The organism is Streptomyces aurantiogriseus, assembly GCF_014649375.1.
Taxonomy (GTDB): domain Bacteria; phylum Actinomycetota; class Actinomycetes; order Streptomycetales; family Streptomycetaceae; genus Streptomyces; species Streptomyces aurantiogriseus.
Genome location: NZ_BMSX01000003.1, coordinates 55,625 through 108,907 on the forward strand (window position 1 = coordinate 55,625; position 53,283 = coordinate 108,907).

Annotated in this window: 65 protein-coding genes (2 of these 65 only partly in view); 51 read left to right on the plus strand and 14 right to left on the minus strand. The window is 69.9% G+C overall.

The window, feature by feature from the left end:
- The 3 genes in view from IE263_RS06785 to IE263_RS06795 are tightly spaced (at most 38 nt apart) and all read left to right on the plus strand, a layout consistent with a single transcriptional unit that may run on beyond the window.
- A protein-coding gene (locus IE263_RS06785; RefSeq protein ID WP_189933334.1) for a hypothetical protein crosses the window boundary here: on the plus strand, window positions 1–288 show its end. It extends 1,059 nt beyond the left edge of the window; 288 of the gene's 1,347 nt are visible here — the last part of the coding sequence; its start codon lies off the left edge, out of view; the stop codon is at window positions 286–288.
- 38 nt (window positions 289–326) lie between these two features.
- Window positions 327–824 (plus strand): hypothetical protein, encoded by a 498-nt coding sequence (locus tag IE263_RS06790; RefSeq protein ID WP_189933336.1) that lies wholly within the window; start codon window positions 327–329, stop codon window positions 822–824.
- Window positions 825–826: 2 nt separating this feature from the next.
- The gene (locus IE263_RS06795; protein ID WP_189933338.1) at window positions 827–1,300 is read left to right on the plus strand and encodes a hypothetical protein; all 474 of its coding nucleotides are present in this window, start codon (window positions 827–829) and stop codon (window positions 1,298–1,300) included.
- A 58-nt stretch (window positions 1,301–1,358) separates the two neighbouring features.
- Here IE263_RS06795 and IE263_RS06800 read toward each other — a convergent pair whose 3' ends face one another.
- From IE263_RS06800 to IE263_RS06825, 6 genes are all read right to left on the minus strand, one after another.
- Complete coding sequence (locus IE263_RS06800; protein WP_189933340.1) at window positions 1,359–1,664, minus strand: hypothetical protein; 306 nt, start codon at window positions 1,662–1,664, stop codon at window positions 1,359–1,361.
- 116 nt (window positions 1,665–1,780) lie between these two features.
- A complete protein-coding gene (locus IE263_RS06805) occupies window positions 1,781–3,082 on the minus strand; it encodes a YrhB domain-containing protein (RefSeq protein ID WP_189933342.1) in 1,302 nt (433 codons plus the stop codon).
- A 4-nt stretch (window positions 3,083–3,086) separates the two neighbouring features.
- Window positions 3,087–3,389: a YrhB domain-containing protein gene (locus IE263_RS06810; protein ID WP_189933344.1), complete on the minus strand. Its 303-nt coding sequence runs from the start codon at window positions 3,387–3,389 to the stop codon at window positions 3,087–3,089.
- Window positions 3,390–5,099 carry a putative T7SS-secreted protein gene (locus IE263_RS06815; RefSeq protein WP_189933346.1) on the minus strand — a complete coding sequence of 570 codons (1,710 nt, stop codon included), beginning with the start codon at window positions 5,097–5,099 and terminating at the stop codon, window positions 3,390–3,392. It lies immediately after the preceding gene.
- A complete protein-coding gene (locus IE263_RS06820) occupies window positions 5,099–5,833 on the minus strand; it encodes a hypothetical protein (protein ID WP_308430586.1) in 735 nt (244 codons plus the stop codon). The genes IE263_RS06815 and IE263_RS06820 overlap by 1 nt, the downstream gene beginning before the upstream one ends.
- Window positions 5,830–6,426: a hypothetical protein gene (locus tag IE263_RS06825; RefSeq protein WP_189933348.1), complete on the minus strand. Its 597-nt coding sequence runs from the start codon at window positions 6,424–6,426 to the stop codon at window positions 5,830–5,832. Before IE263_RS06825 ends, IE263_RS06820 begins: the two co-directional genes overlap by 4 nt.
- Before the next feature lie 95 nt (window positions 6,427–6,521).
- Between IE263_RS06825 and IE263_RS06830 the strand changes: the two genes are divergently transcribed.
- The 32 genes from IE263_RS06830 to truA all read left to right on the plus strand — a co-directional run bounded on the left by IE263_RS06830 (window position 6,522) and on the right by truA (window position 24,804).
- Window positions 6,522–6,803 carry a hypothetical protein gene (locus IE263_RS06830; protein ID WP_189933351.1) on the plus strand — a complete coding sequence of 94 codons (282 nt, stop codon included), beginning with the start codon at window positions 6,522–6,524 and terminating at the stop codon, window positions 6,801–6,803.
- 406 nt (window positions 6,804–7,209) lie between these two features.
- The gene (rpsJ, locus tag IE263_RS06835) at window positions 7,210–7,518 is read left to right on the plus strand and encodes a 30S ribosomal protein S10 (RefSeq protein WP_003948644.1); all 309 of its coding nucleotides are present in this window, start codon (window positions 7,210–7,212) and stop codon (window positions 7,516–7,518) included.
- Window positions 7,519–7,534: 16 nt separating this feature from the next.
- Entirely contained in the window at window positions 7,535–8,179 is a 645-nt protein-coding gene (gene rplC, locus IE263_RS06840) for a 50S ribosomal protein L3 (RefSeq protein WP_189933353.1), read from the plus strand.
- A gap of 8 nt (window positions 8,180–8,187) precedes the next feature.
- Window positions 8,188–8,844: a 50S ribosomal protein L4 gene (rplD, locus tag IE263_RS06845; RefSeq protein WP_189933355.1), complete on the plus strand. Its 657-nt coding sequence runs from the start codon at window positions 8,188–8,190 to the stop codon at window positions 8,842–8,844.
- Window positions 8,844–9,263: a 50S ribosomal protein L23 gene (rplW, locus tag IE263_RS06850; RefSeq protein WP_189933357.1), complete on the plus strand. Its 420-nt coding sequence runs from the start codon at window positions 8,844–8,846 to the stop codon at window positions 9,261–9,263. Before rplD ends, rplW begins: the two co-directional genes overlap by 1 nt.
- A 40-nt stretch (window positions 9,264–9,303) precedes the next feature.
- Window positions 9,304–10,140 carry a 50S ribosomal protein L2 gene (rplB, locus tag IE263_RS06855; RefSeq protein WP_189933359.1) on the plus strand — a complete coding sequence of 279 codons (837 nt, stop codon included), beginning with the start codon at window positions 9,304–9,306 and terminating at the stop codon, window positions 10,138–10,140.
- Window positions 10,141–10,152: 12 nt separating this feature from the next.
- A complete protein-coding gene (gene rpsS / locus IE263_RS06860; RefSeq protein ID WP_023547380.1) occupies window positions 10,153–10,434 on the plus strand; it encodes a 30S ribosomal protein S19 in 282 nt (93 codons plus the stop codon).
- A 45-nt stretch (window positions 10,435–10,479) separates the two neighbouring features.
- Window positions 10,480–10,827, plus strand: a complete 348-nt coding sequence (gene rplV, locus IE263_RS06865) for a 50S ribosomal protein L22 (RefSeq protein WP_019329637.1) — start codon at window positions 10,480–10,482, stop codon at window positions 10,825–10,827.
- The gene (gene rpsC / locus IE263_RS06870) at window positions 10,827–11,651 is read left to right on the plus strand and encodes a 30S ribosomal protein S3 (protein ID WP_189933361.1); all 825 of its coding nucleotides are present in this window, start codon (window positions 10,827–10,829) and stop codon (window positions 11,649–11,651) included. Before rplV ends, rpsC begins: the two co-directional genes overlap by 1 nt.
- A 5-nt stretch (window positions 11,652–11,656) precedes the next feature.
- Window positions 11,657–12,076, plus strand: coding sequence for a 50S ribosomal protein L16 (gene rplP / locus IE263_RS06875; RefSeq protein ID WP_189933363.1), 420 nt, complete (start codon window positions 11,657–11,659; stop codon window positions 12,074–12,076).
- Window positions 12,076–12,300 carry a 50S ribosomal protein L29 gene (gene rpmC, locus IE263_RS06880; RefSeq protein ID WP_003974259.1) on the plus strand — a complete coding sequence of 75 codons (225 nt, stop codon included), beginning with the start codon at window positions 12,076–12,078 and terminating at the stop codon, window positions 12,298–12,300. Before rplP ends, rpmC begins: the two co-directional genes overlap by 1 nt.
- Window positions 12,300–12,587 (plus strand): 30S ribosomal protein S17, encoded by a 288-nt coding sequence (rpsQ, locus tag IE263_RS06885; RefSeq protein ID WP_003992363.1) that lies wholly within the window; start codon window positions 12,300–12,302, stop codon window positions 12,585–12,587. The genes rpmC and rpsQ overlap by 1 nt, the downstream gene beginning before the upstream one ends.
- 100 nt (window positions 12,588–12,687) lie before the next feature.
- The gene (rplN, locus tag IE263_RS06890; RefSeq protein ID WP_003998823.1) at window positions 12,688–13,056 is read left to right on the plus strand and encodes a 50S ribosomal protein L14; all 369 of its coding nucleotides are present in this window, start codon (window positions 12,688–12,690) and stop codon (window positions 13,054–13,056) included.
- Window positions 13,057–13,058: 2 nt separating this feature from the next.
- A complete protein-coding gene (gene rplX / locus IE263_RS06895; protein WP_055517275.1) occupies window positions 13,059–13,382 on the plus strand; it encodes a 50S ribosomal protein L24 in 324 nt (107 codons plus the stop codon).
- Complete coding sequence (rplE, locus tag IE263_RS06900; RefSeq protein WP_016434630.1) at window positions 13,382–13,939, plus strand: 50S ribosomal protein L5; 558 nt, start codon at window positions 13,382–13,384, stop codon at window positions 13,937–13,939. The genes rplX and rplE overlap by 1 nt, the downstream gene beginning before the upstream one ends.
- A gap of 5 nt (window positions 13,940–13,944) precedes the next feature.
- A complete protein-coding gene (locus tag IE263_RS06905; protein WP_003956452.1) occupies window positions 13,945–14,130 on the plus strand; it encodes a type Z 30S ribosomal protein S14 in 186 nt (61 codons plus the stop codon).
- Window positions 14,131–14,342: 212 nt separating this feature from the next.
- The gene (gene rpsH, locus IE263_RS06910; RefSeq protein WP_014674378.1) at window positions 14,343–14,741 is read left to right on the plus strand and encodes a 30S ribosomal protein S8; all 399 of its coding nucleotides are present in this window, start codon (window positions 14,343–14,345) and stop codon (window positions 14,739–14,741) included.
- Window positions 14,742–14,765: 24 nt separating this feature from the next.
- Window positions 14,766–15,305, plus strand: a complete 540-nt coding sequence (rplF, locus tag IE263_RS06915; RefSeq protein ID WP_189933365.1) for a 50S ribosomal protein L6 — start codon at window positions 14,766–14,768, stop codon at window positions 15,303–15,305.
- Between the two features lie 3 nt (window positions 15,306–15,308).
- Window positions 15,309–15,692 carry a 50S ribosomal protein L18 gene (rplR, locus tag IE263_RS06920; protein ID WP_189933367.1) on the plus strand — a complete coding sequence of 128 codons (384 nt, stop codon included), beginning with the start codon at window positions 15,309–15,311 and terminating at the stop codon, window positions 15,690–15,692.
- A gap of 41 nt (window positions 15,693–15,733) precedes the next feature.
- Entirely contained in the window at window positions 15,734–16,339 is a 606-nt protein-coding gene (gene rpsE, locus IE263_RS06925; protein ID WP_009190144.1) for a 30S ribosomal protein S5, read from the plus strand.
- A gap of 2 nt (window positions 16,340–16,341) precedes the next feature.
- Window positions 16,342–16,524, plus strand: coding sequence for a 50S ribosomal protein L30 (rpmD, locus tag IE263_RS06930; RefSeq protein WP_009190145.1), 183 nt, complete (start codon window positions 16,342–16,344; stop codon window positions 16,522–16,524).
- Window positions 16,525–16,526: 2 nt separating this feature from the next.
- The gene (gene rplO / locus IE263_RS06935; protein ID WP_067018996.1) at window positions 16,527–16,982 is read left to right on the plus strand and encodes a 50S ribosomal protein L15; all 456 of its coding nucleotides are present in this window, start codon (window positions 16,527–16,529) and stop codon (window positions 16,980–16,982) included.
- 241 nt (window positions 16,983–17,223) lie between these two features.
- Complete coding sequence (secY, locus tag IE263_RS06940) at window positions 17,224–18,537, plus strand: preprotein translocase subunit SecY (protein WP_189933369.1); 1,314 nt, start codon at window positions 17,224–17,226, stop codon at window positions 18,535–18,537.
- Window positions 18,537–19,199 (plus strand): adenylate kinase, encoded by a 663-nt coding sequence (locus tag IE263_RS06945; protein ID WP_189933371.1) that lies wholly within the window; start codon window positions 18,537–18,539, stop codon window positions 19,197–19,199. Before secY ends, IE263_RS06945 begins: the two co-directional genes overlap by 1 nt.
- Before the next feature lie 128 nt (window positions 19,200–19,327).
- A complete protein-coding gene (map, locus tag IE263_RS06950; RefSeq protein WP_189933373.1) occupies window positions 19,328–20,164 on the plus strand; it encodes a type I methionyl aminopeptidase in 837 nt (278 codons plus the stop codon).
- A 249-nt stretch (window positions 20,165–20,413) separates the two neighbouring features.
- On the plus strand, window positions 20,414–20,635 hold the full coding sequence (gene infA / locus IE263_RS06955) for a translation initiation factor IF-1 (protein WP_003948620.1): 222 nt from the start codon (window positions 20,414–20,416) through the stop codon (window positions 20,633–20,635).
- 71 nt (window positions 20,636–20,706) lie between these two features.
- Window positions 20,707–20,820: a 50S ribosomal protein L36 gene (rpmJ, locus tag IE263_RS06960; RefSeq protein ID WP_004984509.1), complete on the plus strand. Its 114-nt coding sequence runs from the start codon at window positions 20,707–20,709 to the stop codon at window positions 20,818–20,820.
- A 203-nt stretch (window positions 20,821–21,023) separates the two neighbouring features.
- The gene (rpsM, locus tag IE263_RS06965; RefSeq protein ID WP_055632357.1) at window positions 21,024–21,404 is read left to right on the plus strand and encodes a 30S ribosomal protein S13; all 381 of its coding nucleotides are present in this window, start codon (window positions 21,024–21,026) and stop codon (window positions 21,402–21,404) included.
- A 66-nt stretch (window positions 21,405–21,470) separates the two neighbouring features.
- Window positions 21,471–21,875, plus strand: a complete 405-nt coding sequence (gene rpsK / locus IE263_RS06970) for a 30S ribosomal protein S11 (protein ID WP_010354218.1) — start codon at window positions 21,471–21,473, stop codon at window positions 21,873–21,875.
- 253 nt (window positions 21,876–22,128) lie between these two features.
- Window positions 22,129–23,151 carry a DNA-directed RNA polymerase subunit alpha gene (locus IE263_RS06975; protein WP_003966937.1) on the plus strand — a complete coding sequence of 341 codons (1,023 nt, stop codon included), beginning with the start codon at window positions 22,129–22,131 and terminating at the stop codon, window positions 23,149–23,151.
- 181 nt (window positions 23,152–23,332) lie between these two features.
- A complete protein-coding gene (rplQ, locus tag IE263_RS06980; RefSeq protein WP_189933375.1) occupies window positions 23,333–23,872 on the plus strand; it encodes a 50S ribosomal protein L17 in 540 nt (179 codons plus the stop codon).
- Window positions 23,873–23,946: 74 nt separating this feature from the next.
- Window positions 23,947–24,804 (plus strand): tRNA pseudouridine(38-40) synthase TruA, encoded by an 858-nt coding sequence (truA, locus tag IE263_RS06985; RefSeq protein ID WP_189933377.1) that lies wholly within the window; start codon window positions 23,947–23,949, stop codon window positions 24,802–24,804.
- Window positions 24,805–24,816: 12 nt separating this feature from the next.
- Here the strand turns inward: truA and IE263_RS48290 are convergent, their stop codons facing one another.
- Window positions 24,817–26,850, minus strand: a complete 2,034-nt coding sequence (locus IE263_RS48290) for a glycosyl hydrolase family 28-related protein (RefSeq protein WP_268256004.1) — start codon at window positions 26,848–26,850, stop codon at window positions 24,817–24,819.
- A 66-nt stretch (window positions 26,851–26,916) separates the two neighbouring features.
- Complete coding sequence (locus IE263_RS06995; protein ID WP_189933379.1) at window positions 26,917–27,792, minus strand: hypothetical protein; 876 nt, start codon at window positions 27,790–27,792, stop codon at window positions 26,917–26,919.
- Window positions 27,793–28,323: 531 nt separating this feature from the next.
- On the opposite strand from IE263_RS06995, the gene rplM reads away from it, so the two are divergent.
- The 3 genes from rplM to glmM all read left to right on the plus strand — a co-directional run bounded on the left by rplM (window position 28,324) and on the right by glmM (window position 30,930).
- Complete coding sequence (rplM, locus tag IE263_RS07000) at window positions 28,324–28,767, plus strand: 50S ribosomal protein L13 (protein WP_137303147.1); 444 nt, start codon at window positions 28,324–28,326, stop codon at window positions 28,765–28,767.
- A gap of 44 nt (window positions 28,768–28,811) precedes the next feature.
- Window positions 28,812–29,324, plus strand: a complete 513-nt coding sequence (gene rpsI, locus IE263_RS07005; RefSeq protein WP_019754544.1) for a 30S ribosomal protein S9 — start codon at window positions 28,812–28,814, stop codon at window positions 29,322–29,324.
- A 247-nt stretch (window positions 29,325–29,571) separates the two neighbouring features.
- A complete protein-coding gene (gene glmM / locus IE263_RS07010) occupies window positions 29,572–30,930 on the plus strand; it encodes a phosphoglucosamine mutase (protein ID WP_189933381.1) in 1,359 nt (452 codons plus the stop codon).
- A gap of 148 nt (window positions 30,931–31,078) precedes the next feature.
- Here the strand turns inward: glmM and IE263_RS07015 are convergent, their stop codons facing one another.
- Together IE263_RS07015 and coaA are read right to left on the minus strand one after the other, a co-directional pair.
- The gene (locus tag IE263_RS07015) at window positions 31,079–32,026 is read right to left on the minus strand and encodes a DUF389 domain-containing protein (protein WP_189933383.1); all 948 of its coding nucleotides are present in this window, start codon (window positions 32,024–32,026) and stop codon (window positions 31,079–31,081) included.
- A 16-nt stretch (window positions 32,027–32,042) separates the two neighbouring features.
- The gene (gene coaA / locus IE263_RS07020) at window positions 32,043–33,032 is read right to left on the minus strand and encodes a type I pantothenate kinase (RefSeq protein ID WP_189933386.1); all 990 of its coding nucleotides are present in this window, start codon (window positions 33,030–33,032) and stop codon (window positions 32,043–32,045) included.
- 252 nt (window positions 33,033–33,284) lie between these two features.
- Here coaA and glmS point away from each other — a divergent pair, with 252 nt between their 5' ends.
- Window positions 33,285–35,132: a glutamine--fructose-6-phosphate transaminase (isomerizing) gene (glmS, locus tag IE263_RS07025; RefSeq protein WP_189933388.1), complete on the plus strand. Its 1,848-nt coding sequence runs from the start codon at window positions 33,285–33,287 to the stop codon at window positions 35,130–35,132.
- Window positions 35,133–35,451: 319 nt separating this feature from the next.
- Here the strand turns inward: glmS and IE263_RS07030 are convergent, their stop codons facing one another.
- The gene (locus IE263_RS07030; protein ID WP_189933390.1) at window positions 35,452–37,194 is read right to left on the minus strand and encodes a M16 family metallopeptidase; all 1,743 of its coding nucleotides are present in this window, start codon (window positions 37,192–37,194) and stop codon (window positions 35,452–35,454) included.
- 14 nt (window positions 37,195–37,208) lie between these two features.
- Window positions 37,209–38,168 carry a hypothetical protein gene (locus IE263_RS07035; RefSeq protein ID WP_189933392.1) on the minus strand — a complete coding sequence of 320 codons (960 nt, stop codon included), beginning with the start codon at window positions 38,166–38,168 and terminating at the stop codon, window positions 37,209–37,211.
- Between the two features lie 733 nt (window positions 38,169–38,901).
- On the opposite strand from IE263_RS07035, the gene IE263_RS07040 reads away from it, so the two are divergent.
- The 6 genes from IE263_RS07040 to IE263_RS07065 all read left to right on the plus strand — a co-directional run bounded on the left by IE263_RS07040 (window position 38,902) and on the right by IE263_RS07065 (window position 44,939).
- The gene (locus IE263_RS07040) at window positions 38,902–39,273 is read left to right on the plus strand and encodes a holo-ACP synthase (protein ID WP_189933394.1); all 372 of its coding nucleotides are present in this window, start codon (window positions 38,902–38,904) and stop codon (window positions 39,271–39,273) included.
- A 135-nt stretch (window positions 39,274–39,408) separates the two neighbouring features.
- Window positions 39,409–40,842 (plus strand): NAD(P)H-hydrate dehydratase, encoded by a 1,434-nt coding sequence (locus IE263_RS07045; protein WP_189933396.1) that lies wholly within the window; start codon window positions 39,409–39,411, stop codon window positions 40,840–40,842.
- Between the two features lie 578 nt (window positions 40,843–41,420).
- Complete coding sequence (gene alr, locus IE263_RS07050; protein WP_189933399.1) at window positions 41,421–42,596, plus strand: alanine racemase; 1,176 nt, start codon at window positions 41,421–41,423, stop codon at window positions 42,594–42,596.
- 256 nt (window positions 42,597–42,852) lie between these two features.
- Window positions 42,853–44,109 carry an alpha/beta fold hydrolase gene (locus IE263_RS07055; RefSeq protein WP_189933401.1) on the plus strand — a complete coding sequence of 419 codons (1,257 nt, stop codon included), beginning with the start codon at window positions 42,853–42,855 and terminating at the stop codon, window positions 44,107–44,109.
- Window positions 44,075–44,587, plus strand: a complete 513-nt coding sequence (tsaE, locus tag IE263_RS07060) for a tRNA (adenosine(37)-N6)-threonylcarbamoyltransferase complex ATPase subunit type 1 TsaE (RefSeq protein WP_189933403.1) — start codon at window positions 44,075–44,077, stop codon at window positions 44,585–44,587. The genes IE263_RS07055 and tsaE overlap by 35 nt, the downstream gene beginning before the upstream one ends.
- Before the next feature lie 184 nt (window positions 44,588–44,771).
- Entirely contained in the window at window positions 44,772–44,939 is a 168-nt protein-coding gene (locus tag IE263_RS07065) for a hypothetical protein (RefSeq protein ID WP_189933406.1), read from the plus strand.
- A gap of 21 nt (window positions 44,940–44,960) precedes the next feature.
- On the opposite strand, the gene IE263_RS07070 is transcribed toward IE263_RS07065, so the two are convergent.
- A complete protein-coding gene (locus tag IE263_RS07070; protein WP_189933407.1) occupies window positions 44,961–45,509 on the minus strand; it encodes a L,D-transpeptidase in 549 nt (182 codons plus the stop codon).
- Between the two features lie 230 nt (window positions 45,510–45,739).
- Between IE263_RS07070 and tsaB the strand changes: the two genes are divergently transcribed.
- From tsaB to IE263_RS07090, 4 genes are read left to right on the plus strand one after another with little or no spacing between them, the layout of a single operon-like run.
- Window positions 45,740–46,393 (plus strand): tRNA (adenosine(37)-N6)-threonylcarbamoyltransferase complex dimerization subunit type 1 TsaB, encoded by a 654-nt coding sequence (tsaB, locus tag IE263_RS07075; protein ID WP_189933408.1) that lies wholly within the window; start codon window positions 45,740–45,742, stop codon window positions 46,391–46,393.
- Window positions 46,390–46,944 carry a ribosomal protein S18-alanine N-acetyltransferase gene (gene rimI / locus IE263_RS07080; protein WP_229910830.1) on the plus strand — a complete coding sequence of 185 codons (555 nt, stop codon included), beginning with the start codon at window positions 46,390–46,392 and terminating at the stop codon, window positions 46,942–46,944. Before tsaB ends, rimI begins: the two co-directional genes overlap by 4 nt.
- Complete coding sequence (tsaD, locus tag IE263_RS07085) at window positions 46,937–48,040, plus strand: tRNA (adenosine(37)-N6)-threonylcarbamoyltransferase complex transferase subunit TsaD (protein WP_189933411.1); 1,104 nt, start codon at window positions 46,937–46,939, stop codon at window positions 48,038–48,040. The genes rimI and tsaD overlap by 8 nt, the downstream gene beginning before the upstream one ends.
- 10 nt (window positions 48,041–48,050) lie before the next feature.
- On the plus strand, window positions 48,051–48,311 hold the full coding sequence (locus IE263_RS07090) for a hypothetical protein (protein ID WP_189933413.1): 261 nt from the start codon (window positions 48,051–48,053) through the stop codon (window positions 48,309–48,311).
- Window positions 48,312–48,357: 46 nt separating this feature from the next.
- Here the strand turns inward: IE263_RS07090 and IE263_RS07095 are convergent, their stop codons facing one another.
- Entirely contained in the window at window positions 48,358–50,676 is a 2,319-nt protein-coding gene (locus IE263_RS07095; RefSeq protein ID WP_189933415.1) for a beta-xylosidase/alpha-l-arabinosidase, read from the minus strand.
- Between the two features lie 179 nt (window positions 50,677–50,855).
- Between IE263_RS07095 and IE263_RS07100 the strand changes: the two genes are divergently transcribed.
- The gene (locus tag IE263_RS07100; protein ID WP_189933417.1) at window positions 50,856–51,953 is read left to right on the plus strand and encodes a LacI family DNA-binding transcriptional regulator; all 1,098 of its coding nucleotides are present in this window, start codon (window positions 50,856–50,858) and stop codon (window positions 51,951–51,953) included.
- 82 nt (window positions 51,954–52,035) lie between these two features.
- On the plus strand, window positions 52,036–53,283 hold the 5' portion of the coding sequence (locus IE263_RS07105) for a glycoside hydrolase family 10 protein (protein ID WP_189933419.1). Its footprint extends 117 nt past the window's final position; the window shows 1,248 of its 1,365 coding nt (coding positions 1–1,248); the start codon lies at window positions 52,036–52,038; its stop codon lies beyond the right edge, outside the window.

Here is a 53,283-nt window from a genome sequence, read left to right on the forward strand (position 1 = left end):
GTGGAAGTCTTCGGGATCGGTGTCGGCGGGACGGCTGAGGGGTGGAAAGGCCCTGGTGCGGAGGCCTGGTGGGGCGTCAAGAAGGACGAGGAGAGCGGGGTGTGGAAGCTCGGCGGGGAGGCGGGCGTCTCCCCCGGTATCGGCGGCAGCCTGGGCCTGGAGATCACCGTCGACCCGGACAAGGTGTCCCAGAGCGTCGGTGCCGCGGCCGACGCGGTGGGCGACGGGCTCGACGCGATCGGGGACACCGCCGGTTCGGTCAAGGACACCGTCACCGGCTGGTTCTGATGTACTCGCCCACGTCCCCCACGGAAGGAGGGCACGCCATGCCCACTCCACTGCCGGTGCCGATCGCCTTCCGCCTGCCCGAGGGCTGGCTCCCGGCCCGCCCGGAGGGGCTCGAAGCCCCGGGAGTGGCCTTCGCAGCGGTGCATCCGCAGCCGGACGCCGGGTTCAGCGCCAACATCACCGTCGACGGCGAGATCCCGCCGGAGACGGCGACGCTGGCCGACCTCGCCGACGAGTCGGTGGAGCAGCTGCGCCAGGTCGCCGAGTCGGTGCAGGTGGCCGGCCGCCGCGAGGTCGGCTCCGCCGAGGCGCCCGCCCTGACACAGCGGCTGGTCTTCTCGGCCGTCGCCGGCGAGACGCGACGCGACCTCGTCCAGTCCCAGGTGTACCTGTCCCTGCAGGACGTGGCGGATCCGCACAAGCGGGCGGTGATCCGGCTGGCGCTGACGGCCACGGCGGCCCAGCACGACGCCGTCCTCGGGGACTTCCAGGACTTCGTGCGCACGGTGCGGCCGGACACGGGAACGGAGGCTTAACGATGGGTTTGTGGAGCAGGTTCCGGGACAAACGAACCGGCACCAAGTACCCCGACAGCGGTGTCGAACCGCTGCCTGCCATGGAGGTCCGCGCCGCGCTGCTCGCGCTCAACGGCACGGGCGTGCCGTTCCGGGTGCGCAACGCCCTCCCCGAGGAGAAGGCCGACCTGGTGGCGGAGTGGCAGGTCCCGCAACTGAAGATGACCCTCAAGACCCGGATGCGCTTCGTCGCGGAGAAGGGCGAGGTGCTCACGCTCGACGAGCGGTGGGACAGGTCGCCCGAGACCGGCGGCCGACGGTACGGGCGGGGGCCTGCGCCCACCGTCTCCCGCCAGTGGACGTACGAGAAGGGCCCCGACGGCCGCAGGCGCAAGGTCGAGACGTTCCGCTTCGACTCCCGGGACATGCGGAACCCCCTGCAGAAGATCGTCCTCAGCTCGGGGTGGACCTGGCGGGGGGTGCTGTCCAGGTGGTGAGGCCGGCGGGACGTGGGCCCTGCCTCTACTTGACCACCTCTGCGGACCGGACGTGTGGTCAGGCAGCCATCGCCAGACCCAGGAGCACCGCTAACACCACGGGCAGGAGCGTGACCGCGAGCGCGGTGCCGGCTGCCACCACTCGGAGCGTTCGCAGGGACCGGCGGTGGGGGAGGGCCCAGGCGAGCGCGAACAGGCCCATGGCCCAGTAGAGGAAGACCCCGAAGCCGCTGGTGGAGCCGTCGGCCCGGAACAGGCTGTACTCCCACGCGAGGAGCGGCACACCGGGCAGGGAGGCCACGAGAGGCGCCTTCCACCAGGTCCTGTGGGGGGTGTGAAGCCGCGGCAGAGAGTTCTCGGTCATGGGCTTCACCCCATCACCGCGGGAAGCCGCGGGCATCCGGATACGTACTCAGCCCTCTCGCGCGCCGGTACTCACCTCGACCAGGCAGGCCCCGGAGGGCCTTGCGCGGGCTTCTCTCAGCGGTAGCGGATCACGTGCAGCCGGTGCACGCCCGTCGGATCCGGTGACGCGGGGGAGCCGGTCGCACCGTCGACGAGGATCACGCCGCCCGCGATCTTGCGAGCGGTGACCAACCACCCCACGGCTTCGCGTGACCGGCCGTCCGTACGGCGCACCCAGACCAGCGCCCGGGCTTCGTCGGGCAGGGCCGACAGGGCTTCGATCGCGCTCATCCAGTCCTCGTGCTCGGACACGGAGAGGACCGAGCCCAGCTCCGAGAGCGTCGGCTCGAACCAGGCGGCGCGGCCGGGCTGGGGCGGAGCGGGGAGGCCGGCCGCGCCGGGATTCTCGCCGGCGTCCCAGCGGGACAGCCAGGTCCAGGGGTCCGAGTTGGGCAGTCCGAACGGCGCGGTGTCGTCCTTGGGGACGACGAGCGTGGCGTCGAGGAGGGCGTCCTGCCAGTGGCCGTCGCGCAGAAAGCGGACGGTGTTGCAGGAGAAGACCCAGCCGCGCGCGGTCTCGTCCTGGGGCGTCGGCCCGTCCAGGACGACCTGACCCTGGTAGGCGTCGTCGAGCCAGAGCCGGGCCTTGTCGACCGCGGAGGCGAAGTCCACCGCCGACCGCTCCCACGGCAGTCGCCGGGGGGCGTGTGCGGCGGGCAAGGCCCGGAGGAGGACCAGTTCGCGCACCTGGTCAGTGTCGAGCCGGGCGAGCGAGGACGTCAGCCCGTCCAGCAGGACGACCTGCCCCTTGTTGTTGTGCGCGTACAGCAGGTTGCCGGTCGCCTCGTGGCCGCCGATCTCCCGCCGTACCCACACCACGCCCCGGGTGTCCGGGCCCGGCTCGGTGACGGCCTTGACCACGTCGTCCCAGCGGTCGACGGGGGTCCGCGTGAACTCGGGGAAATAGCGGCGCTTCAGGCGCGCGACCCAGCCCGGCGCCTCGTCGGACGGGCGCCAGGGCAGCGGCACCGAGGGGGCACCGCTGATCGCGCTGTGCAGGGCCACCGTGCAGCCCCGGGCGTTGATCCGGCGGGGCTGGCCCTCGACCCGGAACGCCGCCTCCTCGGGTGAGGCGGCCGGGGCCAGGTCCGCCAGCGGGTTGCTCGGCGCGGGGTGGAACGGGGCACCGCCGTCCTTGGGCACCACCACGGAGGCCGCCAGCATCGGCGTCTCCGGATACCCCGGCTGCGGCACCGCCCGGCAGGAGAACAGCCAGGCGGTGGGGGTTTCGTGGACGGGATGGGGGGCGGCGAGCTGGACAAGGCCGCCGTAGGTGGCGTTGAGCCAGGCGACGGCGCGGTCGTGAGGGACAGACACCTCGCTATCCCTTCTTGGGGGGCCAGTTGCCCGTGGCGCGCATCTCCATGTACTGCTCCGTCGGAGGGAACGTCGGCGCGAAGTGGGCAGGCGTCCCGTCATGGGGGACGACCACGACGGAGCTGAAGGGGGCCTTGGTGAAGTCGCCCGTCTCGATGTGCTCCTTGAAGTCGAAGCGTACGGTCCACCCGTAAGGGAATTCGATGGCCGTGTCCGGAAGCATGACGATGGAATCCGGCCGGTCCGGATAGCCCGCAGTCTTCAGGAAATGAGCGCCGGCCGAGACGGCCTCTTCTTTGGTCACCATTTATTTGACTCCGTCGCGATAAGGGATATGCCCGATGGAGGAGACGTTTTTCTCCAGCATTCCGAGCGTCCCGCTCTGGCCATCGAGGAACACGACACCATGTGGGGTGTTCACGGCGTTGAAGACGTGTGCCGTGCCGTTCGGGCGACTGATGTAGACGGCACTGCGGGAGCCCTCACCTCGGGCCTGGAGGTCCTTGATGATGTCATCGTAGCTGTTGACCATGTCGTAGTGGCCCTTGGCCCTGTTGGTCAGGCCGAGCTGCTCCGGCGGGATGTGGTCGCCCGCCTGCTTGGGCGCGGCGCTCACCTCCTGGCCGTCCATCCTGCGGTCCACCGCGACGACGTTGTGACTGCAGTTGTCCGTGTAACCCGGCATGCCGGTGTTATTGACGTCCTTCAGCCACGGATACTCGCTGTCCAGGAATTCCTGTGCCGCCTTCGGATCGACGGAGTCGGCGTGAATGGCCTTTTCCGAGACGTGGTCCGTGGATTTCGCGAGCCCGCTCCAGTCCTTCCCCGCGGGCCCCGCGATTTCGTCACCGTATTTCAGGCCGTTCGTCGCACCGCTCTCCAGTCCCTCCTTGAGCCCGGTCCGCAGTGCCGTCCGCCCCAGCCCCGCCCCCTTCGTCCCGAGCAGTTCCGGGAGGAGGCGGCCGATGAACTCGGAGGGGTCCTTCTTGAAGCCGTCGACGACGGCTTGGACGACGCGTTCGGGGTGGGAGGCGGTGGAGACGAGGCCGGCGAGCGTCATGTTGACGTTCTGCACGTAGGCGGCCGGGTGGGTGAGGTTGTAGGGGTCCAGGGGGTTCAGGCCGCGGACGAAGTTGAGCAGGCCCGCGGTGCCCTTGAGGGCGCCGCCGACGACGTGGGTGAGCTCGGTGTAGTAGGCCTGGGCGCCGTCGATCAGGTTGTTGCCGAGCCGGTCCAGCGGTGGTGGTTCGGCGGGGGCGTGGGCGAGGGCGGCCTTGACCTTGGTCTGTGTCTCGGAGGCGACGGAGTTGCGCTGCTTGCGGGCCTGCGCGAGTTTCTCCCGCGCTGCCCTCATGTCGGCGATACCGGGGTCGTGGAACGGCTCGGGCTGGGGCCCGGGGTCCTGGTTCGCCTTGATCTTGGCGTTGTAGGCGTCGACCTTCGTGTTGTAGGCGTCCACGGCCTCCACGGAGGCCTTCTTGCCCTGCTTGTAGAGGCCGATGGCCTCCTGGGCCTGGGTCTGGGCCCACTTGACCGTCTCGGCGTAGGCATCCAGCGCCCCCGCGGCCAGTTCACAGGCGTCGGCCGCGTGCAGCCACTTCGTGGGGTGCACGCCGAACTTCTCCCGGAAGGCGTTTGCGCTCTCGCCCTTCCAGTTGGAGGAGTCGACCTTCTTCATCCCCGTGCCGACCTTGTCGAAGGCGGCCTGGAAGTCCTTGAGGTGCTTGGCGCTCTCCCGGATCCTGGCCGGGTTGCCGTGGATGAGCTCGTTGGCCTCCTCGGTCTCGCCGAGTTGCGCTTCGCCGGGCATGGCGCCGAGGTCGGCGGCGAGCTCGTCACCGAAGTCCTCCACCGCGTCGGCCGCGTCGTGCAGTCCGACGTAGTCCAGCCCGTCGCCGACCTTGTCGGTGGCGTAGTCGACGCCCTCACCGAGCTTCTTCTTGCCCTCGTCGATGAGGTCCTCGCCGACCTTCAGGCCGGTGTTCAGGCCGTCCTTGATGTCATCGACGATGCCCACTACTGCTCACCCCCGGCCTGCTGCTGGGCCTGGGCGGCCTGCGCGCGCGCCTCGGGCGACGGCCCGAAGGTGTCGTCGAGCATCTGGTCGTACTCGGCGTCGGACACCCCGAAGGTCTCGTGCAGGTTCTCGGGGTTGAGCCCGAGGGGACCGACGGTGTTCGAGGTCATCACGTCGCGGCCGGCGTCCTTCCAGCCCTGCCTGATGTTCTCGCCCGCCCGGTCCCAGGACTCCTGGCTGTAGTCGACGTTGCCGCCCCACACGCCGGATTCGGCGATGTCACCCCAGCCCATCCGGGTGACCTCGTCCTCGGAGGCGTACGGATTGCCGATGGCGGCGTTCGCCACGACCTTGAACGAGCCCTCGACGTACTGCTCGGTCTCATAGAGGGTGCCGGCCGCCAGGCCCGTCTTGATCGCGAACCCGTTGCCCTCGTTGATGAGAGCGCGCACCCCCCACTCCCAGCGCTCGCAGAACGACCCGAACGTCTCGGTCAGTCCCTCGTGACCCAGGTCCAGCCCATTGAGGGCGATGTCACCGAAGCCGCGCCCCGCCCCGGCCATGCCGACCATGCCGAGTTCCTTCAGTTCGCTGAGCGCGTCGGTCAGCCCCTTGGCGACCAGGTCCATGCCCTCGGTCTTCAGGTCCGGAGCTCCAGCGCCCATCAACAGCGGCAGAACATCGCTGGCCACCGGCACCCCTCCGCCGTTCACCGGCACCCCGTCGACAGTCATATGGCAGCCCCCTCTTCACGGTCGACAGCAACCTCGTCCGGTACGACGCCCCGCACCGGCGGAAACACCACGCCGTCCGGGCCGTCCGCGCAGTCCAGCGCCACCCCGCAGGGCACGCCCGCCGCGGGCACCGCCACATCCAGCAGGCGGGAGCCGAGGATCGTCTGGTAGACCCACTCGCGGTGGTACTCGCCCCGCGCCTCGGCATAGCGGGCCAGGGCCTGACCGTCGGAGAAGGCCAGGATGAAGCGGACGCCGTTCCAGTCGGCGGTGAGCAGACCCCGCTCCTCGTCCGGGCCGGGCCCGTCCCCCAGCGGCACCAGCACCGCCGTACGCCGGAACTCCTCCAGCACCGCGATGAACCGCTGCCGACGCGCCTCGACCTCGGGATCCTCGAGCGTCGGCTCGGGTGCCGGCTCGGGCACCTGTTCCTGACCAGGCCCCGGTCCCTGAACAGGCTCCGGGCTCGGCAGCTGCTCGGCCTGCCCGGCCTGCTCCCGAGGCGGAACCGTCATCTCCGCGTAGTCCGCCAGCCGTGACCTGGGAACACTGTTCTTCGGCGGCTCGCCTGGTCCGCCCCCGTGCTCAGACATGGCGACGATTATGGCGGTCGCACCCGACGAGGAAGCGCCCAGCCCCGGCACACACCAGGGATGCACACCGTTCACACACGATCTGCAGAGGACCGGTGCAGCCGGGAGCCCCGGAGAGCGGGAAGTCGGGATTCCGGGCCTACGGCGAGGTACCGACGTACCTACGCGTCTCGGCACGTCCGAGCAGCCGTACGGAGACCTTCGGCCCGCTGGTGGAGTCGGCCGGGATCCAGGCCGGCCTCGCCGCCGGCGTCACGCCGCTCTCCTGCGCTCCCGGTGTCCGCCGCCTCGCCCGTTCTGCGCTGTTCGCGTTGCTCGGCGCCCTGGCCTGCGCCCTTTCCCTGGGCGCGCTCCGCTGCCTCGCCGCCCGTGTTTGACCTGCGTCACGCCCGGGGTATTCTCTCCGGCTCGATTGGCGGAGCACCTGCCCCATATGGCAGACTGTCCGAGTTGCTCGGTCGAGTGTTGATGCTGCGCGCCTCCCGCCGGGAGGACCGGAAGCGAGTCCCACAGTACTCGTCGCCCTAACTGCCTCATGGCAGCGCTGGGGCGGACGTACGGGAATCTTCCGGGAAGTGTCAGCGCGGCACCGGCCAGGCACCCGGTGGGCCTTCCGCCCCCGGCTTGCGGTTCCGGTAGGGCCGTGTGCATTCCGCAGGGATGTTCGAACAAGGGACATCTGTGTCAGTGGAAGCGCGACACGCCCGACCGCGTGGGTCGGAGGATCGGGTAGGGGAACACCAGGTTCCAGAGCGTTAGAAGAGACAGGACTACTGAGTAGCCATGGCGGGACAGAAGATCCGCATCCGGCTCAAGGCCTACGACCACGAGGTCATCGACTCCTCGGCGAAGAAGATCGTCGAGACGGTGACCCGCACTGGTGCGTCGGTCGCGGGCCCGGTGCCGCTGCCCACTGAGAAGAACGTGTACTGCGTCATCAAGTCGCCGCACAAGTACAAGGACTCGCGCGAGCACTTCGAGATGCGCACGCACAAGCGCCTGATCGACATTCTCGACCCGACCCCCAAGACCGTTGACTCTCTGATGCGACTCGACCTCCCGGCCGGCGTCGACATCGAGATCAAGCTCTGAGGCCGGTGATCTGAGAATGGCTAAGCAGATCAAGGGCATCCTGGGCGAGAAGCTCGGCATGACGCAGGTGTGGGACGAGAACAACCGTGTTGTTCCGGTCACCGTCGTCAAGGCCGGCCCCAACGTCGTGACCCAGGTCCGTACGAATGACAGTGACGGCTACGAGTCGGTCCAGATCGCCTTCGGCGAGATCGACCCGCGCAAGGTGAACAAGCCCCTCAAGGGCCACTTCGCCAAGGCCGACGTCACCCCCCGTCGCCACCTCGTCGAGATCCGCACCGCGGACGCCTCCGAGTACACGCTGGGCCAGGAGATCACCGCTGAGGTGTTCGAGGCCGGCGTGAAGGTCGACGTGACCGGCAAGAGCAAGGGCAAGGGCTTCGCCGGTGTCATGAAGCGCCACAACTTCGGTGGCCTCGGCGCCGGACACGGCACCCAGCGCAAGCACCGCTCTCCCGGTTCCATCGGTGGCTGCGCCACCCCGGGCCGTGTGTTCAAGGGCCTCCGCATGGCGGGTCGCATGGGCAACGAGCGGGTCACCACCCAGAACCTGACCGTCCACGCCGTTGACGCGGAGAAGGGTCTGCTGCTCATCAAGGGCGCGGTTCCCGGTCCGAACGGCGGCCTCGTCCTGGTCCGCACCGCGGCCAAGGGGGCCTGAGGTAACCGATGAGCACTGTTGACATCCTTTCGCCTGCCGGCGAGAAGACCGGTAGCGTCGAACTCCCCGCGGAGATCTTCGGCGTGGAGAAGGTCAGCATCCCGCTGATCCACCAGGTCGTCGTCGCGCAGAACGCCGCGGCCCGCCAGGGCACGCACAAGACGAAGACCCGTGGCGAGGTCCGTGGTGGCGGCAAGAAGCCGTACCGCCAGAAGGGCACCGGCCGCGCCCGTCAGGGCTCGACCCGCGCGCCGCAGTTCGCCGGTGGTGGCGTCGTGCACGGTCCCGTGCCGCGTGACTACTCGCAGCGGACCCCGAAGAAGATGAAGGCTGCCGCTCTGCGTCACGCCCTCACCGACCGGGCCCGCCACAACCGCATCCACGTCGTCACCGGCGTGATCGAGGGCGACACCCCGTCCACGAAGGCCGCCAAGACGCTGTTCGGCAAGATCTCGGAGCGCAAGAACCTGCTCCTGGTCGTCGAGCGTGCCGACGAGGCCGCGTGGCTGTCCGCCCGCAACCTGCCCCAGGTGCACATCCTGGAGCCGGGCCAGCTGAACACGTACGACGTGATCGTCTCGGACGACGTGGTCTTCACCCAGGCCGCTCTCGAGTCCTTCGTCGCCGGCCCGAAGGCCAACGACACCGAAGGGAGCGAGGTCTGATGGCCATCCGTCACCCCGCTATCGCCTCGAAGGCTGCCAAGAAGGCCAAGGCCGCGCGCGTCGCCAAGGCCCGCCGCCACGCCACCGAGGGCAAGAACACCGTCGTCACCCCGGCGAGCAAGGCGTACACGGACCTCCGTGACGTCCTGCTGAAGCCGGTCGTGTCGGAGAAGAGCTACGCGCTCCTCGACGAGAACAAGTACACGTTCATCGTCGACCCGAACGCCAACAAGACCCAGATCAAGCAGGCCGTCCAGGCGGTCTTCTCGGTCAAGGTCACCGGGGTCAACACGATCAACCGCCAGGGCAAGCGCAAGCGGACCCGCACCGGCTTCGGCCAGCGTGCGGCGACCAAGCGCGCGATCGTGACCCTCGCCGAGGGCGACCGTATCGACATCTTCGGCGGTCCGACCGCCTAAGGGCGGTCCGGATCGTCCGATATCGGACGAGGACTGAGAAATGGGAATCCGCAAGTACAAGCCGACTACGCCGGGCCGTCGTGGCTCCAGCGTCGCCGACTTCGTCGAGGTCACGCGGTCCACGCCGGAGAAGTCGTTGGTCCGCCCCCTGCACAGCAAGGGTGGCCGTAACAACTCCGGTCGTGTGACCGTCCGCCACCAGGGTGGTGGCCACAAGCGCGCCTACCGCGTGATCGACTTCCGTCGTCACGACAAGGACGGCGTGCCGGCGAAGGTCGCGCACATCGAGTACGACCCCAACCGCACCGCGCGTATCGCGCTGCTGCACTACGCCGACGGCGAGAAGCGCTACATCCTCGCCCCGCGCAACCTGCAGCAGGGTGACCGCGTGGAGAACGGTCCCGGGGCCGACATCAAGCCGGGCAACAACCTGGCGCTCCGCAACATCCCGGTCGGTACCACGATCCACGCGATCGAGCTCCGTCCCGGTGGCGGTGCCAAGTTCGCCCGTTCCGCCGGTGCCTCCGTGCAGCTGCTCGCGAAGGAGGGCTCGATGGCCCACCTCCGCATGCCCTCCGGTGAGATCCGCCTGGTCGACGTGCGCTGCCGCGCCACCGTCGGCGAGGTCGGCAACGCCGAGCAGAGCAACATCAACTGGGGCAAGGCCGGCCGCAAGCGCTGGCTGGGCGTCCGCCCGACCGTTCGCGGTGTGGCGATGAACCCGGTTGACCACCCCCACGGTGGTGGTGAGGGCAAGACCTCGGGTGGTCGCCACCCGGTCAGCCCCTGGGGTCAGAAGGAAGGTCGTACTCGTTCTCCCAAGAAGGCGAGCAACAAGTACATCGTCCGCCGCCGCAAGACGAACAAGAAGCGCTAAGGACGGGTTGAGATGCCTCGTAGCTTGAAGAAGGGGCCCTTCGTCGACGACCACCTGATCAAGAAGGTGGACGCCCAGAACGAAGCCGGCACCAAGAACGTCATCAAGACCTGGTCCCGTCGCTCCATGATCGTGCCGGCCATGCTCGGCCACACGCTCGCGGTGCACAACGGCAAGACCCACATCCCGGTGTTCGTCACCGAGTCGATGGTCGGTCACAAGCTCGGCGAGTTCTCGCCGACGCGCACCTTCCGGGGTCACGTCAAGGAAGACCGGAAGTCGAAGCGCCGCTAGTAGCGGATCGCATTCAGACACGTAAGTAACTCTGAAGGGACAACCATGGAAGCCAGGGCCCAGGCGCGGTACATCCGCGTCACGCCCATGAAGGCCCGCCGTGTGGTGGACCTCATCCGTGGCATGGACGCCACGGAGGCCCAGGCTGTTCTGCGATTCGCTCCGCAGGCAGCCTCCGTGCCGGTCGGCAAGGTGCTCGACAGCGCCATCGCCAACGCCGCGCACAACTACGACCACACCGACGCCGACAGCCTCTACATCTCCGAGGCGTACGTCGACGAGGGTCCGACCCTGAAGCGGTTCCGTCCGCGCGCCCAGGGCCGTGCCTACCGGATCCGCAAGCGGACCAGCCACATCACCGTGGTCGTCAGCAGCAAGGAAGGAACCCGGTAATGGGCCAGAAGGTAAACCCGCATGGGTTCCGGCTCGGTGTCACGACCGACTTCAAGTCGCGTTGGTACGCCGACAAGCTGTACAAGGACTACGTCAAGGAAGACGTCGCCATCCGTCGGATGATGACGTCCGGCATGGAGCGCGCCGGTATCTCGAAGGTTGAGATCGAGCGCACCCGTGACCGCGTGCGGGTGGACATCCACACCGCTCGTCCGGGCATCGTCATCGGCCGCCGTGGCGCCGAGGCCGACCGCATCCGCGGTGACCTCGAGAAGCTCACGGGCAAGCAGGTCCAGCTGAACATCCTCGAGGTCAAGAACCCCGAGACGGACGCTCAGCTCGTGGCCCAGGCCGTCGCCGAGCAGCTCTCCTCCCGCGTCTCCTTCCGTCGGGCCATGCGCAAGAGCATGCAGTCCGCCATGAAGGCCGGCGCCAAGGGCATCAAGATCCAGTGCGGTGGCCGCCTCGGTGGCGCCGAGATGTCCCGCTCGGAGTTCTACCGCGAGGGCCGCGTGCCCCTGCACACGCTCCGTGCGAACGTGGATTACGGCTTCTTCGAGGCCAAGACGACCTTCGGCCGCATCGGTGTGAAGGTCTGGATCTACAAGGGCGACGTCAAGAACATCGCCGAGGTCCGCGCCGAGAACGCTGCCGCCCGTGCGGGTAACCGCCCGGCCCGCGGTGGCGCCGACCGCCCGGCCCGTGGTGGCCGTGGTGGCGAGCGGCGCGGTCGCAAGCCGCAGCAGCAGGCTCCCGCCGCCGAGGCCCCCCAGGCCGAGGCCGGTGCCGCCGCTCCGGCTGAGAGCACCGGAACGGAGGCCTGACCGACATGCTGATCCCCCGTAGGGTCAAGCACCGCAAGCAGCACCACCCCAAGCGCACCGGCGCTGCCAAGGGTGGCACGACGGTTGCGTTCGGCGAGTACGGCATCCAGGCGCTCACCCCGGCGTATGTGACGAACCGTCAGATCGAGGCCGCTCGTATCGCCATGACGCGTCACATCAAGCGTGGTGGCAAGGTCTGGATCAACATCTACCCGGACCGTCCGCTCACCAAGAAGCCCGCCGAGACCCGCATGGGTTCCGGTAAGGGTTCTCCGGAGTGGTGGATCGCGAACGTCAAGCCCGGACGTGTGATGTTCGAGCTGTCGTACCCCAACGAGAAGATCGCCCGTGAGGCGCTGACCCGTGCGGCCCACAAGCTGCCGATGAAGTGCCGGATCGTCAAGCGCGAGGCAGGTGAAGCGTGATGTCGGCCGGTACCAAGGCGTCCGAGCTGCGCGAGCTGGGCAACGAGGAGCTTCTGGCGAAGCTCCGCGAGGCCAAGGAAGAGCTGTTCAACCTCCGCTTCCAGGCGGCGACCGGTCAGCTCGAGAACCACGGTCGGCTGAAGGCCGTCCGTAAGGACATCGCGCGGATCTACACCCTGATGCGTGAGCGCGAGCTGGGCATCGAGACGGTGGAGAGCGCCTGATGAGTGAGAGCAACGTGACTGAGCAGACTGCAGAGGCCCGCGGCTTCCGCAAGACCCGTGAGGGTCTCGTCGTCAGCGACAAGATGGACAAGACCGTCGTCGTCGCCGTCGAGGACCGCGTCAAGCACGCGCTGTACGGCAAGGTCATCCGCCGTACGAACAAGCTCAAGGCGCACGACGAGCAGAACGCCGCGGGTGTCGGCGACCGCGTCCTCCTCATGGAGACCCGGCCGCTGTCCGCGACGAAGCGCTGGCGCGTCGTCGAGATCCTCGAGAAGGCCAAGTAATTCTCCTGCGGGGCACCCCTCGCAGGACAGTTCCGCCAGGCTCCGGGGGTCCGCTCACTGAGCGGCCCCCGGGGAACCGGCAGACAAACAGGAGATAGACGTGATCCAGCAGGAGTCGCGACTGCGTGTCGCCGACAACACTGGTGCGAAGGAAATCCTTTGCATCCGTGTGCTCGGTGGCTCCGGTCGCCGCTACGCGGGCATCGGTGACGTCATCGTCGCCACCGTCAAGGACGCGATCCCCGGTGGCAACGTGAAGAAGGGTGACGTCGTCAAGGCCGTCATCGTTCGCACCGTCAAGGAGCGCCGTCGTCCGGACGGCTCGTACATCCGCTTCGACGAGAACGCCGCCGTCATTCTGAAGAACGACGGCGACCCTCGCGGCACCCGCATCTTCGGCCCGGTCGGCCGTGAGCTGCGCGAGAAGAAGTTCATGAAGATCATCTCGCTCGCGCCGGAGGTGCTGTAAGCATGAAGATCAAGAAGGGCGACCTGGTCCAGGTCATCACCGGTAAGGACAAGGGCAAGCAGGGCAAGGTCATCGCGGCCTTCCCCCGCGAGGACCGCGTCCTGGTCGAGGGTGTCAACCGGGTCAAGAAGCACACGAAGGCCGGTCCGACCGCCAAGGGCTCCCAGGCCGGCGGCATCGTGACCACCGAGGCCCCGATCCACGTGTCCAACGTCCAGCTGGTCGTGGAGAAGGACGGCAAGAAGGTCGTCACGCGTGTCGGTTACCGCTTCGACGACGAGGGCAACAAGATCCGCGTTGCCAAGCGGACGGGTGAGGACATCTGATGGCTACCACCACCACTCCGCGTCTGAAGCAGAAGTACCGCGAGGAGATCGCGGGCAAGCTGCGTGACGAGTTCAAGTACGAGAACGTCATGCAGATCCCCGGCCTCGTCAAGATCGTGGTCAACATGGGTGTGGGCGACGCCGCTCGCGACTCCAAGCTGATCGAGGGCGCCATCCGCGACCTCACCACGATCACCGGTCAGAAGCCGGCCGTCACCAAGGCCCGCAAGTCCATCGCGCAGTTCAAGCTGCGTGAGGGTCAGCCGATCGGTGCCCACGTCACGCTCCGTGGCGACCGCATGTGGGAGTTCCTGGACCGCACCCTGTCGCTCGCGCTCCCGCGCATCCGCGACTTCCGCGGCCTGTCCCCCAAGCAGTTCGACGGCCGTGGCAACTACACCTTCGGTCTCACGGAGCAGGTCATGTTCCACGAGATCGACCAGGACAAGATCGACCGTGTCCGGGGTATGGACATCACCGTGGTCACCACGGCGACCAACGACGCTGAGGGCCGCGCGCTCCTTCGTCACCTCGGCTTCCCGTTCAAGGAGGCGTGAGCGAGATGGCGAAGAAGGCTCTGATCGCTAAGGCTGCTCGCAAGCCCAAGTTCGGTGTGCGCGCGTACACCCGCTGCCAGCGCTGCGGCCGTCCGCACTCCGTGTACCGCAAGTTCGGCCTCTGCCGCGTGTGCCTTCGTGAGATGGCTCACCGTGGCGAGCTGCCGGGCGTGACCAAGAGCTCCTGGTAATCCCCGCTTTCAGGGATTCCTCAGGCTCTCGGTAAGCAACTGGGTGGACAGGGGCCCACCTCCGCATGCCTTAGGCTTGTGGGGTTGGGCGCCTGTCGCGCCCGTACGACTTACTACGCCGTAGGTCCACCGCGCCGCACCCGTCCCGTCTCGGATCGGGGAGAGGGATGGCGCACCAGGAAACCCCGGCGAGAGAGGCCACAGGCCAATTCATGACCATGACTGATCCGATCGCAGACATGCTGACGCGTCTGCGGAACGCGAACTCGGCGTACCACGACTCGGTGTCGATGCCGCACTCCAAGATCAAGTCGCACATCGCGGAGATCCTCCAGCAGGAGGGCTTCATCACGGGCTGGAAGGTCGAGGACGCCGAGGTCGGCAAGAACCTCGTTCTCGAGCTGAAGTTCGGCCCGAACCGTGAGCGCTCCATCGCGGGCATCAAGCGGATCTCCAAGCCCGGTCTCCGGGTGTACGCGAAGTCCACCAACCTGCCGAAGGTGCTCGGCGGCCTCGGCGTGGCGATCATCTCCACGTCCCACGGGCTCCTCACCGACAAGCAGGCCGGCAAGAAGGGCGTGGGTGGGGAAGTCCTCGCCTACGTCTGGTAGCAGAAGGGAACGGAGGAAACAGCTATGTCGCGCATCGGCAAGCTCCCCATCGCGGTTCCCGCCGGCGTGGACGTCACCATCGACGGCCGCACCGTGTCGGTCAAGGGCCCCAAGGGCTCGCTGACCCACACGGTTGCTGCTCCGATCGACATCGCCAAGGGCGAGGACGGCACCCTGCAGGTGACCCGCCCCAACGACGAGCGTCAGAGCAAGGCCCTGCACGGCCTCTCCCGCACGCTGGTGGCGAACATGATCACCGGCGTGACCCAGGGTTACGTGAAGAAGCTCGAGATCAGCGGTGTCGGTTACCGCGTGACCGCCAAGGGCTCGAACCTCGAGTTCGCGCTCGGTTACAGCCACCCGATCCTGGTCGAGGCCCCCGAGGGCATCACCTTCAAGGTGGAGACCCCGACCCGCTTCCAGGTCGAGGGCATCGACAAGCAGAAGGTCGGCGAGGTTGCGGCCAACATCCGCAAGCTGCGCAAGCCTGACCCGTACAAGGCCAAGGGCGTCAAGTACGAGGGCGAAGTCATCCGCCGCAAGGTCGGAAAGGCGGGTAAGTAAGCCATGGCATACGGGCAGAAGATCCTGAAGGGCGACGCCTACAAGCGCGCCGCGATCAAGCGCCGTCACATCCGGATCCGCAAGCGGATCAACGGTACGGCGGAGCGTCCCCGTCTCGTCGTGACCCGCTCCAACCGCCACATCGTGGCGCAGGTGATCGACGACCTGAAGGGCCACACCCTGGCGTCGGCGTCCACCCTGGACGCTTCGATCCGCGGTGGCGAGGGCGACAAGTCCACGCAGGCCAAGCAGGTCGGCGCCCTGGTCGCCGAGCGTGCCAAGGCCGCCGGTGTCGAGGCCGTCGTGTTCGACCGTGGTGGTAACCAGTACGCCGGGCGCATCGCCGCCCTGGCGGACGCCGCCCGCGAGGCCGGGCTCAAGTTCTGAGCCGGTTCCGTAGCTAGCGGAAACAGAGAGAGGTAATTCCAATGGCTGGACCCCAGCGCCGCGGTGGCGGTGCCGGTGGCGGCGAGCGGCGGGACCGGAAGGGCCGTGACGGCGGCGCTGCTGCCGCCGAGAAGACCGCGTACGTTGAGCGCGTCGTCGCGATCAACCGCGTCGCCAAGGTTGTGAAGGGTGGTCGTCGCTTCAGCTTCACCGCGCTGGTCGTGGTGGGCGACGGTGACGGCACCGTGGGTGTCGGTTACGGCAAGGCCAAGGAGGTGCCGGCCGCCATCGCCAAGGGCGTTGAGGAGGCCAAGAAGCACTTCTTCAAGGTCCCCCGTATCCAGGGCACCATCCCGCACCCGATCCAGGGTGAGAAGGCTGCCGGCGTCGTGCTGCTCAAGCCCGCGTCCCCGGGTACCGGTGTTATCGCCGGTGGTCCGGTGCGTGCCGTGCTCGAGTGCGCCGGTATCCACGACGTGCTGTCGAAGTCGCTCGGCTCCGACAACGCGATCAACATCGTGCACGCGACCGTGGAGGCCCTGAAGGGTCTGCAGCGTCCCGAGGAGATCGCGGCCCGCCGTGGTCTGCCGCTCGAGGACGTCGCCCCCGCGGCCCTGCTGCGTGCGCGTGCCGGGGCGGGTGCGTAATCATGGCGCAGCTCAAGATCACGCAGACGAAGTCCTACATCGGCAGCAAGCAGAACCACCGCGACACCCTGCGTTCCCTGGGCCTCAAGCGCCTGGGTGACGTGGTCGTCAAGGAGGACCGCCCCGAGTTCCGCGGCATGGTGCACACCGTCCGCCACCTCGTGACGGTCGAGGAGGTCGACTGATCATGGCGGAGAACAACCCGCTCAAGATCCACAACCTCCGTCCCGCCCCGGGCGCCAAGACCGCCAAGACCCGTGTCGGTCGTGGTGAGGCGTCGAAGGGTAAGACGGCCGGTCGTGGTACCAAGGGCACGAAGGCCCGCTACCAGGTTCCGGAGCGCTTCGAGGGTGGCCAGATGCCGCTGCACATGCGCCTCCCGAAGCTGAAGGGCTTCAAGAACCCGTTCAAGACCGAGTACCAGGTCGTGAACCTCGACAAGCTGGCCGCGCTCTACCCCGAGGGTGGCGAGGTCACGGTCGAGGGTCTCGTGGCCAAGGGTGCCGTGCGCAAGAACAGCCTCGTCAAGGTCCTCGGCCAGGGCGAGATCTCCGTGGCGCTGCAGGTGACGGTCGACGCCGTCTCCGGCTCCGCCAAGGAGAAGATCACCGCCGCCGGCGGTACCGTCACCGAGCTCGTCTGAACACCGCAGGCGTCTCGATGACCTGAACGATCCCGACCGGGGATACTCCACAAATGGGGTATCCCCGGTCGGTCGTTCCTAGGGCGGCTGTGTCGCCGGTAAGGTGGCCTGCACTGCCCACTTTCACAAGGCGCTTCCCATGGGGCACCTTGAGCGGCAGTGGACCGTTACACATGTCGTTGTTCTTATTCCTCAAGACCGTCACCCTTGACGCAGATGCGCGGGGGTCGCAGGAGGCACCGTGCTCACCGCGTTCGCCCGGGCGTTCAAGACGCCCGACCTGCGCAAGAAGCTGCTCTTCACGCTCGGCATCATCGTGGTCTACCGGGTCGGCACCCACATCCCGATCCCGGGTGTCGACTACAAGTCCGTCCAGCAGTGCGTGGACGAGGCGTCCGGCAACCAGGGCCTCTTCGGGCTGGTCAACATGTTCAGCGGCGGCGCGCTGCTGCAGATCACGGTCTTCGCGCTGGGCATCATGCCGTACATCACGGCGAGCATCATCCTTCAGCTGCTGACCGTGGTCATCCCGCGCCTGGAAGCCCTGAAGAAGGAGGGCCAGGCCGGTACGGCGAAGATCACGCAGTACACCCGTTACCTCACGGTGGCGCTCGCCATCCTGCAGGGCACCGGCCTGGTGGCCACCGCCCGCAGCGGCGCCCTGTTCTCGGGCTGCACCGTGGCCGGCCAGATCGTGCCGGACCGCGCGATCTTCACCACCATCGTCATGGTCATCTGCATGACCGCCGGTACGGCCGTCGTCATGTGGCTCGGTGAGCTCATCACCGACCGCGGTGTCGGCAACGGCATGTCGATCCTGATGTTCATCTCGATCGCCGCCACCTTCCCCTCCGCGCTGTGGGCCATCAAGAAGCAGGGCACCCTGGCGGACGGCTGGATCGAGTTCGGCACGGTCATCCTGGTCGGCCTGGTCATGGTCGCCCTGGTGGTCTTCGTCGAGCAGGCCCAGCGCCGTATCCCCGTGCAGTACGCGAAGCGCATGATCGGCCGCCGGTCCTACGGCGGTACCTCGACGTACATCCCGCTGAAGGTCAACCAGGCGGGTGTCATCCCCGTCATCTTCGCCTCGTCGCTGCTCTACATCCCGGCACTGGTCGCGCAGTTCTCCAGTGAAACGTCGGGCTGGAAGACCTGGATCGAACAGCATCTGGTCACGGGCGACCACCCGTACTACATCGCTTCGTACTTCCTGCTGATCGTTTTCTTCGCCTTCTTCTATGTCGCGATCTCCTTCAACCCCGAGGAAGTCGCCGACAACATGAAGAAGTATGGTGGCTTCATCCCGGGCATCCGGGCTGGCCGACCGACCGCTGAGTACCTTTCCTACGTGCTCAACCGGATCACTTGGCCGGGCTCGCTGTACTTGGGTCTGATCGCTCTCGTGCCGACGATGGCGTTGGCTGGTTTCGGGGCAAACCAGAACTTCCCGTTCGGTGGTACCAGCATCCTGATCATCGTGGGTGTCGGTCTCGAGACGGTGAAGCAGATCGAGAGCCAGCTCCAGCAGCGCAATTACGAAGGGTTCCTCCGCTGATGCGTATCGTCCTCGTCGGGCCGCCGGGTGCCGGAAAGGGAACGCAGGCCACCCGCCTGGCCGAGAAACTGCGCGTTCCGCACATCTCCACGGGCGACCTTTTCCGCGCCAACATCAGCCAGCAGACGGAGCTCGGGAAACTCGCGAAGTCCTACATGGACGCCGGCAACCTCGTCCCCGACGAGGTGACCATCGCCATGGCCAAGGACCGCATGGAGCAGCCGGACGCCGAGGGCGGCTTCCTGCTGGACGGTTTCCCGCGCAATGTCTCGCAGGCCGAGGCGCTGGACGAGCTCCTCACGACCGAGGGCATCAAGCTGGACGCGGTACTGGACCTGGAGGCCCCCGAGGAGGAGGTCGTCAAGCGGATCGCCGGCCGGCGCATCTGCCGCAACGACTCCTCGCACGTCTTCCACGTGACGTACAAGAAGCCGGCGAAGGAGGGCGTCTGCGACGTCTGCGGCGGTGAGCTGTACCAGCGGGACGACGACTCCGAGGAGACGGTCCGTACGCGGCTGGAGGTCTACCACACGCAGACCGAGCCGATCATCGACTACTACAAGGCCCAGGGCCTGGTCGTGACCATCGAGGCCATGGGCCCGGTGGAGGAGGTCACGACCCGCGCTCTGGCCGCGCTCAAGCGCGAGGGCGACGACCAGTAGTCGGGTGGGTCCGAAGCAGCCGCGGTTCCTTTCGAGGGGCCGCGGCTGCTGTGTGGGGGCGTTCGGTTCCCCCGTATCGTTGAAGCGTTCGTCGTACTGTCACCGGTCCAAGAAAGGCCGTAGTCCCCATGGTGCAGATCAAGAACCCCGAGCAGATCGCCAAGATGCGTGCGGCGGGGCTGGTCGTCGCCGCCATCCACGCGGCGACGCGGGAAGCGGCCGTGCCGGGGGCGACGACCAAGGATCTGGACGAGGTCGCGCGCAAGGTGCTCGCGGAGAACGGCGCGAAGTCGAACTTCCTGGGCTACGGCGGCTTCCCCGCGACGATCTGCACCTCCGTGAACGACGTCGTCGTCCACGGCATCCCCTCCGACGAGGTCGTCCTCAAGGACGGGGACATCATCTCCATCGACTGCGGCGCGATCGTCGACGGCTGGCACGGCGACGCCGCCTACACCGCCTTCGTCGGCTCCGGTCACGCCCCGGAGCTGATCGAGCTCTCCCGGGTGACCGAGGAGTCGATGTGGGCCGGCATCGCGGCCATGAAGCAGGGCAACCGGCTCGTCGACGTCTCCCGCGCCATCGAGACGTACATCCGCCGCCAGCCGAAGCCCGGCGGCGGCCGCTACGGCATCATCGAGGACTACGGCGGCCATGGCATCGGCACCGAGATGCACATGGACCCCCACCTGCTGAACTACGTCGACCGCCGGCGGGGCAAGGGCCCGAGGCTGGTCCCCGGCTTCTGCCTCGCCATCGAGCCGATGGTGTCCCTGGGCACGCCGAAGACGGAGGTCCTGGAGGACGACTGGACCGTCATCACGACGGACGGCACCTGGTCCTCGCACTGGGAGCACTCGGTCGCGCTGACCGAACAGGGCCCGCTGGTGCTGACGGCGCCCGACGGGGGCAAGGCGAAGCTGGCGGAGCACGGGATCGTGGCTGCGCCGGATCCGCTGGCCTGAGGTTTCCCGGCGGGGTTGGGCGGGGCCCGGTTGTTCTCGCCCCCGCCGCCCCTGCCCTGAATCCACGAACGCCGGACGTGCTGAGTTCGCCGCTTAATGATCTCCCCCGTGGGGCAGGCTTTCCCGATTCGTGTTTCCGGGTGCGCTGACGTAGACTGACTCGTCGGCTCTTGTGCACCCGCATGTCTGCATGCGCCCGTAAGGGAAAGCCCAGGAGTCGATCAAGGTAGTCGATTCGAAGGGCGAAGCGTGGCCAAGAAGCAAGGTGCCATCGAGATCGAGGGCACTGTCGTCGAGTCTCTGCCGAACGCCATGTTCAAGGTCGAGCTCCAGAACGGCCACCAGGTCCTGGCACACATCAGCGGCAAGATGCGTATGCACTACATCCGCATCCTCCCTGACGACCGGGTCGTGGTGGAGCTGTCTCCGTACGACCTGACGCGTGGCCGGATCGTCTACCGGTACAAGTAGATCTTGCCCAGGCCCCGTGCCCTCCCTGTGCGCGGGGCGGCCGGCAACTGACCCGGAGAACCTCACATCCCATGAAGGTCAAGCCGAGCGTCAAGAAGATCTGCGACAAGTGCAGGGTGATCCGCCGTCACGGTCGGGTCATGATCATTTGCGAGAACCCGCGCCACAAGCAGCGCCAGGGCTGATCGCACACAGATCACACCCTCTGCATCGATATCGCAGAGACTTCGCGCGACGCGAGCTGAATATGTTCATACGCAGGACCCAGGCGGGGGTTTTTTCTTGCCTGACACCCCCGGTTCGGAGGCCGGGGACCCAGTTCGTACCTCGTACGGCGGCTGGGAGCCGGTTCTGCGGAAGACCTCCGAAGATCACCAGGAGCCATTGAATGGCACGCGTTTCCGGTGTTGACATCCCGCGCGACAAGCGCGTGGAGGTCGCCCTCACCTACGTGTTCGGCATCGGCCGGACCCTCTCGCAGGAGACGCTGGCTGCGACCGGCGTCGACCCGAACACCCGTGTTCGCGACCTGACCGAAGAGCAGCTGGTCGCCATCCGCGAGTACGTGGACAACAACATCAAGACCGAGGGTGACCTCCGTCGCGAGATCCAGGCCGACATCCGCCGCAAGGTCGAGATCGGCTGCTACCAGGGTCTCCGTCACCGTCGCGGTCTGCCCGTCCGCGGTCAGCGCACCAGCACCAACGCCCGCACCCGCAAGGGCCCGCGTCGCGCCATCGCCGGCAAGAAGAAGCCGGGCAAGAAGTAGTCCGCAGCGGACTCGCCGTCCAGCGGTCTTCGCTGTAGGACCGACCACCTCCCGTAGGAGTTAGAGATGCCCCCCAAGGGACGTCAGGGCGCTGCCAAGAAGGTGCGCCGCAAGGAAAAGAAGAACGTCGCGCACGGCCAGGCGCACATCAAGAGCACGTTCAACAACACGATCGTGTCCATCACGGACCCGGCCGGCAACGTGATCTCCTGGGCCTCCGCCGGCCACGTCGGCTTCAAGGGCTCCCGCAAGTCCACGCCGTTCGCCGCGCAGATGGCCGCCGAGTCGGCTGCCCGCCGCGCCCAGGAGCACGGCATGCGCAAGGTCGACGTGTTCGTCAAGGGCCCGGGCGCCGGTCGTGAGACCGCCATCCGTTCCCTGCAGGCCACGGGCCTCGAGGTCGGCTCCATCCAGGACGTCACCCCGACCCCGCACAACGGTTGCCGTCCGCCGAAGCGTCGTCGCGTCTGACACGTCGGCTCACCGTGGCTCGGCTTCCGGCTGGGGGTGTGGGGGTTATCCCCCACATGTCGCAGTACGGTTGCCGTCCGCCGAAGCGTCGTCGCGTCTGACGTACGGTCGCTTCGACCGGCTTTCGGTTCGGGCGGTACGGCTCTCTCGGGCCGTGCCGCCCGTACCCTTGCAGTACCCGCACTTTTCACGGGTGCGGATTCCGTCGGACGTCAAATAGCGGGCGTCCACGAATGAAGGATCTGATCACCACATGCTGATCGCTCAGCGTCCCTCGTTGACCGAAGAGGTCGTCGACGAGTTCCGCTCCCGGTTCGTGATCGAGCCGCTGGAGCCGGGCTTCGGTTACACCCTCGGCAACTCCCTGCGTCGGACCCTGCTGTCCTCCATCCCCGGTGCGGCTGTCACCAGCATCCGCATCGACGGTGTCCTGCACGAGTTCACCACCGTGCCGGGCGTCAAGGAGGACGTCACCGACCTGATCCTCAACATCAAGCAGCTGGTCGTCTCCTCGGAGCACGACGAGCCGGTCGTGATGTACCTGCGCAAGCAGGGCCCGGGTCTGGTCACCGCCGCCGACATCGCGCCCCCGGCCGGTGTCGAGGTGCACAACCCCGACCTCGTCCTCGCCACGCTCAACGGCAAGGGCAAGCTGGAGATGGAGCTGACCGTCGAGCGCGGTCGCGGTTACGTCTCCGCCGTGCAGAACAAGCAGGTGGGTCAGGAGATCGGCCGTATCCCGGTCGACTCGATCTACTCGCCGGTTCTCAAGGTCACGTACAAGGTCGAGGCCACGCGTGTCGAGCAGCGCACCGACTTCGACAAGCTGATCGTCGACGTCGAGACCAAGCAGGCGATGCGTCCGCGTGACGCCATGGCCTCCGCCGGTAAGACGCTGGTCGAGCTGTTCGGTCTCGCCCGCGAGCTGAACATCGACGCCGAGGGCATCGACATGGGCCCGTCCCCCACGGACGCCGCCCTTGCCGCCGACCTGGCGCTGCCGATCGAGGAGCTGGAGCTCACCGTTCGGTCGTACAACTGCCTCAAGCGTGAGGGCATCCACTCCGTGGGTGAGCTGGTTGCGCGCAGCGAGGCCGACCTCCTGGACATCCGTAACTTCGGTGCGAAGTCCATTGACGAGGTCAAGGCGAAGCTGGCCGGCATGGGCCTGGCCCTGAAGGACAGCCCGCCCGGATTCGACCCGACCGCTGCGGCCGACGCCTTTGGCGCCGACGACGACGCGGACGCGGGCTTCGTCGAGACCGAGCAGTACTGAGAGCTCGGGCCAGACGGTCCGTTTTCGGGTGCGGGTGCGCTGTGCTTGATCGCGCAGTTCCCCGCGCCCCTTCCGGGAGCGCCCCTGCGGGGCTGCTCCCGGATCTCCGACAGGCGACCGCCTGCTCGGATACTGACCCCGGTACCTGATACGGCCGGGGCAGACACACAGGAGAAGAACCATGCCGAAGCCCACCAAGGGTGCCCGTCTGGGCGGCAGCGCCGCGCACGAGAAGCTGCTCCTCGCGAACCTCGCGAAGTCGCTGTTCGAGCACGGCCGTATCACCACCACCGAGGCGAAGGCCCGCCGTCTGCGGCCGTACGCCGAGCGTCTGATCACCAAGGCGAAGAAGGGTGACCTTCACAACCGCCGTCAGGTGCTCCAGGTCATCACGGACAAGGGCGTCGTCCACACGCTCTTCACCGAGATCGGCCCGCGCTACGAGAACCGTCCGGGTGGCTACACCCGCATCACCAAGATCGGTAACCGCCGGGGCGACAACGCGCCCATGGCCGTCATCGAGCTGGTCGAGGCGCTGACGGTGGCGCAGCAGGCGACCGGTGAGGCCGAGGCGGCCACCAAGCGTGCCGTCAAGGAAGACGCTCTCAAGAAGGAGGAGGCCGTCGAGGCCAAGTCCGAGGAGACCGTCGAGGACGCTGCCGAGGCCAAGGCCGAGGACACCGCCGAAGAGTCCAAGGACGAGGAGTCCAAGGACGCCTGAGGCTCTGCCTCGCGTTGAGCGGGTCCGCCCCCTGGGGGGCGGGCCCGCTTTCGTGTTCCTGAGAGGATCTAGGGGTGAGTGACGAAGTAGAGCCCGGGTTCGTGCGGGTACGGCTGGATCTTTCCTACGACGGGAGCGAGTTCTCCGGGTGGGCCAAGCAGGCCGGGGGACGGCGGACCGTGCAGGGGGAGATCGAGGACGCCCTGCGGACCGTCACACGGTCGAGGGAGACGTACGAGCTGACCGTGGCCGGGCGGACGGACGCCGGGGTGCACGCGCGGGGACAGGTCGCCCATGTCGATCTGCCGGAGGCGGTCTGGCGCGAGCACCACGAGAAGCTGCTCAAGCGGCTCGCCGGGCGGCTGCCCAGGGACGTGCGGGTGTGGGCGCTCAGGGAGGCTCCCAGTGGCTTCAACGCGCGGTTCTCGGCGGTCTGGCGGCGGTACGCCTACCGGGTCACCGACAACCCCGGGGGCGTCGATCCGCTGCTGCGCAACCATGTCCTCTGGCACGACTGGCCCCTCGACGTCGACGCCATGAACGAGGCGGCCCGGCGGCTGCTCGGCGAGCACGACTTCGCCGCCTACTGCAAGCGGCGGGAAGGGGCGACCACCATTCGTACGCTGCAGGAGCTGAGCCTGGAGAAGGGCTCCGACGGCATCATCACCGCCACCGTGCGGGCCGACGCCTTCTGCCACAACATGGTGCGCTCACTCATCGGGGCGCTGCTGTTCGTGGGGGACGGGCACCGGCCCCCGGACTGGCCGGGGAAGGTGCTCGCCGCGGGCGTACGGGACTCGGCCGTGCATGTCGTACGGCCGCACGGGCTGACGCTGGAGGAGGTCGGCTACCCGGCCGACGAGCTGCTGGCCGCCCGCACCAAGGAGGCGCGGAACAAGCGGACGCTGCCCGGGACGGCCGGGTGCTGCTGATCCCCGTGCCGGCTAGGCGGGGTCGACGATCAGCCAGGCCACCGTGGAGGTGTCGCCGGCGGCGCCCTTGACGCTGAAGGACGTGCCCGGGGTGCGGGCGGAGACGTAGGCGATACCGGCCGGGGTGCCGCCGGGGGACTGGATCGTCAGGAAGATGCGGCTGGTGGTCGTGACCGCGGTGGTGGGGACGGTGACCGCGGTGGTGCCGTTGAGGGTGAGGGTGCCCATCTTCGCGTTGGTGCCCTCCTTGACCCTGAGGCCCTTGCCGGCGAGGCCCGCGACGATGTCGGAGTCGGTGCTGCCGATCTGAGCGGCGCCGAGGCGGCCCCAGGTGGTGTCCCGGCCGGTGGAGCCGCCCGGGCCGAAGCTCTGGGTGCCGTTGATCTCGATGGCGAAGCGGTTGATCGTGTCGCCGGTGACCTGGGACTGGAAGGCGCGGGAGGCGGTGTCCTTCCCGGTGACCGCGTAGCCCTGGCCGGCGGCGCGTGTCTGGACGAGGTGCAGGCCCGGGCTGGCGGCGGCGTTCACGACCACGCCCGGGGTCGTGCCTTCCTGGCCGAGGGTCACGCGGCCGCTACTGCGGTTGACGGTGATCGGTGTGTCGAGGGCGGTGCCGTCGTCGCCGTGGCGTACGAGGGCGAAGTCGGAGCCGTCGCCCGTGCCGGACTCGGTGGCGGAGGTGGCGCGCAGCGCCCAGCGGCGGTTCTTGCCGCGGGACCAGAACTGCACGTCGCGGGTGGTTCCGGCGGCGCCGGAGACCATGTGGACGTCGGACTTGTCCCAGGTGATGCCGGTGGTGGTGTGGGTGCCCGCGGTGACGCCGCTGTGGCGGACGACGACCGCGCCGACGTCGTTGAAGGGGGCCGTCGTGCCGACGTACTCGCCGCCGACGACCGAGACGCTGCTGGCGGAGTTCAGGGCGGAGGTGGTGATGCCGTAGGCGGGGGAGAAGTCGCCCCCGTTGTCGTCGTCGCGGCCGGTGGAGGTGGAGCAGCCGGTGAGGACGACGCCCTCGGCGGCTTCGCCGGTGATGCGGAAGCCGGCGGAGGTGGCGGTGGCCAGTCTGCCGTCCCGCTTGGCCAGGCAGCCCACGAGCTGGAGGAAGCGGCCGCCGGCGGCGGTGGAGAGGTGGAAGCCGTCCTGGCCGCTGCGGTCGGTGTTGCAACCCACCATCACCATCGAGTAGTTGATGCCGGTGATGTGGTAGCCGTGCTGGACGTTCCACTCGGCGCGGCAGTCGACCATGGTGACGGCGTTGGGGTTGAGGATGTCGTAACCGTGCAGCTGGTTGCCCTGGGAGTAGCACTGGAACAGGTCGGCGTCGACCAGGCCGCCGCCGGTGCCCGCGGCGTCGCCGAAGGTGAAGCCGTGGCCGTTGGTGCCCACGCAGTGGACCTGGTTGAACTGCAGGGCCGCCGCGTTCTGGGCGTTGACGCCGTGGCCGGTGAACCGCCAGATCGTCACCTTGTCCATGCCGACGTCCTTGACGCCGGGGTTGAGGCGGACGCCGTCGATGCCGGTGCCCGCCTTGTTCTGGGCCTTCAGGTTGTGGTCGTCGTAGCAGCCGCGCAGGGCGAGGCCGTACAGGCGCGGGCCGCCTCGGTAGGCGGACCTGTAGTACGCGTCCTGCACCGGGGCCTGATCGACGATGATCAGGGCGTCGCCGTCGAAGAGGCCGCCGTAGGCCGGGCGGAGGTAGGAGTCGACCAGGAAGGTGCGGTCGGGGAAGTGCGGGTTCCAGTCACCGCGGAGGGTCACGCCCAGGCTCAGCCTCAGCGGGGACTCGAGCCGGTACCGGCCCGGCGGGAGGTAGACCGTGCCGCCCTGCCCGGCCGCGTCGATGGCCTTCTGGATGGCGGGGGCGTCGTCGGCCTTGTCGTCGCCCAGGGCCCCGTACGCCGGATCCCGGACGTTCAGCCACCCCGCGCCGGTGTCCGCGGCGGCGGCCTCGTCCGCGGTGGCGATCGTGGTGGCGAGGGCGGCGCCGCAGAGGCCCGCGGCGCTCGCGAGCAGATGGCGTCTGGAGCTGCGAGGCGTGCTGCTCATGACGTGTCCCCCCAGGGATCAAAGGTGATCAGGTGGGGGGAGGGTCTCACACGCCTGTTCGTACGGTCACTGGTTCGCCGCGGCCGACGCCTGGGTCTCGCCGCGGCGGCGGATCTGCGTGAACGTGAACTCGGCGAGGTCGTCACCGGCGGTGAAGACCTGCGTGTCCTTCGTCGTCACGTCCTTGCCGTTGGTGAAGCCGGTGATGGTGAAGTAGGCGTAGCGGCCGTAGGAGTTGGTCGTCGAGCGGCAGACGGCGCCGTTGCAGAAGGCCTTGACGCCGCTGCCGGCCAGAGCCTTCACGAAGCTGCTCTTGTCGGCCTGCTCCTTGGCCTTGAGGGCCTGCGCCTCGGTGTCGAAGACGGCCACGCCGACCGTCACCGCGATGCCGTCCTTGGTGTACGTGACACGCATCAGGCGGGTGCAGTCGTTGGTGGTCAGGACCTTGGGGAGGCTGCCCTGGACGCCGGTGGTGCAGTTCGTGCTGTCGGCCTTCGCGGCCTTCTTGTAGACGGTCGAGCCCATCGTCAGCTGGGTGCCCGGGAAGAGCAGGTCCGGGCCGTTGGGCGCGGTGTCCTTGGCCTTGCTGGAGACGAACTCCTTCGGGTCCAGTGGCGGCGGGGCGCTGGTCGGGGCGAAGGACGGGGTGGCGGACGCGCTCGGCAGGTCGGCGGTCGCGGGCAGCGAGGAGGTCGGACGGTTCGTCTCGTCCTCACCGTTCGCCGAGACCACGGCCATGGCGACGGCGGCGCCGATGCCGATCGTCGCGAGCGCGCCCCCGCCTATGAACAGCAGCCGACGGCGTTTGTTGCGCGTCTCGGACGCCTCGGCCAGCGCGGCCCAGTCCGGAGTCGGGTCCGTGGCGCCGCTGCTCCACGGCTGCTGGGAGTTCGGTTTCCACGGATCCCACTGGGACTGAGGTCCCCCCTGCCCATAGCTCATGGGCCGCATCTTAGACGTGGCAAGCGCTGTGCTGTTCCGCCCCGGCAGACCCCGGAGCACCTTGCGTTCCGGGGATGAGTACGGGCAAACATCGCGTCTCCGGATGCTTGGTGCGGCGTTCTCCCTGGCCGCGGCGGTGGGGGCGTGTGGTGGTGTCCGGTGCGAGGGCGGGACATGTGGCGCGGGCCACCTCGGCTGCTGACGCGCTACTGGCATGGGCACGTCCGGCCCGGCAGCAGGGCGGCGAGGGCGTACGACACGGCGGCCACCGGTGGGTCGGCGATGTACGTCGACCGGGGTCGTCGTACGGAGACGGACCCGTTTTGACCCCGCCCCTGCGGCACGGGTATCCTGCATCTTCGTTGTGTATTGGCTTGCTCATTCTCACGGGACGGGCCCTTACACCGGTCCACCGGGCCGATGACCAGCGACCAGCACGCGGTTTGCGTCACCGCAGTGCGGTCTGGGCTGTCGTGATCGTCTTCGGTGACCTGTCAGGACCATTCACTGAAGAAGCGAAGGCTACGAACCGTGCGTACGTACAGCCCCAAGCCCGGCGATGTGACGCGCCAGTGGCACGTCATCGACGCTCAGGACGTTGTCCTGGGCCGTCTCGCCAGCACTGCCGCCTCCATCCTGCGCGGCAAGCACAAGCCGATCTACGCCCCCCACGTCGACACCGGTGACTTCGTCATCATCATCAACGCCGACAAGGTGCACCTGTCCGGCAACAAGCGGACCCAGAAGATGGCGTACCGCCACTCCGGCTACCCGGGTGGTCTGCGTTCCGTCCGCTACGACGAGCTGCTGGACAAGAACCCCGAGAAGGCCATCGAGAAGGCCGTCAAGGGCATGCTCCCGAAGAACTCGCTGGGCCGTCAGATGCTCTCGAAGCTGAAGGTCTACAAGGGTGACCAGCACCCGCACGGCGCGCAGCAGCCGCAGCCGTTCGAGATCACCCAGGTCGCGCAGTAAGTCCGGCCACACCACCCCAAGCTGAAGAGAATCTGAGGAGAACCGTGGCCGAGACCACTGCCGAGCAGCCGCTCGAAGAGCTTGACATCGACAGCTACACCACCGAGTCCGAGGTCCCCGTCGAGGGCGAGTACACCTCGGAGTCCCTGGCCTCCCGCTTCGGCGAGCCCCAGCCGGCCGCCGGCCTGGGTCGCCGCAAGAACGCCATCGCCCGCGTCCGGATCGTCCCGGGCACCGGCAAGTGGAAGATCAACGGTCGCACCCTCGAGGACTACTTCCCGAACAAGGTGCACCAGCAGGAAGTCAACGAGCCGTTCAAGGTTCTCGAGCTCGAGGGCCGCTACGACGTCGTCGCCCGCATCGCCGGTGGCGGTGTCTCCGGTCAGGCCGGTGCGCTCCGTCTCGGTGTCGCTCGCGCGCTGAACGAGGCGGACGTCGACAACAACCGCGGCCCGCTGAAGAAGGCCGGCTTCCTCAAGCGCGACGACCGTGCGGTCGAGCGCAAGAAGGCCGGTCTCAAGAAGGCCCGCAAGGCTCCGCAGTACAGCAAGCGCTAAGCCTCGCTGCCTGCTCGTACGTCGCGGGCCTGGTCGCTCGTACGTCGTACTCCGAACGCCCCGGCGGCACGCCACAGTGCCGTCGGGGCGTTCGTTTTCTCGCAGTCGTGGGCGTATAACGGCACAAGGTGCTCAAAGGCTTGTGTGATCGGATGTTCAGGGCATCAAATGCCTGGATGCGGGAGCCGCCGCTGACCAACCGACGCGCCGCACGGCTTTCGAAACTGACGCTTCCTCAGGAGGACAAGTGGGACGACTCTTCGGCACGGACGGCGTGCGCGGTGTCGCCAACGCGGATCTCACGGCCGAGATGGCGCTCGGTCTGTCGGTAGCGGCGGCGCATGTGCTGGCCGAGGCGGGCACCTTCGAGGGCCACCGGCCGGTGGCGGTCGTGGGACGGGACCCGCGCGCGTCCGGGGAGTTCCTGGAGGCCGCCGTGGTGGCCGGCCTGGCGAGTGCGGGTGTGGACGTGCTGCGGGTCGGCGTGCTGCCGACCCCGGCTGTCGCGTATCTGACCGGCGCGCTGGGCGCCGACCTCGGTGTGATGCTCTCCGCCAGCCACAACGCGATGCCCGACAACGGCATCAAGTTCTTCGCCCGCGGCGGCCACAAGCTCGCCGACGAACTCGAGGACAAGATCGAGACCGTCTACGAGGAGCACCGGCGCGGTGAGCCCTGGGAGCGGCCGACGGGCGCGGGTGTCGGGCGCGTGCGCTCGTACGACGAAGGGTTCGACCGCTACGTCGCCCACCTCATCGCCGTTCTGCCGAACCGGCTCGACGGGCTGAAAATCGTCCTCGACGAGGCGCACGGCGCTGCCGCCCGGGTCTCGCCGGAGGCGTTCACGCGGGCCGGCGCGGAGATCGTCACGATCGGTGCGTCGCCGGACGGGCTCAACATCAACGACGGCTGCGGGTCCACGCACCTCGACCAGCTGAAGGCCGCCGTCGTCGAGCACGGGGCCGACTTCGGTATCGCGCACGACGGTGACGCGGACCGGTGCCTCGCCGTGGACCACACCGGCGAGGAGATCGACGGCGACCAGATTCTCTCGGTGCTCGCGCTGGCGATGCGGGAGCGGGGCGTGCTGCGCTCGGACACCGTGGTCGCCACCGTCATGTCCAACCTCGGCTTCAAGCTCGCCATGGAGCGGGAGGGCATCCAGCTCGTGCAGGCCGCCGTCGGCGACCGGTATGTGCTGGAGGAGATGAAGCAGCACGGGTACGCGCTCGGCGGTGAGCAGTCCGGGCACGTGATCATCCTCGACCACGCGACCACGGGTGACGGGACGCTGACCGGGCTCATGCTGGCGGCGCGTGTCGCGGAGAGCGGGAAGTCGCTGCGCGAGCTGGCGTCCGTGATGGAGCGGTTGCCGCAGGTGCTGATCAATGTGCCGGACGTGGACAGGTCCCGTGTCGGGGACTCCGCCGAGCTCTCCGCTGCCGTTGGTGAGGCGGAGCGGGAGCTGGGGGCCACCGGGCGAGTTCTTCTTCGGCCTTCCGGGACCGAGCCGCTGGTTCGGGTGATGGTCGAGGCGGCGGATATTGATCAGGCTCAGGCTGTTGCCGGCCGGCTTGCCGATGCGGTGAAGTCCGCGCTGGGCTGATTGCCGGGCCGGGTTCGGGGGCGGAGTTCTGTGCGTTGCGGGCTGCGGGTTCGTTGTGGCTGGTCGTTCCCCCACTCTCGACTTCGCTCGAGCGGGGGGACCCCCATCGCGGCGGAGCCGCAGATCGGCACAGCCCCGCGCCCCTGTGCTAGCTGCCCTGACCGGCATTGATACGTCCACGTTGCCGGGACCAGAGCCACTTCTGGAGCAGTAGGGTCAGCGCTCCTGCCAGGATGATGCCCAGGAGGTTCAGCAGGAGTTGTTCGGTTGAGCCCCAAGTCTGTCCCATGTCGCCGTAGCTCAGGGCTACGGCGGCATTGGCGGCGGCGGGGACCGTGGTGACCGAGATGGCCACGCCCACCAGAGCGCCGGACTTGGCGGAGGTCAGGGAGAGGGTGCCGGCCGCGCCCGCCAGGACGGCCACGATGAAGGAGAAGGCGTCGGGGGCGTAGACGAAGCCGGTCTGGGGGCGGTCGGCCTCCAGCTGTTCCTTGCTGAACAGGTCGATCCAGTCCATGAAGAGGCTGAAGACCACGGTCACCGCCATGGCCACCGCGAACCCGACCAGCAACGCGATCAGCGAGCGCAGTGCCAGGCGTGGGGCACGGCGCACGATCGACGTGGAGATGCCGGCGAGCGGGCCGAACTCCGGGCCCACCGCCATCGCGCCCACGATCAGGATCGCGTTGTCGAGCACCACTCCGCAGGCCGCGATCATCGTCGCCAGCGTGATGAACGCGAGGTAGGTGACGGAGAGAGTCGACTCCTCGTGGGTCGCGTCCGTCAGGTGCTCCCACAGGACCGCGTCGGCGCCCTCGCCCGGCGCCTCCGCCTCGGCCTTGTCGGCCCGCACCGACAGGGACAGGTCGATGTTCTCGACGGCGATCGAGCCGCTCTTGTCCAGGCCCAACTCCTGCAGGCCGGTGAGGAGTTCGTCAGCCGCCTCGCGCGCCACGTCGCACAGGACGACGTCGCCGGCCGGGTTGCGGGCGGCGCCCGGCACCACCGCCAGATGGGTGGTGCCCACGGTGTTCTCGATCAGGCGGACCACGGCGTCGGTCTTCTCCGACGGCGTGATCAGGCGCAGGTGCAGCATGGGGGCAGGGTAGCCGTCACAGTTTGCGCAGGCTCAACCGCTGCACCTTGTGGTCCGGGCCCTTGCGGACGACCAGGGTGGCGCGGCCGCGGGTGGGGGCGATGTTCTCGATCAGGTTCGGCTTGTTGATGGTGCGCCAGAGGGTGCGGGCGTAGGCGAGGGCCTCCTCCTCGGACACCTGTGTGTACTTCCTGAAGTACGAGTCCGGGTTCTGGAAGGCGGTCTGGCGCAGTTTCTTGAACCGGTTGAGGTACCAGCGTTCGATGTCCTCGGCGCTCGCGTCGACGTACACGCTGAAGTCGAAGTAGTCGGCGAGACCGACACGGGTGCGGCCGTCCTTGCCGGGGAGGGCGGGCTGGAGGACGTTCAGGCCCTCGACGATCAGGATGTCGGGGCGGCGGACCGTGAGCCGCTGGTCGGGGACGATGTCGTAGATCAGGTGGGAGTAGACGGGGGCCGTCACCTCGTCCTTGCCGGCCTTGATGTCGGCCACGAAGCGGGTGAGCGCGCGCCGGTCGTAGGACTCGGGGAAACCTTTCCGCGACATCAGGCCGCGGGCCTCCAGTTCCTTGGTGGGGAGCAGGAAGCCGTCGGTGGTGACCAGTTCGACGCGAGGGTGCTCCGGCCAGCGGGAGAGCAGGGCCTGGAGGAGGCGGGCGACGGTGGATTTGCCCACCGCCACCGAGCCGGCGACTCCTATGACGAACGGTGTGCCGGACTGGGAGCCCTGTTCGCCCAGGAAGGTGTTCAGTGCGCCTCTGAGACCGTCGGTGGCGCCGACGTAGAGGTTGAGGAGGCGGGACAGCGGGAGGTAGATGTCCCGGACCTCGTCGAGGTCGATGACGTCGCCGAGGCCACGCAGCTTCTCGACCTCGTCGGCGGTCAGCGGCAGCGGTGTCTTGTCGCGCAGCCCGCTCCACTCGCAGCGGGTGAGGTCGACGTAGGGAGTCGCCTCCGGCCGGTGCCGGTGGGCGCTCCGGGGTATCGGGGAGACCGGAGAGATCACAGTCCATTGTTAACGGAGTTTGAACGGGATGGCGGGTGGGGTCCGTCACGCCGGGCGGGAGGGGGCAAGGGAGGGGAGGTGGGCAGGGGGAGCGGGGTGCCTGCGGGGGGTTTTCGGGGTGGTCGAGGGCGTTCGGGGGCGCGTTCGGGGGCGGTTCGGATGCGGTGCGGGGGCTCGTACAGGCGCGGGAATTTCCGAATTCGGGCACGCGAAGGCCCTTTTGGAGCGTGATTCGGTCGTAGGCTGCCGCGCATGTGCGGAATCGTGGGATACGTGGGGTCGCAGTCGGCGCTCGAGGTCGTGATGGCCGGGCTGAAGCGACTGGAGTACCGGGGATACGACTCGGCGGGTGTCGCCGTGCCGGCGGACGGAGGGCTCGCCGCGGCGAAGAAGGCGGGCAAGCTCGTCAATCTGGAGAAGGAGCTCAGCGACCGGCCGCTGCCGACCGGGTCGACGGGCATCGGGCACACGCGATGGGCCACACACGGTGGCCCGACGGACACCAACGCCCATCCTCATCTCGACAACGCGGGGCGGGTCGCCGTCGTGCACAACGGGATCATCGAGAACTTCGCGGTGCTGCGGGCCGAACTCGCCGAGCGCGGACACGAGTTGGCCTCCGAGACCGACACCGAGGTCGTGGCCCATCTGCTCGCCGAGGAGTTCTCGGTCACGGCCGACCTCGCGGAGGCGATGCGGCTGGTGTGCCGGCGGCTCGAAGGCGCGTTCACGCTGGTCGCGGTGCATGCGGACGAGCCGGATGTGGTCGTGGGCGCGCGACGGAACTCGCCGCTGGTGGTGGGCGTTGGAGAGGGCGAGGCCTTTCTCGCCTCGGACGTCGCCGCGTTCATCGCCCACACGCGGTCGGCGATCGAGCTGGGTCAGGACCAGGTGGTGGAGCTGCGCCGCGACGGTGTGACCGTGACCGGGTTCGACGGGCGTCCGGCGGACGTGCGATTGTATCACGTCGACTGGGACGCGTCAGCCGCGGAAAAGGGGGGTTATGACTACTTCATGCTCAAGGAGATCGCCGAGCAGCCCAAGGCGGTCGCCGATACGTTGCTGGGGCGCATCGACGCGGCCGGCTCGCTGACGCTGGACGAGCTGCGGATCTCTCCGGGGGCGCTGCGGGAGGTCGACAAGGTCGTCGTCATCGCGTGCGGTACGGCCTTCCACGCCGGGATGATCGCGAAGTACGCCATCGAGCACTGGACGCGCATCCCGTGCGAGGTGGAGCTGGCGAGTGAGTTCCGGTACCGGGATCCGATCCTGGACCCGCAGACCCTGGTGATCGCGATCTCGCAGTCCGGCGAGACCATGGACACGCTCATGGCGCTGCGGCACGCCCGTGAGCAGGGCTCCAGGGTGCTGGCGATCTGCAACACCAACGGTTCGACGATTCCGCGTGAGTCGGACGCGGTGCTGTACACGCACGCCGGGCCGGAGGTGGCCGTCGCGTCGACCAAGGCGTTCCTGACGCAGTTGGTGGCGTGTTATCTGGTCGCTCTGTATCTCGGCCAGGTGCGCGGCACCAAGTGGGGTGACGAGATCCGGGCCGTGATCCGGGACCTCGCGCAGATCTCCGGTCAGGTCGAGCGGGTGCTGGAGACCATGGAGCCGGTGCGCGAGCTGGCGCGTTCGCTCGCCCACAAGAACACGGTGCTGTTCCTCGGGCGGCACGTGGGCTACCCCGTGGCGCTGGAGGGTGCGCTGAAGCTGAAGGAGCTGGCGTACATGCACGCCGAGGGCTTCGCGGCGGGCGAGCTGAAGCACGGGCCGATCGCGCTCATCGAGGAGGATCTGCCGGTGGTCGTGGTCGTGCCGTCGCCTCGGGGGCGGTCCGTGCTGCACGACAAGATCGTGTCCAACATCCAGGAGATCCGGGCTCGGGGGGCGCGGACGATCGTGATCGCGGAGGAGGGGGACGAGGCGGTCGTGCCGTATGCCGACCATCTCGTGCGGATTCCTGTCACGCCGACGTTGTTGCAGCCGTTGGTGGCCACGGTGCCGTTGCAGGTGTTCGCGTGCGAGCTGGCCACTGCGCGGGGGAACGAGGTGGATCAGCCGCGGAACCTGGCGAAGTCCGTCACCGTGGAGTAGTTCCTCACGGGGCGGGGCGTCTGAGGGGGGTGGGGTGAGGGGGTTTTGTGCGGGTGCGGGTGTGTGTGGGGGGGCTGGTCGCTCCCCCACTCTCGACTTCGCTCGAGCGGGGGGACCCCCATCGCGGCGGAGCCGCATGTCGTCACAGCCCCGCGCCCTTGATCGCCTGCGGCGATCCCGGGGACGCCGCGGTTCGCCTTCGGCGATTCCCGGGGCGCCCCTGGTCGCCCGCGGCGAACCTGGCGCCCCCGGATCGCTCGCGGCGATCCTCGGGCGCCCCCGGATCGCCCCTGGCGATCGGGGAGTGCCCCAGCAGTCGTCAACCTCGTCGGCGTTTCCGGGCCTGGTAGAGCTTCCAGGTCACCAGGGCCAGGGGGATCTCCAGGATCCACACGCCCACCACCGCGTCCCACTCCGGTGCTGCGGCGCCCGCCTCGTCGGCTGTGATCACGGCGCACAACAGGCCCCAGACCGCGGCGAGGAGGCCGACCAGCCAGAGGCCTGCGGTCCAGGCCCAGGTCGAGCGGCCAGTGCCGGCAGAGCCCGCGGTCGAGGTCTGCTTGCGGGGTTGCGGGATCTGGTCCGGTTCGCGGGCCGGCATCCGTACCACCGCCTCCGCCGGTACGGCTGAGTCCAGGAACGCCGTGCGTTCCGGGGTGACGCCTCGGTAGAGGGTCGGTTCGACGGTGATGACGAAGCCGTCGTGGCCGGTGAGGGAGCGCGCGCCGTCGGGGCGGGTGGTCATGACGGCGCAGGCGTCGTAGCGGACGGTGATCGGGCCCTTGGGCGTCGTGAGGGTGACGCCCTCGGTGCCGATGGTCAGGGTGACCCGGTCGTCCTCCAGGGACTGGTGCCGGGTGCCGGTGACGGCCGTCGTGGAGTACTGGGGGGCGAGGGTGAAGCCGGCCCAGTCGACGCCCTGGCCCGGCACCTGGAGCAGACCGCCGTCCCAGGCCTCGCGGGCGACCTCGTGCAGGTCGGCGAGGGTCACCGCGTTCAGCTCGGCCTTGTGCTGTTCGGGGGAGAGGATCCGGTGCCCGAGCAGCAGACTCAGCGCGTACGACGGCAGCGAGGCGGCCCCCAGGTCGGGGGTGTCGTACATCTTCAGCAGCTTGGTGCGGACGGAGTCCAGTTCGGACTGCTCGATGCGGCCCGCGCGCAGGCGGGCGAGGGTGTCGACGAAGCCGCCGACCACCGCGTCCTGCTTCTGCGGGAGGGAGTCGGCGTACGCGGTGAGGGTGGCGAAGCCGGCGTCGCGCGGGGAGCAGTCGGCCTCCGCCGAGTAGGAGTAGCCGCCCTCCTGGCGCAGGTCCTGGAAGAGGGCCCGGCCGAGGACGTCCGCGAAGACGGAGGCGGCGGTGGAGCGGCGCAGCACCGAGGTGAAGACGACGTGGCCGTCGTCGCCGTGGATGTAGGCCGGGGTGACGGGCAGCGCGCTGGTCGCGGCCGGCGCCGGGAAGCGGCGGCCCTCGGGCAGGGTGAGGTCGAGGCCCTCCGGCATGTGGTCGCTGGTGATCCACAGCACCGCGTTGTCCCGGGTGAACCGGGTCTGCGCCCACTGCCGTACCTGCTCGGGCGTCAGGCTCCAGGTGCCGAGCTCGTTGTAGCTGGACAGGCCGTAGCCCTGGGCGCCGTAGCGCCACAGCGGGAGCTGGGAGAAGGGGCCGTTGCCGCGGCCCGCCGCCTCCGTGCGCAGGATCTCCTTCTCCGTCTCCAGCCGGTCCATCGGCAGGTCCCGCAGGCCCGCGCACACGGTGTTGAGGTGGGCGACGACCTCCGCCTCGCTGCCGGTGACGTGGAAGAGGGTGTACGCGTTCGCCGTCGCACCGTTGTAGTGCAGGTCGGACAGGCCGAGGCGGTGCAGGGCGAGGTGCTCGACGAGGTGGGTGATGCCGGCGGTGGCCAGGGTCTCGTCGGCGCGGCCCACCCGGAAGAAGAGCCCGGCGGTGATCTCGTTGCCGGAGGCCGGGGCGTAGAGGGTGGGGATGCCCTGGGTGGTGGTGTGGGAGATCAGGCCGTCGAGGACGGCGAGGCCGTTGTGGTCGTGCAGTTCGGTGGTCATGTGTCCCGGCCCCCTCAGGCTTCCATCGCGGACTTGCGGAACTTCAGGAACGAGGCCTTCGGGTCGCCCATGTAGTCCCACGGGAACTCCGAGGCGCGGTCGCCGAGGAAGGCGAAGTGCGGGGCCGCGTCCGCGAAGTGACCACCGAGCGAGAAGGCGAACGCGAACGCGCTGTGCGCCCCGATCGAGTTCCAGTTGGGCCGGTAGGACGGGTGCAGCACCGAGACCTGGGCGGCGAACCGCAGGTCGTCGCGGACCGGCAGACCCCGCATGTAGGCCCCGCGCTCGGTGCTCTCCAGGTCCAGCCAGTGCTCGATGTGGGCGAGCGCGACCAGGGCGCCGGCGTTCGAGCCGTCGGGCGCGGCGGTCGCGCACTCCCGGGCGAAGCCGTGCGCCGCGTCCCAGGAGCCGCCCCACTTGGGGCAGATCTGCTGCAGCAGCTGCGTCTGCGCGTGGTAGTGGTGCGGGTGGTGGGCGGACAGCCGGTCGTAGCGGCGGCGCGCCTCGGCCTGACCCAGTTGCAGGCCGCGGGCGGTCATCAGCCGGACCGTCCAGGCGGGGGCGTACGCCGGCTGCTCGGCGCACACCTCGATGAGGATCTGCTCGGCCCGGCGCAGCCAGGCGTGGAACTGGTCGAACTGGTCCCGCGAGACGTGCTGCGCGCGGGCGCCGCTGCGGATGTCCCAGCCGATGTAGACGTACCGGTGGGCGAGCAGCGTGCGGGGCAGCGGGTCGCCGGGCAGCTCGGTGACCGCCCGCTCCAGAAAGTTCTCGGCGCCGGCGATGTCGGCGAGGAGGGACGAGGCCGAGCAGACCTTCTCCACGGAGTCGAGTCCCGCGATGAAGGCCCGGACGGCGGGCCAGTGGCCGGCCTGCGCGGCCGTGCGCAGGGGGATCAGCTCGGGCGTGTTGTCGTACGGGTCGAAGGTGGGTCCTCCGGAGCCCGTGGATCTGCCGCTGATGGTGCTGCTCATTCCTCCGCCCCCTGGCGTTGCTGTCCGCGGCGCGCAGGCTGCCCCCGAGGGCGCGCGGCGGTGATGTGAGTGACCGATATGACTTGTGTGACTTATGTGATCGAGTCGCCGCAGGCTAGCAGCAGGCTGTGACAACCGGGGCGGCGGGCGGAGCGTCAGCTGTGCGGAACCGGCTGCTCCGAGGCCTGCGCCCGGCGGCTCAGGAGCGGTCGCAGTTCCCTGCGGAGGCGCAGGAGTTGCCCATGGCGGGAGGGCTCGGGCACTTCCACGGGGCGGAAGGTCAGGACGGCCGGGCTCCCGTCGCCGGCGAGTGGATCACACCGCGCAGGGCCGGTTCCAGATGTCGTCCGGGACGGAGGGCGGGGGCGGCGCCAGGAGCCGGAGAATAGGGAGGGCCTTGGCGGCGGCTGCGCGAAAGGCGTCGTAGGACTCGGCCGCGTCCTCGCCCGCGGGCAGGACGGGCAGCCGCGGGCCGGCTCCGCTGCGGATGGTCGGGCGGGACGGGCGCCGGGGGCAATGTCCCTCCGGTCGGCCGCAGTTCGGCCTCCCGTTGCGCACCGGCTCACGCCGATGGCGTACACCAGACTGAGGAGCGAGCGGAGTGCCGTCAGTGCTACGGCCATGGTGATGAGCCGCGCTCCAGGCTGCCGGCCAGCCGGAACGGCGGCGCGGCGAGTGGAAGCCCATCGGCACCCGTGCGCTTCGAGTGACCCCCGCTCCGTAAGGTGCTCGCATGAGCATCATCGGGGTCGGGATCGACGTGGCCGAGATCGACCGGTTCGCGGCGTCGCTGGAGCGCACGCCGGGGCTGGCCCAACGGCTCTTCCTGGAGAGCGAGTTGCTGCTGCCCAGCGGGGAGCGCCGGGGCGTCGCCTCGCTCGCGGCGCGGTTCGCGGCGAAGGAGGCGCTCGCCAAGGCGCTGGGGGCGCCGGCTGGGCTGCTGTGGACCGACGCGGAGGTGTACGTCGAGGACAGCGGGCGGCCGCGGCTGCGGGTGACGGGGACGGTGGCGGCGCGGGCCGCGGAGCTGGGCGTACAGTCCTGGCACGTGTCGTTGAGCCATGACGCGGGGGTGGCCTCGGCCGTGGTCGTCGCGGAGGCGTAGACGCGGGGGCGAAGCCCTTCGGCGGGGAGGCGCAGGCGTCTTGGGGTGCTCCGGTGTGAGGTGCGGGGGCGGCGGCAAGGGGTTTTGGGGGGAGGCGCAGGTGTCTTGGGGTGCTCCGGTGTGAGACTGGGGCGTATGCGTACTGCCTACAGCGTGGACACGGTCAGGGCCGCCGAACGGCGCTTGATGGCGCGGCTGCCGGAGGGGGCGCTCATGCAGCGGGCCGCCGCCGGGCTCGCCGCCGCCTGTGCGGATGTGCTGGGGCGGGTGTACGGGCGGCGGGTCGTGCTACTGGTCGGCAGCGGGGACAACGGTGGTGACGCCCTGTACGCCGGGGCGCGGCTGGCCCGCCGAGGGGCCGGGGTGACGGCGGTGCTGCTCGCGCCCGAGCGGACCCATGCCGGGGGGTTGGCGGCCCTGCTGCGGGCGGGCGGGCGTTCGGTCTCGCCGGCGGATGCCGAGGAGGTCGTCCGGCGGGCCGACCTCGTGCTCGACGGCATCGTCGGGATCGGCGGCAGGGGCGGACTGCGGCCGGACGCGGCTGCGCTTGCCGCTCTGGTCGCCGCGTCGCGCGCCGCCGTTGTCGCCGTGGACCTGCCGAGTGGTGTCGAGGCGGACACGGGAGAGGTGCGGGGGGCTGCCGTACGGGCCGATCTGACCGTCACCTTCGGGACGCACAAGCCGGGGTTGCTGATCGATCCCGCACGCGAGTACGCCGGGGTGGTGCGGCTGGTCGACATCGGGCTGGAACTTCCCGAGGAGGCCGAGCTGGAGGCGTTGCAGCACGCCGATGCGGCCGCGCTGTTGCCGGTGCCGGGGGTGGAGAGCGACAAGTACCGGCGGGGGGTGGTCGGGATCGCGGCCGGGTCCGCCCGGTATCCGGGGGCCGCCGTGCTGGCCGTGGCGGGTGCCCTGCGGGGTGGTGCGGGGGCCGTGCGGTACGTCGGGCCGGCCGGGGAGGCGGTCATCGCCCGGTTTCCCGAGACGCTCGTGTCCGACCAGGGGCCCAAGCAGGCCGGGCGGGTGCAGGCGTGGGTCGTCGGGCCGGGGGCCGGGGACGACGCGGGGACGGTGGCGGAGGTACTGGACGCGGATGTGCCGGTGCTGGTGGACGCGGACGGGTTGCGGTTGGCGGAGGTCGGGGCGGTGCGGGCGCGTACGGCGCCGACGCTGATGACTCCTCATGCGGGGGAGGCGGCCGCGTTGTTGGGGGTGGCGCGGGAGGAGGTCGAGGCGGGGCGGTTGGCCGCGGTACGGGAGTTGGCGGGGCGGTATCGGGCGACGGTGTTGTTGAAGGGGTCCACGACGTTGGTGGCGGACGCGGGGGGTGGGGTGGTGCGGGTGAACGCGACGGGGACGGGCTGGCTGGCGACGGCCGGGAGCGGGGATGTGCTGTCGGGGGTGGCGGGGTCGTTGCTGGCGGCGGGGCTTTCGGCCTTGGACGCGGGGAGTGTGGGGGCGTACTTGCATGGGTTGGCGGGGCGGTTCGCGGCGGAGGGGGCGCCGGTGGGGGCGCATGAGGTGGCGGGGGCAGTGGGGCGGGCGTGGCGGGATGTCGTACGGCGGTGAGGTGCCCGCCGGGGGGTGCCGTGGGGGTGTTGCTCGCCCCCGCCGCCCCTACCCTTCCCGTCCCCAGGGGCTCCGCCCCTTCGACCCCACCAGGGGGCTCCGCCCCCTGGACCCCCGCGGGGCTGCGCCCCTGCACCCCACGCCGGGCTACGCCCCTGGACCCCACGCCGGGTTGCGTCCCTGGACCCCGGCGGGGCTGCGCCCCTGCACCCCACGCGGGGCTGCCGCCCCGCACCGCGCTTCGGCCCTGAACGGGCCTCGTCCTCAAACGCCGGACGGTCTGGTTTTGGCGGGCTCGGCCGAAAAGTGGCGAGTTGGCTGGTTTGGCCAGGCTTGGCCGAACCGGTGCTTGGCGGGCTGGTTTGGTCGGGTGCGGTTGAACCGGTGCTCGGCGGGCTGGGTGGCCGGGTGGGTTGAAAAGGTGCCGGGCTTGCTGCTCTCTCTCCCCGTTCGTCGGAACGAGTGACCCGTCCGCGCGGCGCCCCCGTGCCCCGGCACCGTCGCGTTTCCCTGATCGCGTGCGGGGGCGCAGGGCGGGCTCTTAGGGGGTGTCCGAGGGCTCTGAGACACTGGGCGCGATGAGTGAGACTGCACAGCCGACCGCCAACCCGTCGCGCGCCCGCGCCGAGATCGACCTGGCCGCGTTGCGGGCCAATGTGCGGACCCTGCGGGCCAAGGCGCCGGACGCGGCGTTCATGGCCGTGGTGAAGGCCGACGGGTACGGACACGGTGCGGTGCCCTGTGCCCGGGCCGCCGTCGAGGCGGGCGCCACGTGGATAGGGACGGCCACGCCCGAGGAGGCTCTCGCGCTGCGCGCGGGTGCCGGGCTGCCGGCGGACGTCCGGATCATGTGCTGGCTGTGGACGCCGGGCGGGCCCTGGCGGGAGGCCGTCGAGGCGGACCTGGACGTGTCCGTGAGCGGGATGTGGGCGCTGCGGGAGGTCGTCGAGGGGGCCCGGCTCGCGGGGCGGGCCGCTCGGGTGCAGCTCAAGGCCGACACCGGGCTCGGGCGCAACGGCTGTCAGCCCGGTGACTGGCCCGAGTTGGTCGCCGAGGCGCTGCGTGCCGAGGCCGAGGGGCTCGTCCGGGTCACCGGGCTGTGGTCGCACTTCGCCTGCGCCGACGAGCCCGGGCATCCCTCCATCACCGCCCAGCTCTCCCGCTTCCGCGAGATGGTGGCCTACGCCGAGCAGCAGGGCGTACGGCCCGAGGTGCGGCACATCGCCAACTCGCCGGCCACGCTGACGCTTCCGGAGACCCACTTCAACCTCGTCCGACCGGGCATCGCGATGTACGGCATCTCGCCCAGCCCGGAGCTCGGCTCTGCCGCCGACCTGGGCCTGCGCCCGGTGATGACGCTGGCGGCCTCACTGGCCCTGGTGAAGCACGTCCCGGGCGGGCACGGCGTGAGCTACGGCCACCACTACACGACCCCCGGCGAGACCACCCTCGGCCTGGTGCCCCTCGGGTACGCCGACGGCGTCCCCCGGCACGCCTCCGGGACCGGGCCGGTCCTGGTCGGCGGCAAGTGGCGTACGGTCGCCGGGCGGATCGCGATGGACCAGTTCGTCGTCGACCTCGGTGGCGACGAACCCGGTGAGGGCGCGGAAGCCGTGCTCTTCGGGCCCGGCGACCGCGGGGAGCCCACCGCGGAGGACTGGGCGCAGGCCGCGGGCACCATCGGGTACGAAATCGTCACACGCATCGGAGCGCGGGTTCCGCGCGTCTATGTGAACGAGGAACGAAACGGGTAACCCGCAGGCGGGCAGGAGTCAGGAGTACGGGTAAGGCCTCAACGCCGGGAGGGGGCGGGGCCAGGGAAGGGGACGGGGGCTGGGGAGGGGGACGGGGGCCGGGGACCGCCGGTGGCGGGTTTTCGAGGCGTTCGACTCGGCGACCGGCCCGGTACCGTCGCGGGCTCGGGCACCTGGGCAACAGCAGTAACGAAGGCAACGGCAGTAACAGCGGTACCAGCAGCACCAATCGGAATCCGGCGAAGAGGAGCGGTACGTGAGCGAGAGCAGTGCGGAGGCAGTGGCGAGTGCCGCCTCGGCGGCCGTCGCAGCCGCCTCCGCCACGGGGGCGGCCGGGGGCTGGCGCCGGGCGACCGGTATCGCCGGCGCCGCGATAGGCGTGATCGCCGCGGGCGCCGCGGCCGGAGTCGCCCTGGAGCGGATGACCGTGGGCCGCGGCATGCGGGCCAAGGCCCGGCTCGCCCTCGACTCGACGGGCCCGTACGGCGCGCTGCGCGGCACGCCCGGCAAGGCGTTCGCCGACGACGGCACCGAGCTGTACTACGAGGTCGACGACGTCGAGCCCGAGGGCGGCTCGGCCCCCCGCCGCCGACGGCTCTTCGGCCGCAAGGCCCCCCTCCCCGTCACCGTCGTCTTCAGCCACGGCTACTGCCTCACCCAGGACTCCTGGCACTTCCAGCGGGCGGCGCTGCGGGGTGTCGTACGGACCGTGCACTGGGACCAGCGCAGCCACGGGCGCTCCGCGCGCGGGGCCGGCCAGGTCCAGGACGGTACGCCGCTCACCATCGACCAGCTGGGGCGCGATCTGAAGGCCGTGATCGACGCGGCCGTGCCCGAGGGGCCGGTCGTGCTGGTCGGGCACTCCATGGGCGGGATGACGGTGATGGCGCTGGCCGCGCAGTACCCCGAGCTGATCCGTGAGCGGGTCGTCGCCACCGCCTTCGTCGGTACGTCCTCGGGGCGGCTCGGCGAGGTCAACTTCGGGCTGCCGGTCGCGGGTGTCAACGCCGTACGGCGGGTGCTGCCGGGCGTGCTGAAGGCGCTGGGGCAGCGGGCCGAGCTGGTGGAGAAGGGGCGGCGGGCCACCGCCGATCTGTTCGCCGGGATCATCAAGCGGTACTCGTTCGCCTCCCGGGACGTCGACCCGGCCGTCGCCCGGTTCGCCGAGCGGATGATCGAGGGCACGCCGATCGACGTGGTCGCCGAGTTCTACCCGGCCTTCACCGACCACGACAAGACCGAGGCGCTCGCCTGTTTCAAGGACATGCCGGTGCTGGTGCTGGCCGGCATCGGGGATCTGGTCACGCCGAGCGAGCACAGCGAGGCCATCGCCGACCTGCTGCCGGACGCGGAGCTGGTCCTCGTCCCGGACGCCGGGCACCTGGTGATCCTGGAACACCCGGAAGTGGTCACCGACCGCCTCGCCGACCTGCTCACCCGCGCGGGTGCCGTGCCCGCAGGGGCTACCGTGGGTGGCTATGGAAGCACCAGCAGCACCGCACAACCCGGCTGAGACCGAGCTGATCGTCAACTCCCCCGAACAGATGCGGGAGTTGGGCCGCCGCCTGGCCAAGCTGCTGCGCGCAGGCGACCTCGTGATGCTCAGCGGGGAGCTCGGCGCGGGCAAGACGACGCTGACGCGCGGGCTGGGCGAGGGGCTCGGGGTGCGTGGCGCGGTCACCTCCCCGACGTTCGTGATCGCCCGCGTCCACCCGTCCCTCGGGGACGGCCCGCCGCTTCTCCACGTCGACGCGTACCGCCTGTCCGGCGGGCTCGACGATATGGAGGACCTCGACCTCGATGTGTCGCTGCCCGAGTCGGTGGTCGTCGTGGAGTGGGGCGAGGGGAAGGTCGAGGAGCTGACCGAGGAGCGGCTCCAGGTACGGATCCACCGGGCCGTCGGAGACACGACGGACGAGGTGCGGCATGTGACGGTCACCGGGCTCGGGGAGCGGTGGGCTTCGGCCGACCTGAGTGTGCTGGCGGCCTGAGGGGGCGGCGGCTCCTGGGCCGTCCTGAGGGCCGCCCTGGACATCGTCGTGTCCGGCGTTCGTATGAAGGTTCCGACAAGACGTCGGCAAAATGTTGCGTTCGGCGTCTTGTGCGTGGTCACATGGTATCCCGTCCCTAGTTAGGTGTACCTAACCAGGCCCGCCCCGGCCCCAGGAGGCGTCCATGCCGGCCACCGAGCCCAAGGCCCAGCCGAAGCCGTTCGCACTCGCCGGGGTGTCCATGCACGATCTGCTGGCCTCCTGCGCGGCCGCGGACGCGGTGTCCCGCCCGCCGCGCGAGCCCGAGCAGCAGGACCAGCGGACTCCCCGCGAACACCGTGAGGCCGCGTAGCCGGGTGCGGCGGCCCGGGCCCTAACGGATCACGACGATCCGCACGCCGATCGTCGCGAACCGCCACATCGCGTCGCCGTCCGCGCGCGACTGGCGGATCCCGCCCGTGCGCACCGCCGGATAGCGGACCGGTGCCGGGCCGCCCACGGCCGTGCTGAAGCCGATGACCACCCCGCCGACGCTCGCGAAGCGCACCACGTGCTCGATGGGGATGCCGTCGCTGCCGGTGGTGGCCTTCGAGCGGGAGGTGACGTGGTAGGCGCCGGGTGCCGGGTCGACACTGCCCGGGGCGACCTTGAACGTCCGCTCCACCTTGCCGTTCTCGCGGACCAGCCAGACCCGGTCGTCGTCCACCGAGTACACGACCCGCTCACCCTTGCCGGAGCCGGACGGCAGCGAGGTGGGGCGTTTTCTGTCCCTGGGGGCCTTCGACGCGGTCGGCGAGGCGCCGGCCTGCGGTTTGCCGCTCGTGACGGGTCCGTTCGCGGACGCCTGGAAGGCGAGGAACCCGACCGTCGCGAGCGCCGCGGCGGTGAGCCCGGCAACGAAGGTCGAGCTGCTGCTTGCCACCGGCGACCACCTCTTTGTCGTACTTCTTCATGCTTCGCGGCGACGTTAGCAGCCGGCGAGGGCTTGATCGGGGTGGTCGGGGGCGGGGTGGGGCCGTGTCGGGAGTGCTGGCCGCGGGGCGGTGGCGGGGCGTGTCCTGGCCGGGGCGTCCGGGACCGTGCCCGGGTCCGCCCTTCGGGTGGGTGACAGGGCGTCCGACAACGGGCCCCGCGGAGCCGTAGGCTGTTTGCGTGCTCTTGCTCGCTCTGGATACCGCCACTCCCGCCGTGACCGTCGCCCTGCACGACGGTACGGACGTCATCGCCTCGTCGAGCCAGGTGGACGCGCGCCGGCACGGTGAGCTGCTGCTGCCGGCCGTCGACCGGCTCCTCGCCGGGGCGGGGCGCCCGCTCGACGCCGTCACCGGGATCGTCGTCGGCATCGGCCCGGGCCCGTACACCGGGCTGCGCGTCGGCCTGATGACCGCCGACACCTTCGGTCTCGCGCTCGGCGTCCCCGTGCACGGCCTGTGCACCCTCGACGGACTCGCCTACGCCGCCGACCTCGAAGGCCCCTTCGTCGTGGCGACCGACGCCCGCCGCAAGGAGGTCTACTGGGCGCGCTACGCCGACTCCCGCACCCGGCTCACGGACCCCGCCGTCGACCGTCCGGCCGACATCGCCGAGCGGGTGGCCGGACTGCCGGCCGTCGGCGCGGGCGCGCTGCTCTACCCCGACACCTTCCCGAACGCGCACGAGCCGGAGCACGTGTCCGCCGCGGCCCTCGCCTCGCTGGCCGCCGAGAAGCTGGCCGCCGGCGAGGAACTCCCGGCCCCCCGTCCGCTCTACCTGCGCCGGCCGGACGCCCAGGTCCCCAAGAACTACAAGGTGGTCACCCCCAAGTGACCGAGCCCGTCATCCCCGTGCTGCGCGAGATGCGCTGGTGGGACATCGATCCCGTCCTCGAGCTCGAGAAGGACCTCTTTCCCGAGGACGCGTGGTCGCGCGGCATGTTCTGGTCCGAGCTGGCGCACTCCCGCGGCCCCGAGGCGACCCGCCACTACGTCGTGGCCGAGGCCGGCGACCGGATCGTCGGCTACGCGGGCCTGGCGACCTCCGGCACCGAGTCCGACAGCGGCTCCGCCGCGGGGGCCGATGTGCAGACCATCGCGGTGGCCCGCGACCGTCAGGGCACGGGCCTCGGCGCCCGTCTGCTGACCGACCTCCTGCGCGCGGCGACCGCGTTCGAGTGCGCCGAGGTCATGCTGGAGTGCCGGGTCGACAACGTCCGCGCCCAGCGGCTGTACGAGCGCTTCGGCTTCGAGGCCATCGGCTTCCGGCGGGGCTACTACCAGCCGGGGAACGTGGACGCCCTGGTGATGCGCCTCACCACAGCATCCAACAGCGGCTCCGCCGCGGAACCGACATCAGTGCAAGGAACCGACATCAATGGCTGACGAACCTCTCGTCCTCGGCATCGAGACCTCCTGCGACGAGACCGGCGTCGGCATCGTCCGCGGCACCACCCTGCTGGCGGACGCCGTCGCCTCCAGCGTCGACGAGCACGCCCGCTTCGGCGGAGTCGTGCCGGAGGTGGCGAGCAGGGCCCACCTGGAGGCGATGGTCCCGACCATCGACCGGGCGCTGAAGGAGGCGGGTGTCTCCGCGAAGGACCTGGACGGCATCGCGGTGACGGCGGGGCCGGGGCTGGCGGGCGCGCTGCTGGTCGGCGTCTCGGCGGCGAAGGCGTACGCCTACGCGCTCGGCAAGCCCCTCTACGGCGTGAACCACCTCGCCTCCCACATCTGCGTGGACCAGCTCGAACACGGCCCGCTGCCGGAGCCGACGATGGCCCTGCTGGTCAGCGGCGGCCACTCGTCCCTGTTGCTCTCCTCCGACATCACCTCGGACGTCCGCCCGATGGGCGCCACGATCGACGACGCGGCGGGCGAGGCCTTCGACAAGATCGCCCGTGTGCTGAACCTCGGCTTCCCCGGCGGCCCGGTCATCGACCGGTACGCCCGCGAGGGCGACCCGGAGGCGATCGCGTTCCCGCGCGGTCTGACCGGCTCGCGCGACCCGGCGTACGACTTCTCCTTCTCCGGTCTGAAGACGGCGGTCGCCCGCTGGATCGAGGCCAAGCGGGCGGCCGGCGAGGAGGTGCCGGTGCGCGATGTGGCGGCCTCCTTCCAGGAGGCCGTCGTGGACGTCCTCACCCGCAAGGCCGTTCGGGCCTGCCGGGACGAGGGCGTCGACCACCTGATGATCGGCGGCGGCGTCGCCGCCAACTCCCGCCTGCGCGCCCTCGCCCAGGAACGCTGCGAGAAGGCCGGCATCCGCCTCCGCGTCCCCCGCCCCAAGCTCTGCACCGACAACGGCGCGATGGTCGCCGCCCTCGGCGCGGAAATGGTCGCCCGGGGCCGGGCCGCGTCCAGCTGGGACCTGTCGGCCGACTCGTCCCTCCCGGTGACGGACCCGCACGTCCCCGGCAACGGCGACCCGCACGACCACGACCACGTCCACGAGGTCAGCAAGGACAACCTGTACCCATGAGGATCACGCAATGACGGTCGCGCTGATGTGGGAGGCCCGGGCGACGGAGGGGCGGGGGAAGGAGCTCCTCGCCTGGGCGCAGGCGCAGCGGCTCGACCGTGAGCCGCTGCGCCGGGAGACGTTCCGGGCGCCGGGTGATCGGGTGCTCGTGATCACCTGGTGGGACGCGGAGTTCGACGCGGTGGTGCCCGAACTGCCCGAGCCGGCCGGTGAGCTGGTGAGCCGGGCGGTGCATCGGTGGCGGTTCGAGGCGGTGGCGGGGGAGGGGTAGGGCCGCGGTGGGGCCGGCTCCGGCACGGCCGCCGCCCGTCCGTGCCTCAGGTGCCCGACACCTCGACCTCGCACCTCAACCGCCGCCCGGCCCCCACCTCCCGTACCGGCCCCGTGAGGTTCAGCCGCCTCGTGTGCCGTACGTCCGCACTGGACGCCCCCACCCGCAGCTCCAGCACCCCCGGTTCGACCACCCGCCTCCCCTCCCGGTCGGTGAACGCCGACAGGTCGGTGTGGAAGCGGAAGGTGACGCGGGTCGACTCGCCGGGCTCCAGCTCCACGCGCTGATAGCCGATCAGGCGGATGTCCGGGCGGGTCACCGAGGCGACCGGGTCGTGGAGGTAGAGCTGGACGACCTCCGCGCCCGCCCGGTCGCCGGTGTTGCGGACCGTCAGGGAGACGTCGTACGCGCCGTCCGTGCCGATCTCGGTCTCCTCGGCCCCGCCGGAGAAGTCCTCCCACGCGAACGTCGTGTACGAGCGCCCGTGGCCGAAGGGGTACAGCGGGGTCGGGTCCAGGTTGCTGACCTCTCCGGCCAGGCCCAGGGGCGGCTGGAGGTAGGTCCATGGCTGGCCGCCGGGCACCCGGGGCACGCTCACCGGCAGGCGGCCTGAGGGGGTGACGCGGCCCGACAGCACTCCCGCGACCGCCGGGCCGCCTTCCTCCCCCGGGAAGAAAGCCTGGACGACCGCGCCCAGGCGGCCGTGCCAGCGGCCGAGCGCGTAGGGGCGGCCGGTGAGGAGGACCAGGACCACCGGGACGCCCGTCGCCACCAGCGTGTCCAGCAACTCGCCCTGCACGCCGGGCAGGTGGAGGTCCGTCACATCGCAGCCCTCGCCCGAGGTGCCCCGGCCGAACAGGCCCGCCCGGTCGCCCAGGACCGCCAGGCAGACGTCCGCCTCCGAGGCCCTCGCCACGGCCTCCTCGAAGCCCGTCGTGTCCGGGTCGGAGACCCCGCAGCCCTCGGCGAACGTCACCTTCGCGTCGGGGAGTTCGGTCCGCAGGGACTCCAGGAGCGTCGGGATCTCGATGCCGAGCCCCACCTCGGGGTGATGGGTGAGGACGTGGGAGGGGAAGGAGTAGCAGCCGAGCATCGCCAGGGCGTCCGCCGCCCGCGGGCCCACCACCGCGACGCGGGTGTCGGGGGGCAGGGGGAGCAGGCCGTCCGGGTTGTCCAGCAGGACCACCGACTCCTCCGCCAGCCGGCGGGCCAGGGCGCGGTTCGCCGCCGAGTCGAGGTCGATCCTCTCCGGTGTCTCCGGCCGCCAGTCCTGGTCGAGCAGGCCGAGCTCGCACTTCTGCACCAGCACCCTGCGGGCCGCCCGGTCGATCAGTTCCTCCGGTACCTGGCCCTGGCGCACGGCCGCCACCAGCGCCTCGCCGTAGTACTTCACCGTCGGCAGCTCGACATCGATGCCCGCCTCCAGGGCCAGACGTGCCGTCTGGGCCGGTGTGCCCGCCACCCGGTGCAGTGTCTGCAGGAAGCCGATGCCGAAGTAGTCGGCGACCACCGTCCCGGTGAAACCCCAGTCCTCGCGCAGGAGCTGGGTCAGCAGCTCCGGGTCCGCCGAGGCCGGGACGCCGTCCCGTTCCGTGTACGCCGCCATCACCGAGCGCGCCCCGCCCTCGCGCAGCGCCATCTCGAACGGCGGGAGGGTCACGTCGGCGAACTCGCGGGTGCCCGCCCGGACGGGGGCCAGGTTGCGGGCGCCGGCCGAGGAGGCGTACCCGGCGAAGTGCTTGAGGGTGGCGACGACGCCGGCCGACTCCAGGCCGCGGACATAGGCCGTGCCGATCGTGCCGACCAGGTACGGGTCCTCGCCGATCGTCTCCTCGACCCGGCCCCAGCGCGGGTCGCGGACGACGTCCAGGACGGGGGCGAGGCCCTGGTGGACGCCGACCGCGCGCAGGTCGCGGCCGATGTGCCGGGCCATCTCCTCCACCAGCGGCGGGTCGAAGGCGGCTCCCCAGGCCAGCGGGACCGGGTAGGCGGTGGCCTGCCAGGCGGTGAAGCCGGCCAGGCACTCCTCGTGGGCGACCGCGGGGATGCCGAAGCGGCCCGCCTCGGCGATCCGGCGCTGGGCGCGGGCCAGGGCGCGGGCGCCGAGCGCCGGGTCCACGGGGGCGGTGCCGAAGGAGCGGGTCAGCTGGCCGAGTCCCCGGGTGATCAGCTCGGCCAGTTCAGCGTCGGAGAAGCCGGTGGTCATGTCGTGCTGGTGCGGGGCGACTCCGTCGCCGTCCGTCGCGGCGCCGACCCACACGCCGTACAGCTGGGCGGTCTTCTCCTCGAGGGTCATCCGGGAGAGGAGGTCGTCGACGCGGGCGGCGGCGGGCAGGGCGGGGTCACGCCAGGGGGCGGTGGTCATGAAACTCCTGTCAGAGGGTCGGTGAGCCACCAGTCGGATATCGGTGTCGCTGATCGGTGTCGCTGATCGGTGTTCGCTGTCGGGCGTACGAATGTTTCGACACTAACTTCGAATGTTCCGGGAACCTATGGCCCGGCGAAGGGTTCGTCAAGAGGTCGCGCGGGGATACGATCGCCGCCATGACACCCTCGGAGCCCGCTGAAACGCGGACGGAAGACCGGCCGACACGGCGATCGACAGCGCAGACGGCCACGCTCGCGGAGATCGCCCGCGAGGCCGGCGTCTCGGCGCCGACTGTTTCGAAGGTCCTCAACGGCCGCGCCGACGTCGCCCCGGCGACCCGCACCCGCGTCGAGGAGCTGCTGCGCGCCCACGGCTACCGGCGCCGGCGCGCCGAGGCGACCCGCTCCCCCCTGATCGACCTGGTCTTCCACGAACTGGAGAGCGCGTGGGCCATGGAGGTCATCCGGGGTGTGGAGAACGTGGCGCGCGACGCCGGGCTGAGCGTGGTGCTGAGCGAGAGCGCCGGGCGCCTCACGCCGGGGCGGACCTGGGCCGACCAGGTCGCCGCCCGTCGCCCGCACGGTGTCGTCCTCGTGCTGTCCGGGCTCGACGAGTCCCAGCGGGCGCTGCTGACCAGCCGTTCCATCCCGTTCGTGGTGATGGACCCGGCAGGGGATCCCGGGGCGGACGTGCCCTCGATCGGGGCCACCAACTGGCAGGGCGGCCTCGCCGCCACCCGGCACCTGGTGGAGCTGGGGCACCGGCGGATCGGCGCGATCAGCGGGCCCCCGCAGATGATGTGCAGCCGGGCCCGGATCGACGGCTACCGCGCCGCCCTGGAGACGGCCGGGCTGCCGGTCGACTCCGGGCTGATCAAGACCGGCGACTTCCACCATGAGACCGGCTACCGGCTCGGCCGCGAGCTGCTCGCCCGCCCCGACCGGCCCACCGCCGTGTTCGCCGGCAACGACCTCCAGGCGCTCGGCTTCTACGAGGCCGCCCGTGAACTGGGGCTGCGCATCCCGCAGGACGTGAGCGTGGTCGGCTTCGACGACCTGCCCGTGGCCCGCTGGATGGGCCCGCCGCTGACGACCGTACGGCAGCCGCTGACCGAGATGGCCGAGGCGGCGGCCCGGCTGGTGCTGGAGCTGGGGCGGTCGCAGGAGGCGCCGACGGCGACCCGGGTGGAGCTGGCGACCAGCCTGGTGGTGCGCACGAGCACGGCGGCGCCGCCGACGGAGGGGGGCCTGGAGGCACCGGTGGCCGAAAGTTGACGTATTGACGGGTGTGGGGGGCGCCTCCACACTCCTCCGAAGTCAATCGGTTGCACGACCGAAACTTTCGGAGGCACCCGCCATGAGATCCTCCAGAACATCTCTCGGGCGCCGCATCGCGGCCCTGTGCGCCGGCGCCGTCACCGTCGGCGCCCTCCTCACCGCCGGCACCACCACCGCCCACGCCGCCGACACACCCCTGCGCGACCTCGCCGCCGCCAAGGGCAAGGTCATGGGCACGGCGGTCACCGGCTCCAAACTCACCGGGACCTACGGCGACATCGCGGGGCGGGAGTTCAACTGGCTCACCCCCGGCAACGCCATGAAGTGGGGCTCGGTCGAGCCGACCCAGGGCACCTTCAACTGGGCCGAGGCCGACCAGATCGTGAACTTCGCCGAGGCCCACGGCCAGGAGGTGCGCGGTCACACCCTGGTCTGGCACAGCCAGAACCCGAGCTGGCTGACCAACGGCAGCTGGACGCCGGCCCAGCTCACCACCCTGCTCCAGAACCACATCAACACCGAGGTCGGCCGCTACAAGGGCCGCGTCGCCGCCTGGGACGTCGTCAACGAGCCCTTCAACGAGGACGGCACCTACCGCTCCACCCTCTGGTACAACGGCCTCGGCGCCGACTACATCGCGAACGCCCTGACCTGGGCGCGGGCCGCCGATCCGGCTGCCGAGCTCTACATCAACGACTACAACGTCGAGGGCGTCAACGCGAAGTCCACCGCCCTGTACAACCTGGTCAGGTCCCTGAAGGAGCGCGGTGTCCCGATCGACGGCGTGGGCCTGCAGGCGCACCTGATCCTCGGCCAGGTCCCGTCGAGCTTCCAGCAGAACATCCAGCGCTTCGCCGACCTCGGCGTCGATGTGGCGATCACCGAGCTGGACATCCGGATGCAGCTCCCGTCGGACACGGCGAAGCTCACCCAGCAGGCCGCCGACTACAAGGCGGTCATGAACGCCTGCCTGGCCGTGACCCGGTGCACCGGCGTCACGGTGTGGGGCTTCACCGACTCCGACTCCTGGATCCCGAGCACCTTCCCGGGGCAGGGCGCGGCGACGCCGTACGACGAGAACTACGCGCCGAAACCGGCGTACCACGCGATCGCCGCATCGCTCGGCGGCACCACGACGCCGCCACCCACGGGTGCGTGCACGGCGGTGTACAGCGTCACCAGCCAGTGGAACACCGGCTTCACCGGGCAGGTGCGGATCGGCTGCTCGGGTGCGGCGCTGTCCTCCTGGAGGGTGAGCTGGAGTTTCGGTGCGGGGCAGCAGATCACGCAGGCCTGGAACGCGAACTGCACCCAGTCGGGGGCGGCG

What these genes read in the sequence shown, in the direction of transcription:
- IE263_RS06790 (WP_189933336.1), top strand. Translation starts at nt 327, where the DNA reads ATGCCCACTCCACTGCCGGTGCCGATCGCCTTCCGCCTGCCCGAGGGC.
- IE263_RS06795 (WP_189933338.1), top strand. Translation starts at nt 827, where the DNA reads ATGGGTTTGTGGAGCAGGTTCCGGGACAAACGAACCGGCACCAAGTAC.
- IE263_RS06800 (WP_189933340.1), bottom strand. Translation starts at nt 1,664, where the DNA reads ATGACCGAGAACTCTCTGCCGCGGCTTCACACCCCCCACAGGACCTGG.
- IE263_RS06810 (WP_189933344.1), bottom strand. Translation starts at nt 3,389, where the DNA reads ATGGTGACCAAAGAAGAGGCCGTCTCGGCCGGCGCTCATTTCCTGAAG.
- IE263_RS06820 (WP_308430586.1), bottom strand. Translation starts at nt 5,833, where the DNA reads ATGACTGTCGACGGGGTGCCGGTGAACGGCGGAGGGGTGCCGGTGGCC.
- IE263_RS06825 (WP_189933348.1), bottom strand. Translation starts at nt 6,426, where the DNA reads ATGTCTGAGCACGGGGGCGGACCAGGCGAGCCGCCGAAGAACAGTGTT.
- rpsJ (WP_003948644.1), top strand. Translation starts at nt 7,210, where the DNA reads ATGGCGGGACAGAAGATCCGCATCCGGCTCAAGGCCTACGACCACGAG.
- rplC (WP_189933353.1), top strand. Translation starts at nt 7,535, where the DNA reads ATGGCTAAGCAGATCAAGGGCATCCTGGGCGAGAAGCTCGGCATGACG.
- rplD (WP_189933355.1), top strand. Translation starts at nt 8,188, where the DNA reads ATGAGCACTGTTGACATCCTTTCGCCTGCCGGCGAGAAGACCGGTAGC.
- rplW (WP_189933357.1), top strand. Translation starts at nt 8,844, where the DNA reads ATGGCCATCCGTCACCCCGCTATCGCCTCGAAGGCTGCCAAGAAGGCC.
- rplB (WP_189933359.1), top strand. Translation starts at nt 9,304, where the DNA reads ATGGGAATCCGCAAGTACAAGCCGACTACGCCGGGCCGTCGTGGCTCC.
- rpsS (WP_023547380.1), top strand. Translation starts at nt 10,153, where the DNA reads ATGCCTCGTAGCTTGAAGAAGGGGCCCTTCGTCGACGACCACCTGATC.
- rplV (WP_019329637.1), top strand. Translation starts at nt 10,480, where the DNA reads ATGGAAGCCAGGGCCCAGGCGCGGTACATCCGCGTCACGCCCATGAAG.
- rpsC (WP_189933361.1), top strand. Translation starts at nt 10,827, where the DNA reads ATGGGCCAGAAGGTAAACCCGCATGGGTTCCGGCTCGGTGTCACGACC.
- rplP (WP_189933363.1), top strand. Translation starts at nt 11,657, where the DNA reads ATGCTGATCCCCCGTAGGGTCAAGCACCGCAAGCAGCACCACCCCAAG.
- rpmC (WP_003974259.1), top strand. Translation starts at nt 12,076, where the DNA reads ATGTCGGCCGGTACCAAGGCGTCCGAGCTGCGCGAGCTGGGCAACGAG.
- rpsQ (WP_003992363.1), top strand. Translation starts at nt 12,300, where the DNA reads ATGAGTGAGAGCAACGTGACTGAGCAGACTGCAGAGGCCCGCGGCTTC.
- rplX (WP_055517275.1), top strand. Translation starts at nt 13,059, where the DNA reads ATGAAGATCAAGAAGGGCGACCTGGTCCAGGTCATCACCGGTAAGGAC.
- rplE (WP_016434630.1), top strand. Translation starts at nt 13,382, where the DNA reads ATGGCTACCACCACCACTCCGCGTCTGAAGCAGAAGTACCGCGAGGAG.
- IE263_RS06905 (WP_003956452.1), top strand. Translation starts at nt 13,945, where the DNA reads ATGGCGAAGAAGGCTCTGATCGCTAAGGCTGCTCGCAAGCCCAAGTTC.
- rpsH (WP_014674378.1), top strand. Translation starts at nt 14,343, where the DNA reads ATGACCATGACTGATCCGATCGCAGACATGCTGACGCGTCTGCGGAAC.
- rplF (WP_189933365.1), top strand. Translation starts at nt 14,766, where the DNA reads ATGTCGCGCATCGGCAAGCTCCCCATCGCGGTTCCCGCCGGCGTGGAC.
- rplR (WP_189933367.1), top strand. Translation starts at nt 15,309, where the DNA reads ATGGCATACGGGCAGAAGATCCTGAAGGGCGACGCCTACAAGCGCGCC.
- rpsE (WP_009190144.1), top strand. Translation starts at nt 15,734, where the DNA reads ATGGCTGGACCCCAGCGCCGCGGTGGCGGTGCCGGTGGCGGCGAGCGG.
- rpmD (WP_009190145.1), top strand. Translation starts at nt 16,342, where the DNA reads ATGGCGCAGCTCAAGATCACGCAGACGAAGTCCTACATCGGCAGCAAG.
- rplO (WP_067018996.1), top strand. Translation starts at nt 16,527, where the DNA reads ATGGCGGAGAACAACCCGCTCAAGATCCACAACCTCCGTCCCGCCCCG.
- IE263_RS06945 (WP_189933371.1), top strand. Translation starts at nt 18,537, where the DNA reads ATGCGTATCGTCCTCGTCGGGCCGCCGGGTGCCGGAAAGGGAACGCAG.
- map (WP_189933373.1), top strand. Translation starts at nt 19,328, where the DNA reads ATGGTGCAGATCAAGAACCCCGAGCAGATCGCCAAGATGCGTGCGGCG.
- rpmJ (WP_004984509.1), top strand. Translation starts at nt 20,707, where the DNA reads ATGAAGGTCAAGCCGAGCGTCAAGAAGATCTGCGACAAGTGCAGGGTG.
- rpsM (WP_055632357.1), top strand. Translation starts at nt 21,024, where the DNA reads ATGGCACGCGTTTCCGGTGTTGACATCCCGCGCGACAAGCGCGTGGAG.
- rpsK (WP_010354218.1), top strand. Translation starts at nt 21,471, where the DNA reads ATGCCCCCCAAGGGACGTCAGGGCGCTGCCAAGAAGGTGCGCCGCAAG.
- IE263_RS06975 (WP_003966937.1), top strand. Translation starts at nt 22,129, where the DNA reads ATGCTGATCGCTCAGCGTCCCTCGTTGACCGAAGAGGTCGTCGACGAG.
- rplQ (WP_189933375.1), top strand. Translation starts at nt 23,333, where the DNA reads ATGCCGAAGCCCACCAAGGGTGCCCGTCTGGGCGGCAGCGCCGCGCAC.
- IE263_RS48290 (WP_268256004.1), bottom strand. Translation starts at nt 26,850, where the DNA reads ATGAGCAGCACGCCTCGCAGCTCCAGACGCCATCTGCTCGCGAGCGCC.
- IE263_RS06995 (WP_189933379.1), bottom strand. Translation starts at nt 27,792, where the DNA reads ATGAGCTATGGGCAGGGGGGACCTCAGTCCCAGTGGGATCCGTGGAAA.
- IE263_RS07015 (WP_189933383.1), bottom strand. Translation starts at nt 32,026, where the DNA reads ATGCTGCACCTGCGCCTGATCACGCCGTCGGAGAAGACCGACGCCGTG.
- glmS (WP_189933388.1), top strand. Translation starts at nt 33,285, where the DNA reads ATGTGCGGAATCGTGGGATACGTGGGGTCGCAGTCGGCGCTCGAGGTC.
- IE263_RS07030 (WP_189933390.1), bottom strand. Translation starts at nt 37,194, where the DNA reads ATGACCACCGAACTGCACGACCACAACGGCCTCGCCGTCCTCGACGGC.
- IE263_RS07035 (WP_189933392.1), bottom strand. Translation starts at nt 38,168, where the DNA reads ATGAGCAGCACCATCAGCGGCAGATCCACGGGCTCCGGAGGACCCACC.
- IE263_RS07040 (WP_189933394.1), top strand. Translation starts at nt 38,902, where the DNA reads ATGAGCATCATCGGGGTCGGGATCGACGTGGCCGAGATCGACCGGTTC.
- IE263_RS07045 (WP_189933396.1), top strand. Translation starts at nt 39,409, where the DNA reads ATGCGTACTGCCTACAGCGTGGACACGGTCAGGGCCGCCGAACGGCGC.
- alr (WP_189933399.1), top strand. Translation starts at nt 41,421, where the DNA reads ATGAGTGAGACTGCACAGCCGACCGCCAACCCGTCGCGCGCCCGCGCC.
- tsaE (WP_189933403.1), top strand. Translation starts at nt 44,075, where the DNA reads ATGGAAGCACCAGCAGCACCGCACAACCCGGCTGAGACCGAGCTGATC.
- IE263_RS07065 (WP_189933406.1), top strand. Translation starts at nt 44,772, where the DNA reads ATGCCGGCCACCGAGCCCAAGGCCCAGCCGAAGCCGTTCGCACTCGCC.
- tsaD (WP_189933411.1), top strand. Translation starts at nt 46,937, where the DNA reads ATGGCTGACGAACCTCTCGTCCTCGGCATCGAGACCTCCTGCGACGAG.
- IE263_RS07090 (WP_189933413.1), top strand. Translation starts at nt 48,051, where the DNA reads ATGACGGTCGCGCTGATGTGGGAGGCCCGGGCGACGGAGGGGCGGGGG.
- IE263_RS07095 (WP_189933415.1), bottom strand. Translation starts at nt 50,676, where the DNA reads ATGACCACCGCCCCCTGGCGTGACCCCGCCCTGCCCGCCGCCGCCCGC.
- IE263_RS07100 (WP_189933417.1), top strand. Translation starts at nt 50,856, where the DNA reads ATGACACCCTCGGAGCCCGCTGAAACGCGGACGGAAGACCGGCCGACA.